The organism is Cupriavidus sp. 05N39 (genome assembly GCF_056397325.1).
In genome coordinates, this window is record NZ_JBFTNE010000046.1 from 1 (window position 1) to 57,671 (window position 57,671).

The window sequence follows — 57,671 nt, forward strand, 5'->3', positions numbered from 1 at the left end:
GTATATACGGAGCCTGAAACGATCGGAAAAAGTCCAGCGCGCCAGCGACCGCATGCTGCTCAAGCTGCCGATCTTCGGCTCGCTGTTCCGCAAGGCGGTAATCGCCCGCTGGACGCGGACGCTGGCGACCATGTTCGCCGCCGGCACGCCGCTGGTGGAGTCGATGGAATCCGTGGCCGGCGCCGCCGGCAACTGGGTCTACTACGACGCCACCAAGGAGATCGAACAATCGGTGCGCATCGGTACCAGCCTGACCAACGCCATGCAGGCCACCCATGTGTTCGACAATATGGTGCTGCAGATGACGCAGATCGGCGAGGAGTCGGGCGCGCTGGACAATATGCTGCTGAAGGTGGCCGAGTTCTACGAGCGCGAGGTCGACGACGCCGTGGCCGCCATCTCCAGCCTGATCGAGCCGCTGATCATCGTGGTGCTGGGCGTGCTGATTGGCGGCATGGTGGTGGCAATGTATCTTCCGATCTTCAAACTGGGACAGGTGGTGTAAGGCATGTGGCTGTTTTCCGCGGACGGCGCCAGCGGCGCGATTTCCTCACTGGCTGCCCCCGCGCAGACCATCGCCGGGCTTGCGGCGCTGCCGCCCTGGTTCCTGGTGGCCGCCGCCGCGCTGGTTGGCTTGCTGGTCGGCAGCTTCCTGAATGTGGTGGTGCACCGCCTGCCGCGCATGATCGACCGCGAGGAAGCCAACTACATCGCCGAGCTACGCGATGACCCGCTTCCCCATCCCGAGGCCTACAACCTGATGGTGCCGCGCTCGGCATGTCCGCACTGCGGACATGCCATCGGCGTGCTGGAGAACATCCCGGTGCTGAGCTATCTGGTGCTGCGCGGACGCTGTTCGGCCTGCCGCGCACCCATCGGCGCACGCTATCCCCTGGTAGAGGCAGCCACCGCGCTGCTGACCGCGCTGGCCGCCGCCCACTTCGGGCCGACCTGGCAGGCGCTGGCGGCCATCGCCATGATCTGGGCCCTGATCGCCCTCACCCTGATCGACGCCGACACGCAACTGCTGCCCGACCAGATCACCCTGCCGCTGCTGTGGCTGGGCCTGCTGCTCAATCTCGGCGGACTCTTCGCCCCGCTGGCCGACGCGGTGACCGGCGCCGCCGCAGGCTATCTGCTGCTATGGACGGTGTACTGGGTGTTCAAGCTGGTGCGCGGCAAGGAGGGCATGGGCTACGGCGACTTCAAGCTGATGGGCGCGATGGGAGCCTGGTTCGGCTGGCAGGCGCTGCCGGCGCTGGTGCTGCTGTCGTCGGTGGTGGCCCTGGTATTCGCGCTTGCCAATATCGCGCTGCGCCGTCAGGATCGCGATACGCACTTCGCCTTCGGCCCCTATATCGCCGGCGCCGGCCTGCTCGTGCTGTTCTTCGGCAGCAATGTGCTGCCGCTGGGCATCGCGGGCTGAATGACGCCGGCCGCATGCCGGCCCATGGAACCACGACAAGCACCACCGCAAGCTTTGAGATCGATATGCTGCAAATCGGACTGACCGGAGGCATCGGCTCCGGCAAGACTCGCGTGGCGGACCTGTTCGCCGCGCGCGGCGCCGCCCTGATCGACACCGACCTGCTCGCGCACGAGATCACCGCGCCGGGCGGCCTGGCCATCCCGGCCCTGCTCGAAGCGTTTGGCCCCACGTGCCTGCGCGACGACGGCGCCATGGACCGCAACGCCATGCGCGAGCTGGTGTTCTCCGACCCGGCGGCCAAGGCCCGGCTCGAAGGCATTACCCATCCCCTGATCCGCCAACTGACCGAAGCGCGCGCCGCCGCGATCCGCGCCTCCGGGCTTCACCCCTACCTGATCTACGTGGTGCCGCTACTGGTCGAATCAGGCTCATGGCGCGCGCGGGTGGACCGGGTGCTGGTGGTTGATTGCAGCGAGACCACCCAGGTCGCCCGCGTCATGGCGCGCAACGGCTTCAGCCAGGGCCAGGTCCAGGCCATCATGGCCAGGCAGGCGCGGCGCGGCGACCGCCTGGCCGCTGCCGACGATGTGATCGACAACGATGGGCCGCCGGAGGCGCTGCCAGCGCAGGTGGACCGTCTCGACCAGCTTTACCGCGGCCTGGCCGCTGGCTAGGCACCATGTTTGTGCGGCGACGAATGCCGCACCCTGAATGCTGCACCCTAAGTCGGCTGTTTCATTTGTTCTGATTTGCGGACTCGCATAGAATGCGCTGGAACCACGCGGGAAATGGCCGCATACTGCCGATATCGCGGGCCCACGCCGAGTCACATCGAGCGGACCCAGGCGCACCGGATGCAATCTCGGCTCCGATACGCCGCCCAGGGTCAGACTGCCCACCCGCCAACCCGCCCTGTTGCACGGACATACCCATTGATTCTGTACGAATATCCTTTTAACGAACGCATCAGGACTCTCCTGCGCCTGGAAGACCTGTTCGATCGGCTGGATTATTTCCTCGCCCAGGATCACGCCCTGCAGCATCATGTGGCGTTGACGACTCTGTTCGAGATCATTGACGTCGCCGGCCGCGCGGACCTGAAGACCGACCTGCTCAAGGAACTGGAGCGCCAGCGCCAGGCGCTGGCCGCGCTGCGCGCCAATCCGCAGATCGACCAGGGCGCGCTGGATGGCGTAATCGGTGAGATCGAGCAGGCCATGGCCCAGCTCAACCAGACCGTCGGCAAGGCCGGCCAGTTGCTCACCGACAACGAGTGGCTGACCAGTATCCGCAGCCGCGCCATCATCCCGGGCGGCACCTGCGAGTTCGACCTGCCGGCCTACTACGCCTGGCAGCATCGCCCCGCCGAAGACCGCCGCTCGGACATCCTCAAGTGGGCACGCCCGCTGGTGCCGCTTCGCATTGGCACCGACACCGTGTTGCGCCTGTTGCGCGAGTCCGGCCAGAGCGGCAAGGTCATCGCCACCGGCGGCAGCTACCAGCAGATGCTGTCCGGGCGCAGCTACCAGTTGATGCAGGTGCTGCTGGATGATTCCCTGCTGGCTTTCATCCCAGAGATGAGCGCCAACAAGTACATGCTGTGGGTTCGTTTCACGCAGCAGGATGGCGACCTTCGTCCGCGCTCGGTCGACGCCGACATCCCTTTCCTGCTCAAGCTCTGCAATTTCTGATTTTTGATTTCTGAAGCAATGACAACCGTAGTCAAATGCCCCACCTGCGGTACGGACGTGGCCTGGGTGCCGGAGAATAAATTCCGTCCCTTCTGCTCCAACCGCTGCAAACAGATCGACCTGGGCGCCTGGGCTTCCGAGAAGTACGTGATCGGCGGCAAACCCGGCGAGAACCCCTCGCAGGACCAGGAAGACGAGGAGTAAGCTCCGCAGGGCCGTTGCGGCCCCGCCAGTTCAGGCGCCGCCGCCCTCGGCAGCCAGCCAGTCCACCACGGGGATGGTGGCGGGCAGCAAGGGCCCCACGTCCACCGGCGCCGATTGCCATGAGAAGGCCTGGCCCTCGCGGCCGACCAGTTCGCCCGTCCACGCCGTGACCTTGCAGAAGTGCAGGCGCACATAGGCATGCGGGTAGTCATGCTCCAGCACGTGCCAGCGCACGCACGCGCCCACCTCGATGCCGAGTTCCTCGTGCAGTTCGCGCGCCAGCGCATCTTCCACCGATTCACCCTGCTCCAGCTTGCCGCCGGGAAACTCCCAGTAGCCTTCGTAGGGCTTGCCAGCCGGCCGCTGGGCCAGCAGGAAACGGCCGTCGGCCTGCACCATCACGCCCACGGCAACCTCGGTCACCTTGCGCGCCGGCGTGGCYTCGCCGGCTGCTCGCGCTGCCTCGCTCATGCCTGGCCGTCCTGCGCGGAAGCGATGAAGGGCTTGCCATGCTTGCCGCCCCAGTCGCGGGCGAACTGCCAGGCCACCCGGCCCGAGCGCGAGCCGCGCTCCAGGGCCCACACCAGCGCGTCGCCGCGCGCCGCGGCGACGTCTTCGGCGCTGCAGCCGAAATGCCCGAGCCAGTGGCCAACGATGGCCAGGTACTCGTCCTGCTTGGGCGGATAGAACGACAGCCACAGCCCGAAGCGCTCGGACAGCGAGATCTTTTCCTCCACCACCTCGCCGGGATGGATCTCGCCATCGTCGGTGTGCCGGTAGGTTTCGTTGTCCTTCATGTATTCGGGCAGCAGGTGGCGGCGATTGGAAGTGGCGTAGATCAGCACATTGTCCGACTGCGCCGCCACCGAGCCATCCAGCGCCGATTTCAGCGACTTGTAGCCCGACTCGCCTTCCTCGAAGGACAGGTCGTCGCAGAAGATGGCGAAGCGCTCCGGACGCCCCGACAGTTGCTCGACGATGTCGCCCAGGTCGCCCAGGTCGTCCTTGTCGACTTCCACCAGCCGCAGGCCATCCTTGACGAAGGCATTGAGGCAGGCCTTGATCAGCGAGGACTTGCCCGTGCCGCGCGCGCCCGTCAGCAGCACATTGTTGGCCGGCAGGCGCTGCACGAACTGACGCGTGTTGGCGACGATGGCGTCTTTCTGGCGCTCGATGTTCTTCAGGTCGTCGAGATGGATCGGCGGCAGCTGGCGGATCGCCTGCAGGTAGCCGATGTTGCCGAACAGGCTCTGCCGCTTGCGCCAGCGGAAGGCGACCGCTTCCTTCCAGTCAGACTCGGTCAGCTGGGGCGGCAGCCATTGTTCAAGGCGGGCGAGGAAACTGTCGAGGCGGGCGGCAAGGTCGGACATGGCGGCTTGAAGGAAAGGCTGGCGGATCGTTGGCGGGAGTGCTGGCGGCTAGCGCGCCGCCCCGCGCTGGCGGGAGCGGCACGCACGCGATGGTGCTTACGAACGGTAGTCCGCGTTGATCGAAACGTAATCGTGCGACAGGTCGCAGGTCCAGACCGTGGCGGTGGCATCGCCGCGCCCGAGCGCGATGCGCACGGTGATCTCGGCCTGCTTCATCACGCGCTGGCCGTCTTCCTCGCGATAATCGGGATTACGGCCGCCGTCGCGCGCGACCAGGACATCGTCCAGCCACAAATTGACATGCTCGACCTCGAGATCGTCGACGCCGGCGTAGCCCACGGCCGCCAGGATGCGGCCCAGGTTGGGGTCCGAGGCGTAGAAGGCGGTCTTGACCAGCGGCGAATGCGCCACCGCGTAGGCGATCAGGCGGCATTCGGCCACGTCCTTGCCGCCCTCGACCTGGATGGTCATCAGCTTGGTGGCGCCTTCGCCATCGCGCACGATCATCTGCGCCAGTTCCTGCGACAGGTCGGTCAGCGCGGCGCGCAGCGCCTCGAAATCCGCCCCTTCGGCACGCTCGATGGCCGGCGCGCCTGCCTTGCCGCTGGCGATCAGCACGAAGGAGTCATTGGTCGAGGTGTCGCCGTCGATGGTGATGCTGTTGAAGGAGCGGTCCGCCGCGTACGACACCAGTGCCTGTACGACGTCCTGCGACACCGTAGCGTCGGTAGCGATAAAGCCCAGCATGGTCGCCATATTGGGACGGATCATGCCCGCGCCCTTGCTGATGCCGGACAGCGTCACGGTCTTGCCGCCGATCTGCACGGTGCGCGAGGCGGCCTTGGGCTGCGTGTCGGTGGTCATGATCGATTCCGCCGCGGCCAGCCAGTTGTCGGCCTTGGCGTTGGCAATCGCGGCAGGCAGCGCGGCGACGATGCGGTCCACCGGCAGCGGCTCGAGGATCACGCCGGTCGAGAACGGCAGCACCTGCTCGGCAGCAATGCCGAGTTGCGCGGCCAGCGCGTCGCACGTGGCGCGGGCGTTGGCCAGGCCCGGTTCGCCGGTGCCTGCGTTGGCGTTACCGGTGTTGACCACGATCGCACGGATGCCCTTGGCCGCGGCCAGGTGCTCGCGGCAGACCTGCACCGGCGCGGCGCAGAAGCGGTTGCGGGTGAACACGCCGGCCACGGTGCTGCCTTCGGCAACGCGCACCACCAGCACGTCCTTGCGGTTGGCCTTGCGGACACCCGCTTCAGCCCAGCCGAGCTCGACGCCGGCGACAGGTTTCAGGTTCTCTGCCAGCGGCAGGGGCAGGTTGACGGCCATGTGCGTTCCTCTATGCGTTCGACGTTGCTGGTTATGCAGTTTCTGCTGCTGCCAGGCGGCGGCGGACAGTACATGGTGCGCCTCCCCTGACGAACATGCCCGCTTGCGCGGGCATGTTTGCTGACTTCACTGTGCGCGGCTTAGCTGAGCTTGCCGTGGCACAGCTTGAACTTCTTGCCGGAGCCGCACGGGCAGGGATCGTTGCGCCCCACCTTGGCCATGCCGGCAGCCTCAGCCGCGGCGGCGTAGGCGATGCCGGCACGCTCGGGCGCGCTGCTGCCGGCGCCCTCGGCCACCTGGGTAGCCTCGTCGAACTCGTCATGCTTGTACTGCACGTTGGCGAGATGCGACAGGCCTTCCTCGATCTGCTCCGAGGCCTGCTCGAGCTCTTCCGGAGACTGGATCTGCACGTTGAAGATCACGCGCGTGACTTCGACCTTGATCACGTCGAGCAGGCGGGCGAACAGTTCGAACGATTCGCGCTTGTATTCCTGCTTGGGATCCTTCTGCGCATAGCCGCGCAGGTGGATGCCCTGGCGCAGGTGGTCCAGCGCCGCCAGGTGTTCGCGCCAGTGGGTGTCGATGCTTTGCAGCATCACCGAGCGCTCGAACCCGGCAAAGGATTCGCGGCCGACCTGGCTGACCTTGGCTTCGTAACGCTCGTCGGCGGCACGCATGATCAGGTTCAGCAGTTCTTCGTCCTCGATGCTCTGCGCGGCCTCGATGGTCTTGGCCAGCGGCACTTCCAGCGACCATTCGTCGCGCAGCTTGGCTTCCAGGCCGGYGATGTCCCACTGCTCTTCCATGGTGTCGGCCGGCACGTGGTCGCGGAACATCTCGACCAGCACGCTCTCGCGCAGGTTCTTCACCATCTCGCCGACATCTTGCGACTCGAGCACTTCATTGCGCAGCTTGTAGATTTCCTTGCGCTGGTCGTTGGCAACGTCGTCGTACTGCAGCAATTGCTTGCGGATATCGAAGTTGCGGCCTTCGACCTTGCGCTGGGCGGACTCGATCGAGCGCGTGACGATGCCCGCCTCGATCGGCTCTCCTTCCGGCATCTTCAGGCGTTCCATGATGGCGCGCACGCGGTCGCCGGCGAAGATGCGCAGCAGCTGGTCGTCCAGCGACAGGTAGAAGCGGGACGAGCCCGGGTCACCCTGGCGGCCGGCACGGCCACGCAGCTGGTTGTCGATACGGCGCGACTCGTGGCGCTCGGTGCCCACGATATGCAGGCCGCCGGCGGCCTTGACCTGCTCGTGCAGCGACTGCCATTCGCCCTTCAGCTGGGCGATGCGCGCGGCCTTGTCGGCGTCGGATAGGCTTTCGTCGGCCTCGATAAAGCCGGCCTGCTTCTCCACATTGCCGCCCAGCACGATGTCGGTACCACGGCCCGCCATATTGGTGGCGATGGTGACCATCTTGGGCCGGCCCGCCTGCGCCACGATCTCGGCTTCACGCGCGTGCTGCTTGGCGTTGAGCACCTGGTGCGGCAGTTTTGCCTTGTTCAGCAGGTCCGAGAGGTATTCCGAAGTCTCGATCGAGGTGGTGCCCACCAGCACGGGCTGGCCGCGGTCGTAGCAATCGCGGATATCGCGCACCACGGCATCGTAGCGCTCGGTCGAGGTCTTGTAGATCTGGTCCTGGAAGTCCTTGCGCTGGGCCGTGCGGTTGGTGGGGATCACCACCACTTCCAGGCCATAGATTTCCTGGAATTCGTAGGCTTCCGTATCGGCCGTGCCGGTCATGCCGGACAGCTTCTCGTACATGCGGAAGTAGTTCTGGAAGGTGATCGTGGCCAGCGTCTGGTTTTCCTGCTGGATGGTCACGCCTTCCTTGGCTTCCACCGCCTGGTGCAGGCCGTCGGACCAGCGCCGTCCCGTCATCAGGCGGCCGGTGAACTCGTCGACGATCACGACTTCGTCGTTCTGCACCACATAATGCTGGTCGCGATGGAACAGGCTGTGCGCGCGCAGGGCCGCGTACAGGTGATGCATCAGCGTGATGTTCTGCGGCGCGTAGAGCGATTCGCCCTCGCCGATCAGGCCCTGCTGCGCCAGGATCACCTCCGCCTTCTCATGGCCGGCCTCGGTCAGGTAGACCTGGTGGCCCTTCTCGTCGACGAAGTAGTCGCCCGGCTTCTCGACGCCGGTGCCATCGGCCTTTTCCTCGCCAATCTGGCGCTCGAGCAGCTTGGGAACGCCGTTCATGCGCTGGTACAGGTCGGTATGGTTCTCCGCCTGGCCCGAGATGATCAGCGGCGTGCGCGCCTCGTCGATCAGGATCGAGTCCACCTCGTCGACGATGGCGTAGTTCAGCGGCCGTTGCACGCGCTGGCCAGGGTCGTAGACCATGTTGTCGCGCAGGTAATCGAAGCCGAACTCGTTGTTGGTGCCGTAGGTGATGTCGGCCGCATAGGCCGCCGCCTTCTGGTCATGCGGCATCTGCGACAGGTTCACGCCGACCGACAGGCCGAGGAAGTTGTACAGGCGCCCCATCCATTCGGCGTCGCGCTGGGCCAGGTAGTCGTTGACCGTGACAACGTGCACGCCCTTGCCGGTGATGGCGTTGAGGTACACCGCCAGCGTCGCGGTGAGGGTCTTGCCCTCGCCGGTGCGCATTTCGGCGATCTTGTTATCGTTCAGCACCATGCCGCCGATCATCTGGACGTCGAAGTGGCGCATCTTCATGATCCGCTTGCTGGCCTCGCGGCACACCGCGAAGGCCTCGGGCAGCAAGGCCTCGAGCGACTCCCCGGCGGCATGGCGCTGCCGGAAGACCTCGGTCATGCCACGCAGGTCGTCATCCGAAAGTGCCTCGAACTTCGGCTCCAGCGCATTGATCTGCGCGACGGTCCTGCCATATTGTTTGATCAGCCGTTCATTACGGCTGCCGAAGACTTTCTTGAGAAGGCCCGTGATCATCGATTGCTTTCACCTACGCGAGTGGTACGCCGCCGTGGTACGCACTAGGCGGCCTGGCCGCCGGCTTGGCCGGCTGCCCAGGGCGGACCGCGCGAGGAAATAGGAAGATTGGCGCAAAACGCCGAGTTTATCACGCGCGCGGGTCACGACCGGAACCAAGCGGCGGGCGAAACGCTACCTGTCCGGATGGGGCCCGCGCATCCAATCCCCCCGACATCGGGGCGGGTCGCGGATTCTTCAACGGATTGCCGTACGATCGGTTGGAATTATTGCCTGGGCAACCTGCGCAGGTGATGATTTCGCCACGGCGAGGAAGCGATTCGGATTCTGCGGCACACCGTCCACATGCACCTCGAAATGCAGGTGGGCGCCTGTGGAGCGCCCGGTGGAGCCCACCAGCGCGATCTGCTGGCCCGGCTTGACGAGGTCGCCGGGCTTCACCAGCAGCCTGGAAGCATGCGCATAACGGGTCTTGAGGCCATTGCCGTGATCGAGATCGATCAGGTTGCCGTATTCGGCGTGCCACTCCGCCGCCGCCACCACGCCCCCGGCGGCCGCGACGATCGGCGTGCCCGCGGGCGCGGAAAAATCGACGCCGTCATGCGGGGAGCGGCGCCCGGTAAATGGGTCGAAGCGCCAGCCGAAGCCGGATGCATCGTAGCCGGTCGCTACCGGCAGCACGCGTGGAACCCGGCGATCCTCGATCCGGCGATCCAGCAAGGTGCTGGCCACCACATCGAAATAGTCCGCATGCCTGTCAGCCTGCTCGGACAGACTCGCCAGCGCGAGTTGCAGCTCAGGCAGACTCGAGGTGCGCGACTGCGCCGAGGGCGCGAGGCCACCACGGCCAGGCGGCTGCTTGAAGTCGAATTCCTTGGGTGCGATGCCGGCAAGCCCGGAAACCCGCTCGCCAAGCGCATCCAGCCTCACCATACGGGCCTGGATCTCGCCCACGCGGGCGGCCAGCACATTGAGATTGGCGCGCAGGTAGGCATCGTCGCCCGGTGCACGGACTGGCGCGCTAATGCCCGCCCGCGCCACGATCCAGGTCAGCGCCGACGAGACCAGCGCGACAACCAGGCACAGCAGCACGATGCCGGCGAAAATCTTCCCCCGTGACAAGGTGAAATGACGCACGCGCGGCAGGCGCGGATGAAGCACGATGATCTGCATGATGCAATCCTTCCCATGCAAGGCCTGGCGCCGGCTTCGTGGCTGCGGCGCATAAGCCGCCGCGCTGGCGCGAACGGCACGCTAGAATGCGCGCATGCGCATGTTTACCCATCACGCCCTCCAGACGCCCGCCGCCAAGCCGCTTAACGACTGGCTGGACAAAGCCGGCCCGGTCTCGGCCCTGATGCAGACGGCGCGGGAACTGGCGGTACTGGAAGCTGAGGTGCTGTCGCTCCTGCCACGCGGCCTGCAGGACGGCATCGCTGTCGCGGGCGTCAAGCAGGACGCCCGCGGTGTCGGCCAAGGCCAGTCGGAGCGAACTTTGCTGTTGCTGGCCGCCCATGGGGCAGCCGCTGCACGTGTCCGGCAAGTGGTTCCTACACTACTTTCCAGGTTGCAACAGCGGGGATCGCAGATTACCGCAATCCGGGTGAGGGTACAACCCGAGGTGGGCCGGCAGAGTGACTGGGACACCGGGCCGGTAGTGCGGCCCAAGGTGGCCCGGATGTCGGCGACCGGCTTGTCCAGCCTGACGCAACTGGCGCAGGAGTTGCCCGAGTCGCCGTTGCGGGATGCCCTGAATACCCTGTTGTCGCATCATCGGCAAAAGACGACGACCGGCGCTGGTTCCTGAAGCCCGTGCCCTGGACGTAAAAAAGCCGGCTTGCGCCGGCCTTCCGGTGATACCAGAACCCTGCCCCCCCGGCAGGCGTTATGCAAACACCGGCTGCAACTGCGGCAAAAACGCCGGCGGCGCTTCCTCGGCCCGCTCGAACGTCACCATCTCATACGCTTCCTGATCCGCCAGCAATGCCCGCAACAGCTGGTTGTTCAGCCCGTGGCCGGATTTGTTGGCGACATAGGCACCAATCAAGGGATGGCCGACCACATACAGATCGCCGATCGCATCAAGGATCTTGTGGCGCACGAACTCGTCGCCGTAGCGCAGCTCCTCGTTGTTCAGCATCCGATGCTCATCGAGCACGATGGCGTTATCCAGACTGCCGCCACGCGCCAGCCCCATCTCCCGCAACGCCTCGACTTCGTGGGCGAAGCCAAAAGTGCGGGCGCGGGCAATCTCGCGCACGTAACTTGTATCGGCGAAATCGATGGAGAAGGTCTGGCCGGTCTTGTCCACCGCGGGGTGACGGAAGTCGATGGTGAAAGCCAGCTTGAAGCCGAAGTAAGGCTCCAGGCGCGCCAGCTTGTCGCCCTCGCGGACTTCCACGGCCTTCTTCACGCGGATAAAACGCTTGGGCGCGGACTGCTGCTCGATTTCGGCCGACTGCAACAGGAAGACGAAGGATGCAGCGCTGCCGTCCATGATCGGGATTTCCTCGGCATCGACATCCACGTACAGATTGTCGATGCCAAGGCCCGCGCAGGCGGACATCAAATGTTCCACGGTCGACACGCGCGCGCCATCCTTCTGCAGGACCGATGCAAGACGCGTATCGCCAATGGCTGACGCGCTCGCGGGGATCTCGACGGCTTCGGGCAGGTCGACGCGGGTGAATACGATACCGGCATCCACCGGAGCCGGGCGCAGCGTCAGCGTCACTTTACGGCCCGAGTGCAAGCCTATGCCAACGGTCTTGACCAGGGATTTGATGGTGCGCTGTTTGAGCATGACGTTCTCAGCTATTATTAAAATCTATCAAGTACACTTTCTAATATAGCGATTTTACCATTGCTTCGTTTGCTGCGCTGCGCCACTTTGTTTCGGTCTGTTAGTACCGAAGAAATAAGCCGCCACAAGTGCACTTTAAGTAACTTGTTAGTTACTCAATGACACATTCACGTATTACGCGCGCAACGCCGCAAGCACCGCTTCAGCGCTGCTGACCTTGAATTCGCCAGGCGCTTCAAGCCACAGGTGGGTCACCACGCCATCGTCGATGACCATGGCGTAACGCTTGGAGCGTACACCCATGCCGCGTGCGGTAAGGTCCTGGTCCAGGCCCAGGCGGCGCGTCCACTCGGCGCTGCCATCGGCCATCATGCGCACCTTGCCTTCGGTGTTCTGCTCGCGGCCCCAGGCGCCCATGACAAAGGCATCGTTGACCGAGACGCACCAGACTTCGTCCACGCCGGCCGCGCGCAGCGCTTCGGCCTGCGCCAAGTAGCCCGGCACATGCTTGGCGGAGCAGGTGGGGGTAAAGGCGCCGGGCAGGCCGAACACCACGATCTTGCGGCCACGGGCGAGTTCGGCGGCCGAGAAGGAATTGGGCCCGAGAGCGCAGCCGCCGGTCTCGACCTCAAAGAACTCGTTCAGCGTGGCGTCGGGCACACGCGCTCCAATTTCGATCATGCTGTGTCTTCCTGTCTCGGTAAAAACCCTGTTTAGCATCATAGTGCGCCAGCCGCAGGCGCCCAAGTCTGACACTGCCGGGTATGCCGTAGGAATTGTCCGACATAGGCGAGACTTTGGCTGGCGGAGGGAGCCTATGGCGCCGCGCGCAGATCTGCGCGGCACGCCAGACTCGTTTCCTGGGCGGCATTGATGGCGCCAGGCTCAAGGCCCGGAGGGCTTCGAGCCGCACTGCTTTTCAAATGGGTCCGCGTGCCGATCTTGCGATCGACGCGCGGACGACGGCACATCCCGGCCGGGATGGCGGGAGACCAGTCCGGGGAGGCGGCCGGAGGCACGCCTGTCCCGGCGACGGGATGCGGCCTGAGGGCGTCAGCGCGGGTGCGGCATGGCTGGCTGCTGGTCAGTCCACCGCCACCGGGCGCAACACGAGCGGATAGGGAGCGCTAGCGTGTTTCGCCGATCCGGGGCGGGGCCTGGCTGGCAGCCGGCCTTGTCGACACCTTGCCGAGCCAACTCAGTCCGCCTGCTTGCGCAGGAACGCCGGGATGTCGTACGTATCCACACCCTTTTCCTGCAACGCGGCCACGTGGGCGGACGCAGACTCGCGCGAGCTGCGCCATACCGCCGGCGTGTCCAGGTTGCTGTAATCGGGAGCGCTGCTGTGGCCGGCGTTCACGCTGCTGGTCATATTGCCCATCATCTGCACCGGCATATTGTCGGTACCGGTCTTGAGCAGGGTCATCGGCTGTTGCTTCTTGGCCGAACGGCCCAGGCCCGTCGCCACCACCGTCACGCGCAGCGCGTCGCCCATGGAATCGTCGTACACCGTACCGAAGATCACGGTGGCATCTTCCGCGGCATAGCTGCGGATGGTGTTCATGACTTCCTTGGTTTCCGACAGCTTCAGCGAGCGGCTGGCCGTGATGTTGACCAGCACGCCGCGCGCGCCCGACAGGTCCACGCCTTCCAGCAGCGGGCTGGCGACAGCCTGCTCGGCAGCCAGGCGGGCGCGGTCCACGCCCGACACGGTAGCCGTGCCCATCATGGCCTTGCCCTGCTCGCCCATGACCGTCTTCACGTCTTCGAAGTCGACGTTCACCAAGCCATCGACGTTGATGATCTCGGCGATGCCCGCGACTGCGTTATGCAGCACGTCGTCGGCGCACTGGAAGCACTTGTCCATCTCGGCGTCGTCGCCCATGACCTCGAACAGCTTCTCGTTAAGCACAACGATCAGCGAATCGACGCAGGACTCCAGCTCACCGGAACCGGCTTCCGCCACCTTGGCACGGCGCGCGCCTTCGAACTCGAAGGGCTTGCTGACCACGCCCACGGTCAGGATGCCCATTTCCTTGGCAACCTGGGCCACGACCGGTGCAGCGCCGGTACCGGTGCCGCCGCCCATGCCGGCAGTGATGAAGACCATATGGGCACCGCGCAGCGAGTCGGCGATCTGCTCGCGCGCCTGATCCGCGCAGTTGCGGCCGACCTCCGGCTTGGCGCCTGCCCCAAGGCCGGTGTTGCCGAGCTGCAGCACACGCGAAGCGCTGGAGCGCTTGAGCGCCTGCGCATCGGTGTTCATGCAGATAAATTCGACGCCTTGCACGCCACGGCTGATCATGTGCTGCACAGCGTTGCCGCCCGCGCCGCCCACGCCGATCACCTTGATGATGGTGCCGTCCTGCAATTCCGTTTCGATCATGTCAAAGTCCATCACTGCCTCCAAGTAGTATCAGCCGCCAAACGCTGCAGCCTCCCCGCCGCAACCCTTGGTTACTGAACAAGAAACCATCAAAAGAAAACTGCCTGTTCAACGGATTGCCCACAATAGCGTGGACAATCCCGTCATTCATTCAAGTGCAATCCAATCGGCGGCAACTTAGAAATTGCCGACGAACCATTCCTTCATGCGGGTCCACACCTGCTTGACGGAACCACTCTGCACCGCGACCTTGCGGCCGCGCATGCGTTGCACGCGGCCTTCGAGCAGTAGTCCCATTACGGTCGAATAGCGCGGACTCTTAACAACTTCGTGCAAATTTCCCCGATATTCCGGCACGCCGACCCGAACCGGCTTGAGGAAGATGTCCTCGCCCAGTTCCACCATGCCCGGCATCATCGCGGTACCGCCGGTGATCACGACGCCCGACGACAGCAGTTCTTCATAGCCCGACTCGCGCACCACCTGATGCACCAGCGAGTACAACTCCTCGATACGCGGCTCGATCACCGCCGCCAGCGCCTGGCGCGACAGCGAGCGCGTGCCGCGGTCGCCCACGCCGGGCACCTCGATCATGTCTTCCGGATCGGCGATAGCCTGCTTGGCGATGCCATACTGGATCTTGACGTCTTCGGCATCGGGTGTAGGCGTACGCAGCGCCATGGCGATGTCGTTGGTGATCTGGTCGCCGGCGATGGGGATCACGGCCGTATGCCGGATCGCGCCTTCGCTGAAGATGGCGATGTCGGTCGTACCGCCGCCGATATCGACCAGCACCACGCCCAGTTCCTTCTCGTCCTCGGTCAGCACCGCCAGGCTCGACGCCAGCGGCTGCAGGATCAGGTCGTGCACTTCCAGCCCGCAGCGGCGCACGCACTTGACGATGTTCTGCGCCGCGCTGACCGCGCCGGTGACGATATGCACCTTCACCTCCAGCCGGATGCCGCTCATGCCGATGGGCTCGCGCACGTCTTCCTGGCCGTCGATGATGAATTCCTGCGTGAGAATGTGCAGGATCTGCTGGTCGGTCGGGATATTGACCGCCTTGGCGGTCTCGATCACCCGGGCCACATCGGTCTGGGTGACTTCCTTGTCCTTGATCGCCACCATGCCGCTGGAATTGAAGCTGCGGATATGGCTGCCGGCAATGCCGGTGAACACTTCGGAAATCTTGCAGTCGGCCATCAGCTCAGCCTCTTCCAGCGCCCGCTGGATGGACTGCACGGTGGCCTCGATATTGACCACGACCCCTTTCTTCAGACCCTTGGACTCTGACTGGCCCATCCCGATCACTTCGTAGCTGCCGTCGGGGCGCAACTCCGCCACTACCGCGGCCACCTTGGAAGTGCCGATATCGAGACCGACCAGTAGGTCCTTGTATTCCTTGCTCATCGGTTTTTCTCCGCGTTCTTGCTCTTGAGTCGCGTCGGATTGTTATTCGGATTGGTGTTGGTACTTGTACTCGTACTTGTATTCGTGCCGGCGCCGCCGGGTTTCGCCTTGGCGGCCGCGGCTGCCTGGGCATCGGTCAGGAACCGCACGTTGGCCGCGCGGATGGCGAACCCGTTGGGGTAGCGCAGGTCCGCGTACTCGATCTGCTTGCCCCACTGCTCGGTGACCTGGGGCCAGGCCACGACGAATCGCTTGACGCGCTGCGCCATGGCGTCGCGCTCCTCGTCGTTCTGTTCGCGCCCGAGCTCCACCACCATGCCGTTGGACAATTTGGTGCGCCAGGCATAGCGAGACGACAGCGTGACCGCCAGCGGCTCGACCTTGAGCGGCTTGAACCATTCGCGCATGGTCTCCAGCTTGTCGACCACGTCGCCCTCGCTGTCCGGCGGGCCGTCGAGCGCGAGCAACTGGGCATCTTCCTCGGCTTCCGCCGGGTTGGCGACGAACACTTCGCCATAGGTGTTGATCAGGCGGCTACTGTCTGCATTGCCCCACGTACCGAGCGCTTCGTGCTCCTCGACCTCGACCGCCAGCCCGTTGGGCCATTCGCGGCGGACGCTGGCGCGGCGCACCCAGGGCACCGACTCGAAAATCTGCCGCGCCTCGTTGAGATCGAGCGTGAAGAAGCTGCCCGACAGCTTGCCCAGCGCGTTGGCGCGCACGCTCGGCGCATTGACATGCCGCAGTGAGCCGCCTTCCATCGGCGCCAGCTCGACGTGCGTGATGGCAAATACCGGCCGCTGCGCCAGCCACAGCAGGCCGGCCGCGAACGCCATCACCGCCACCAGCGCGTAGAGCGTGGAAGCGATCAGGTTGAGCAGGCGAGTGTTGTGCCACATGGCTTAGCGTTGTTCCGGTTCCGGTCGGTCGGGTTGCAGTGTTTGTCCAGTGCTCAATCGGGTTTCCAGGCCTCGCTGGGATGCAGGTCCAGCGTGGCGGCCGCGGTCACCTGCATGACGAAATCCTCGTAGCTGATGCCCACCGCGCGCGCCGCCATCGGCACCAGCGAATGGCCGGTCATGCCGGGCGAAGTATTCATCTCGAGCAGGAAAGGCTTGCCGTCGGCGCTCAGCATCACATCGGCGCGCGCCCAGCCGCGGCAACCCAGCACGCGGAAGGACTGCACAGCCAGGCGCCGGACCTCGGCTTCCACGTCGTCCGGCAGGCCCGACGGGCACAGATATTGGGTATCGTCAGTAAAGTACTTATTTTGATAGTCGTAGTTCGCGCCGGGCGCGACGATGCGGATCACCGGCAGGGCTTCGGCGCTAGCGCCCTCCCCGACTATCGGACAGGTCAGCTCGGCGCCGTCGATAAATGTCTCGGCGATGACGTCGTTGTCCAGCGCCGCGGCTTTCTCGAAGGCGGCACGCATCTGGCCGGACTCGGTCACCTTGGTCAGGCCGATCGACGAACCCTCGCGCGCCGGCTTGACGATGAGCGGCAGGCCCAGGTCGGCGGCAACGGCGTCGAAATCCGTATCGGCATGCAGCATGGCAAAGCGCGGCGTGGGCAGGCCGTGGGTCATCCACAGGCGCTTCGTTGCCTGCTTGTCCATGGCCAGCGCAGAGGCCAGCACGCCGCTGCCGGTGTAGGGCACGCCCAGTTGCTCCAGCAGGCCCTGGATGGTGCCATCCTCGCCGTAGCGGCCGTGCAGGGCGATAAATACGCGATCGAAACCGGCCGTGGCCAGCTCGGCCACCGACTGCAGGCCGGGATCGAAGGCATGGGCATCGACGCCGCGCGAGCGCAGCGCGGCAAGCACGCCGTTGCCCGACAGCAGTGAAATCTCGCGCTCGGCCGAGCGGCCGCCGAGCAGCACGCCGACCTTGCCCAGCGATTTGGGATCGATATTGGGATGGGCGACGAAACTCATGCCTGCCCCCCAGCCTGTTGCGAAACCAGTTGTCCGGGCACGGTGCCGATCGTGCCGGCGCCCATTGTCACCACCACGTCGCCGGGCCGGGCGGCATTCAGGATAGCCTGCGGCATTTCGTCGATCTGCTCCACAAAAACGGGTTCAACCTTGCCGGCCACGCGCAGCGCGCGCGTCAGCGCGCGGCCGTCGGCGGCCACAATCGGGGCTTCGCCGGCGGCATAGACCTCGGCCAGCAACAGCGCATCCACGGTGCCCAGCACCTTGATGAAATCTTCAAAGCAATCGCGCGTGCGGGTAAAGCGGTGCGGCTGGAAGGCCAGCACCAGCCTGCGTCCGGGGAACGCACCCCGCGCCGCCGCCAGCGTCGCGGCCATCTCGACCGGGTGGTGGCCGTAGTCGTCGACCAGCGTGAAGGTGCCTTCGCTCCTGGTTTCGCCCTGCGCATCCGTGCTGACGCAAGCAACTTCGCCATAGCGCTGGAAGCGGCGTCCCACGCCGTGGAACTCGCGCAGCGCCTTGACGATAGCGGCATCGGGCACTTCCAGTTCGGTCGCGATGGCGATGGCCGCCAGCGCGTTCTGGATATTGTGCATGCCGGGCAGGTTCAGCACCACATCCAGCGGCGCCTCGGCATGGCTGTTGAGCTGGCGCAACACGGTGAAGTGCATCTGGCCGTCGACCGCGCGCGCGTTGACCGCGCGGATCTGCGCGTCCTCGGCAAAGCCATAGCGCACGATCGGCTTGGAGACGAACGGCATGATCTCGCGCACGTTGGGATCGTCCACGCACAGCACCGCGATGCCGTAGAACGGCAGGCGCTGGGTGAATTCCACGAACGCCTGCTTGAGACGAGCGAAGTCGTGCCCGTAGGTGTCCATGTGATCGGCGTCGATATTGGTAATGACCTCGATCACCGGGAACAGGTTCAGGAACGAGGCATCCGACTCGTCGGCCTCGGCCACGATGAAGTCGCCCGTGCCCAGGCGCGCGTTGGCGCCCGCCGAATTCAAGCGGCCGCCAATCACAAAGGTGGGGTCAAGCCCGCCCTCGGCCAGCACCGACGCCACCAGGCTGGTGGTGGTGGTCTTGCCGTGGGTGCCGGCGATGGCCACGCCCTGCTTCAGGCGCATCAGCTCGGCCAGCATCACCGCGCGCGGCACCACCGGGATGCGCTTGGCCCGCGCAGCCAGCACCTCGGGGTTGTCGTTGGTGACGGCGGTGGACACAACCACGGCATTGGCGCCGTTGATGTTGGCGGCGTCGTGGCCGTGCATCACGGTCGCACCCAGCGATGCGAGGCGCCGCGTGGCGGCATTGCTGCCCACGTCGGACCCCGAGACCTTATATCCCTGGTTCAGCAGGACCTCCGCGATGCCGCTCATGCCGGCGCCGCCGATGCCTACGAAGTGGATGTTCTTGACGATGTGCTTCATGAATCCGTTGTATCAATCCCTGGCCATCTGGCTGCAGATCTCCGCCACGCGCCGGGTTGCTTCCGGCTTGGCAAGACCACGCGCCTGATGCGCCATCTCTTTGAGTCGGGGCCGCGACAGCGAGGCCAGCGTCTGCGCCAGCCCGCTCGCGGTCAGTTCGTTCTGCTGGACCAGCAAGGCGGCATCCTGGCTCGACAGGAATTTCGCATTGGTGGTCTGGTGGTCATCGACCGCATGCGGGAAAGGCACGAACAGTGCCGCCACGCCTGCCGCCGCCACCTCCGACACGGTCATCGCGCCCGCGCGGCAGATCACCAGATCCGCCTCGGCGTAGGCCGCTGCCATGTCGTCGATAAAGGGCAATGCTTCCGCCGCCACGCCGGCGGCCTGGTAATTGGCGCGCAGCGTGTCGATCTGCTTGGCGCCGGCCTGGTGCCTGACCAGCGGGCGCTCGCCTTCCGGCAGCAGCGCCAGCGCCTTCGGTACGACTTCGTTGAGCGCCGCCGCGCCCAGGCTGCCGCCCACCACCAGCAGCCGCAACGGGCCGCTGCGGCTGTCGTAGCGCTGCTCGGGCGCCGGCATCCGCGCGACCTCGTCACGCACCGGGTTGCCGGTCCACTCGCTGTCCGGCAGCGCGTTCGGGAAGGCGCACAGCACCCGGTCCGCGACCTTCGCCAACACCTTGTTGGCCAGACCGGCGATCGAATTCTGCTCATGCAGCACCAGCGGCCGGCCCAACAGCGAGGCCATCATGCCGGCCGGGAAGGTGATATAGCCGCCCATGCCCAGCACCACATTGGGCCGCACCCGGCGCAACGCCTGCACGCTTTGCCAGAAGGCGCGCAACAGGTTCAGCGGCAGCATCAGCTTGGTCAGCGGACCCTTGCCGCGCAAGCCGCCGAACTGGATGAACTCCATCGGGATGTCGTACTTGGGCACCAGCGTGGCTTCCATGCCCGTCCGGTTGCCCAGCCACACGACGCGCCAGCCCTGCTCGCGCAATGCGCGAGCGACCGCCAGCCCGGGGAAGACATGCCCCCCGGTGCCGCCGGCCATCACGAGCAAGGTGCGCGGTGCGGTCATACTTTCCCTCCGCGCATCATGACGCGATTCTCATAGTCGATGCGCAGCAGGATCGCCAGCGCCACGCAGTTCATCAAAATGCCCGAGCCGCCGTAGCTCACCAGCGGCAGGGTCAGCCCCTTGGTGGGCAGCAGGCCCAGGTTCACGCCCATATTGATAAAGGTCTGCCAGCCGATCCAGATGCCGACGCCCTTGGCCACCAGCCCCGCAAAGGTGCGGTCGAGCTGCAGGGCGGTACGGCCGATCTCGAAGGCGCGGCGCACCATCCAGTAGAACAGCACGATCACCACCAGCACACCCACAAAGCCGAATTCCTCGCCAATCACGGCGAGGATGAAGTCGGTATGCGCCTCGGGCAGGTAGTGCAGTTTTTCAATACTGCCGCCCAGCCCCACCCCGGTCCACTCGCCGCGGCCGAAGGCGATCAGCGAGTGGGTGAGCTGGTAGGCCTTGCCGAGCGCGTTGGCCTCTTCCCACGGGTTGAGATAGGCGAAGATCCGCTCGCGCCGCCATGGCGACGCCGTGATCAGCAGCGCAAAGGCACCCACCGCCACGCCGACCAGACCGGCGAACAGCTTGCCGTTGATGCCGCCCAGGAACAAGATGCCCATGGCGACCGTGGCCACCACCAGGAAGGCGCCCATGTCGGGCTCCAGCAGCAGCAGCATGCCTACCACTACCACCGCCACGCCCATCGGCAGGAAACCCTTGCCCACGTTTTGCATCCACTCCTGCTTGCGCACGGTGTAGTTGGCCGTGTACAGCACCACCGCCAGCTTCATGAACTCGGACGGCTGGAAGTTCATGATGCCGAGCGGAATCCAGCGCCGCGCGCCATTCACGCCCTTGCCCACGAAGGGCACCAGCACGAGGATCAGCATCACCAGCGCGATCACGAACAGCTTGGGCGCGTACTTGTCCCAGAACTTGACCGGAATCTGGAAGGCCAGCAAGCCCATGGACAGCCCGATGAACAGCGCGAACGCATGTCGTGCGAGAAAATGGCTTTCACGGTAGTTGGCGTACCGCGGCGAGTCCGGCAGCGCGATCGAGGCCGAGAAGACCATCACCAGGCCAAGYGCGAGCAGCACGATCGCCACCCACAGCAGCGGCTGGTCGTACTCCATCATGCGCGAGCGCGTCGGCTTGACGCCGGACACCGCATCGCGCAATCCGCCCCAGGCGTTGCCGATGGTGGCTCCGATAAAGCCGCTGCGCTTGACCGGTGCGTCGCTCATGGCACGATCCCCCTGGACATCGCCAGTTCTTCCACCGCGGCACGAAAGACTTCGGCGCGATGCACATAGTTACGGAACATGTCGAGGCTGGCGCACGCCGGCGACAGCAGCACAGCATCGCCGCCCTGCGCCGCAGTGGCGGCCAGGCTGACAGCCTGTTCGAGCGTGGCGGCGTCGGCCAGCGTGACGCCGGTCTCCTGCAGCGCGCGGCGCAGCTCGCCCGCATCCTTGCCGATCAGCACCACGGCGCGGGCGTACTGCGCCACCGGCGCGGCCAGCGGCGAGAAATCCTGCCCCTTGCCTTCGCCGCCGGCAATCAGCACCACGCGCTTGGCCAGCCCGGACAGCGCGGCCACGGTGGCGCCCACATTGGTGCCCTTGCTGTCATCGAAGAATTCGACGTCGTCGATCGTGGCGACCCACTCCACCCGGTGCGGCTCGCCGCGGTATTCCCGCAGGCCGTGCAGCAAGGCATTCAGCGGCAGGTCGATGGCACGGCACAGCGCTAGCGCGGCCATCGCGTTGGTGGCGTTGTGCATGCCGCGGATATGCAGCGCATCCGCCGGCATCAGGCGCTTGTGGCGCACAGGAACGGCTTCCGCTTCTTCGGCGGCGGCGGCCTTGCGGCGGCGCGGCTTGTTCTCGCCGTCGGATTCGCTATCGGGTTCCGCCACCACCAGCCAGGGCATGCCGCCCTCTCGCAGCACGCCGAAGCTGCCCGGTACCTCGGGCAGGTCGGTGCCGAAAGTCACCGGCGCCGTGCCGGGGCGCGCCATGTCCAGGCTCAGGCGGTCGTTGCGGTTCAGGATCTGCACGCAGCCGGCTTCGCCCGGCGCCGGCGCCGCGCCGAAGATGCGGGCCTTGGCGGCGGCATAGGCTTCCATGCTGCCGTGCCAGTCAAGATGGTCCTGGGTGATATTGAGCACCGTGGCCGCGTGCGGCGCCAGCGTGTGCGTGGTTTCCAGCTGGAAGCTCGACAGCTCCAGCACCCAGACCTCGGGCAGCGTGGCCGAGGCAATGCAGGCGGCCAGCTTGTCCAGCGCCGAGGGGCTGATGTTGCCCGCCACCGCCACGCTCTTGCCGGCGCGCTCGACCAGGCGGCCGGTCAGCGCGGTGGTCGTCGTCTTGCCATTGGTGCCGGTGATTGCCAGCAGCTTCGGCGCATAGCCCGACTCTGCCTGAAGGTGCGTCAGCGCACGCGCGAACAGCTCGATCTCGCCCCACACGGGAATCCCGCGCTCGCGCGCCGCGGACAGCAGCGCGGCAGTGGCGCCTTCCAGCGGCGACAGGCCGGGGCTGATCGTCACCAGTGCGATGCCGTCCAGCAGCGCGTCCGTGAAGGAACCACCATGAAATTCGGCCGAAGGCAGCTCGGCTTGCAGGAAGACCAGGTTGGCAGGCGCCTCGCGCGTGTCGGCAACGCGCACGGGCGCGCCATACTGGCCGCACCAGCGCGCCATCGCCAGGCCCGATTCGCCGAGGCCCAGCACCAGCACATGAGGTTTTTGCAACTCGCCAAACACTTCGATTCCCGCCTTTTTTCGTTTCTGCGTTGATAGATATGCGCCGGTTCAGCGCAACTTGAGCGACGACAGCCCGATCAGCACCAGCAACATGGTGATGATCCAGAAGCGCACCGTCACCTGCGTTTCCTTCCAGCCCGACAATTCAAAGTGGTGATGCAGCGGCGCCATCTTGAACAACCGCCTGCCCTCGCCGTAACGCCGCTTGGTGATCTTGAACCACGTCACCTGCAGCATCACCGACAAGGTTTCCACCACGAAAATGCCGCCCATCACGAACAGCACGATCTCCTGGCGCACGATCACCGCCACCGTGCCCAGCGCGCCGCCCAGCGCCAGCGCGCCGACGTCGCCCATGAAGACCTGGGCCGGATGGGCGTTGAACCAGAGGAAGGCCAGGCCCGCCCCCGCCATCGCCGAACAAAAGATCAGCAACTCGCCAGCCCCCGGGATATGCGGGAACAGCAAGTATTTGCTGTAGACCGAACTCCCCATCACGTAGGCAAATACACCCAGCCCGCTGCCGACCAGCACCACGGGCATGATCACCAGCCCGTCCAGGCCGTCGGTCAGGTTCACCGCATTGCTCGAACCCACGATCACCAGGTAGGTCAGCACGATAAAGCCGGCCACGCCCAGCGGATAGCTCACTTCCTTGAAGAAGGGCACGATCAGGTTGGACTTGTAGGGCATGTCCAGCGACAGTCCGCCTTCGACCCAGCCCAGGAACAGGTCCCACACCCGCACATTGCTGCTTTCCGACACCGAAAACGCCAGGTAGACCGCGGCCACCAGGCCGATCAGGGTCTGCCAGAAAAACTTCTCGCGGCTCGACATGCCGCGCGGATCGCGATAGACCACCTTGCGGTAATCGTCCACCCAGCCGATCGCGCCGTAGCCGAAGGTCACCAGCATCACGACCCAGATGAAACGATTGCCCCAGTCGCACCACAGCAACGTGGAGATGGCAATCGACACCAGCACCAGCACACCGCCCATGGTGGGCGTGCCGGCCTTGACCAGATGCGACTGCGGGCCGATGGTGCGCACCGCCTGGCCGATCTTGAGTTCGGTCAGCTTGCGGATCACCCAGGGTCCAAGGCCGAGCCCGATCAAAAGCGCGGTGAGGTTGGCCATCACCGCGCGGAAGGTCAGGTAGTTGAAGACCCGCAGGAAGCTGTAGTCGTTTTGCAGCCACTGGGCCAGAGCCAATAACATCGTGTTTCCGTATTCCTTTCGACAACCGCCCGGCGTGGCCGGGCTATCTGATTGCTTGATTAAGTGTTGATGACGATTAATGCGCGGGAGTGTCTGCGACCAGCGCATTCACCATCCGTTCCATCCGCATGAACCGAGATCCCTTCACAAGTACCGCGCTTGCTGCCGCCACGGTACCGTCCTTGTCTTCCGCCAACGCCTGCGCGAGGTCTTCAGCGCGTTCGAAATGCCGGGCCTGCGCGCCAAAGGCCTGCACCGCGTGCACCACTGCCGCGCCCGTCGCCCATAGCGTCTCGATGCCGCGGGCGCTCGCATAGGCACCGATCTCCGCATGGAAAGCCGGCCCCTGGTCGCCCACTTCGCCCATATCCCCCAGCACCAGCAGGCGCGGCGCGGCAAACCCGGCGAGCACGTCGATAGCCGCGCGCACCGAATCGGGATTGGCGTTGTAGCTATCGTCGATCACCAGCGTGCCGCCGGCAGCGTGCTTGACCTGCAGCCGTCCCTTGACCGCGGCGAATCCGGCCAGGCCGGCGCGGATCGCCTCAACGCCCACGCCGGCGCCCAGCGCGCAGGCGACCGCCGCCAGCGCGTTACGCACGTTGTGGGTGCCAAGCACCGACAGGCGGACCTCGAACGTGGCGCCGGGCGCCCGTACCTGCATCACTTGCACACCATCTTCCAGATGCACGCCGGCACTGACATCGGCGCCCGCCTCCAGGCCAAACGACAGCACGCGCCGCTGGCCGGCCGCCTGCCGCCAGATGCCGGCATGTGCCCCGCCACCCTCGGCGTCGAGCGGAAACACCGCCACGCCGTCGGCGGGCAATGCCGCGATGGCCGCCGCATGCTCGTGCGCCACGGCCTCGACGCTCACCATGAACTCCTGGTGCTCGCGCTGGGCATTGGTCACCACGGCCACGGTGGGCTGGGCGATGCCGGCCAGGTAAACCGTCTCGCCCGGGTGGTTCATGCCCAGTTCGAGCACGGCGAGCCGGTGCGCGTCGGTCAGGCGCAGCACGGTCAGCGGCAAGCCGATATCGTTGTTCAGGTTGCCGCCGGTGGCGAGCCTGGCGCCCTCCCCTACCGCCGCGGCGAAGATCGCCGCGATCATTTCCTTGACCGTGGTCTTGCCGTTGCTGCCCGTCACTGCAACCGCGGGCAGGCTGAAGCGGCGGCGCCAGCCGGCTGCCAGCTGGCCCAGCGCAAGGCGGGTATCGGGCACCACGATGGCGGGAATGCCAAGCCCGGCATCGGGCTCGCGCTCCACCAAGACCGCGGCGGCGCCGCGCGCCACCACATCGGCCAGGAAGTCATGCGCATCGAAGCGCTCGCCCCTGAGCGCGACGAAGAGGTCGCCGGGCTGGACCGTGCGGCTGTCGGTGAGCACGCGCGAGAAGGCGCGGCTGGCGGCGCCATYGGGCCCGGAAATACGCGCGCCGGCGATCCAGCCGGCGGCTTGCTGCAGATCAGTCATGGTGAATTGCGTCATGCCGACACCCCACGCGTACCCAGCGTCAGCCGGACGTGCTCGCGGTCGGAGAATGGCCGCTTGCGGCCATGCACCTCCTGGGTGGCTTCGTGCCCCTTGCCGGCCACCAGCACCACGTCGGCCGCGGCAGCGTGCTTGATGGCATACAGGATGGCGGCGGCCCGGTCTTCGATCAGGTGGGTGTGGCTGTGGTCGTCGATGCCATCGGCGATCGCGTTCAGGATGTCCAGCGGGTCTTCGCTACGCGGGTTGTCGCTGGTCAGCACGACTTCGTCGGCAAGGCGCGCGGCCACCGCGCCCATCAGCGGGCGCTTGATCGGATCGCGGTCTCCGCCGCAGCCGAACACGCACCACAGCCGGCCCTTGCGCGCCTGCGCCACCGGGCGCAGCGCGGCCAGGGTTTTTTCCAGCGCGTCCGGCGTGTGGGCGTAATCGACCACCGCCAGCGGGCCATCCTGGGCGCCGTGGCTGCCACCGAACAACTCCATGCGGCCGTCGACCGGCCTGAGCGTGCGCAGCGCGTCGATGGCTGCAGCCCACTCGATGCCGCTGGCGAGCGCGGCGCCGAGCACGGCGAGCAGGTTGCTGACATTGAACTCGCCGATCATCGGCGTGGCGACATCGGCGCCGCCGAAGCTGCCGTCGACATGGAAGGCGGTGCCGGCAGCCGTGGCGCGCACGCCGGTGGCGCGCAGCCACTGGCCGCCCTTGCGGGTGGCGCCGGCGGCGCCGTCGATGCCGTATTCGATCACCTGCCCGGTGACCAGCGTGCCAGCCAGCAGGCGCCGGCCCATGGCGTCGTCACGGTTGATCACGGCCGCGCGCAGGCCGGGCCATTGGAACAGCAAAGCCTTGGCCGCCTCGTACTCGGCCATGGTGCCGTGGTAATCGAGATGGTCCTGGGTCAGGTTGGTCAGCACCGCCACGGCGAAGTGCGTGCCGGCCACCCGGCCCTGCTCGAGCCCGTGCGAGGACACTTCCATTGCCACGGCTCGCGCGCCGGCGGCATTCAGCTCCGCCAGGCTGTCCTGCAACTGGACCGCGTCGGGCGTGGTGAAACCCGTAGCCGTGAGCGCATCAGGAAAACCGGTGCCAAGGGTGCCGATGGTGGCACAGCGCGTACCGGCCGCCTGCAGCGCGCGCGCCAGCCACTGGCTGCACGAAGTCTTGCCATTGGTACCCGTGATGCCGGTCACCGCGAGATCGCGCGCGCCGTTGCCATACCAGCCCGCGGCGATCGGGCCGGCGAGCTGGTGCAGGCCCGACACACCAAGGTGCGGCACGGTCTCGCCGTGCGGCCAGGCAAAGCCATCGGCCTCGTGGACGATCGCGCTGGCGCCGCGGGCGATGGCCTGGGCAATATGCGGGCGCGCATCGGTCGCCAGGCGCTCGTTGCCGAGCACGTAGGCGAAGAAAACGTCGCCCTGGGTCAGCCGGCGCGTGTCACCGGTCAGCCTGGCGCCGGCCGGCGCGTGCTGGTGCAACCAGTCCAGCGCGTCGCCGGCCTGTGCGGCCACTTCGAGGGGAAGCAGTGGCTGGCTCATTGCGTCGCGCTCCACGGTTCGCTTTCCTGCACCTTGTCGCTCACCACGAGTTGTCGGATCGGCGAATCCGGCTGCACATTGAGCGCACGCAGCGCGCCACCGGTAATCGCCGCGAAAGCCGGGCCCGCCGCGGCGCCGCCGTAGTGGCTGCCGGAGGTGGGCTCGTCCACGCTGACGGCCACGATCACGCGCGGGTTCGACATCGGCGCCAGGCCGATGAAGGAAGCGCGATACTTGCTGCGGTCGTAGCCGCGGCCAACGTGCTTGTAGGCGGTGCCGGTCTTGCCGCCCACCCGGTAGCCCATCACCTGCGCCTCGGGCGCGGTGCCGCCGGGCGCCGTCACGGTCTCGAGCATGGCTCGCACCTGGCGCGCCACTTCGGGCGACAGCACGCGCTCTCCGGTAACCGGGCCATTGGCACGGAACATCGTGACCGGGATCAGTTCGCCGTCATGGGCGAAGATGGTGTAGGCATGGGCGATCTGGAACAGCGACACGGACAGGCCGTAGCCATAGGACATGGTCGCCTGCTCGATGGGCCGCCAGCTCTTGAACGGGCGCACCCGTCCCGCCACCGCGCCCGGGAAGCCGATCTTGGGCGCCTGCCCCAGGCCCAGGCTGGTATACATATCCCACATTTCCTGCGGCTTGAGCAGCATCGCGATCTTGGTCGTGCCGATGTTGCTCGACTTCTGGATAATGCCGGCGACCGTCAACGACCCGTAATTATGGGTGTCGCTGATGGTGGCGCCTTCGTAGTTGAACTTGCCGGTAGTGACGAAGACCGTCGACGGCGTGACGCGCTTGAGCTGCAGTGCTAGGCCGACCGTGATCGGCTTCATCATCGAACCCGGCTCGAAGGTATCGGTCAGCACCCGGTTGCGCAGCTGTTCGCCCGACAGCCGGGTGCGGTCGTTGGGGTTGTAGGTCGGCCAGTTGGCCAGCGCCAGCACCTCGCCGGTCTGCGCGTCGAGCACCACGGCGCTGGCCGCCTTGGCCTTGCTGCGCTCGACGATGGCCTTGACCTCGTTGTGGGCCAGGTACTGGATCTTGGCGTCGATCGAGAGCTGCTGGTCCTCGCCGTCGCGCGGCGCCTTGAGGATGCCCACATCCTCCACCACGCGGCCGAGGCGGTCCTTGATCACCTGGCGCGCACCGGACTTCCCGGCCAGCACAGCCTCGCGCGCCAGTTCCACGCCTTCCTGGCCGCGGTCTTCCACATTGGTAAAGCCGACGATGTGCGCCATCGCCTCGCCCTCCGGGTAGAAGCGCTTGTATTCGCGGGTCTGGTGAATGCCGTCGATCTTGAGCGCGGCGATCTTGTCCGCGGCGTCCGGCAGCACCTGGCGCTTCAGGTAAACGAAGCTCTTGTCCTCCGTAAACTTGCGGCGCAGTTCCTTGTCACTCATGTCGAGCAGCTTGCTCAACTGGCGAATCTTGTCCGCGTCGATTTCGTCCGGAACGTCCTCGGGGACCGCCCAGATCGCCTTCACGGGAAGGCTGGTAGCCAGCACCAGGCCATTGCGGTCGAGGATCTTGCCGCGTGTTGCCGGCAACTCGAGGGTGCGCTGGAATCGCTTCTTGCCCTCGGCCTCATAGAACTGGTTGCCCGGACCCTGGATCCACAGCGCGCGTCCGGCCAAGGCGACGAAGGCGGCGAACATCATGAAAACCACCAGCTTGGAGCGCCACATCGGCAGGCGCAGGCCAAGCACGGGGCTGGCCGCGAACTGGCCGGTGCGTGGGCGCGAAGGGTTTCCGCGCTGGGCGTTTTGCGAGGGCCGGGCGATGGTCATGGCTTGCTCCCCTCCGGCGCGGCGGCCGCAGGCGCGTTCGCAGGTGGCGCATCAAGCACCACGCCGGCCAGATATTGGGTCCTGCCGGGAAGTACCGGCGTCATCTTCAGCTGCGTGCGCGCCGCTTCGGCAATGCGTGCGCTCTTGCCAAGCGCGCTCTGCTGGTACTGCAAGCGGGACCAGTCGATGTCGAGCTGCTTTTCTTCCGCCTGCGCACGCTCGTAGGCGACGAACAGGGTCCGGGCCTGGTGCTGAGCGCTCACGAGCGAGAGCGCGCACAGCATCAGTGCTGCCAGCAGGAAAAAGGTCAGGCGGTTCATGCGCGGCCCGCCTGCTCGGTGGATGCGGATACGGCGGGCAGCTTCTCGGCCACGCGCATCACCGCCGAGCGCGCGCGCGGGTTGGCGGCGATCTCTTCGGCGCCCGGCTTGACCCGGCCGAGCAGCCTCAGCGTGGGCTGCGGCAACTGGTCGGCGCGCAGAGGCGCGCGGCGCATGGCGGGGTCGGCGTTCTGCTGCGGACGGGCGTGCGCCTGCATGAACCGCTTGACGATGCGGTCCTCAAGCGAGTGAAAGCTGATGACCACCAGCCGCCCTCCTGCCTGCAACAAGTCGTAAGCCGCGCTCAGGCCTCTTTCGAGGTCCGCAAGCTCTTGATTGATGTGAATCCGTAGAGCCTGAAAGGTGCGGGTCGCAGGGTCCTGACCCTTCTCGCGTGTTTTGACGGCTTTCGCCACGAGCGCGGCAAGCTCGGCAGTAGTGGTGAGAGGTCCGCCATGGCCGGGTTCGCTCCTGCGAGCAACAACCGCCTTTGCAATCTGTACAGCAAACCGTTCTTCCCCATAGTCCCGTATCACCCTCGCGATGTCTTGCTCATCCGCTTGCGCCAGCCATTGCGCGGCGGTAATGCCGCGCGTGGTGTCCATGCGCATGTCCAGCGGTCCCTCGAAGCGAAAGGAAAAGCCCCGCTCCGCATCGTCGATCTGGGGCGAGCTGATCCCCAGGTCGAGCAGTATCCCGGTTACCTTGCCGCGTCCTGCCAACCGGTCCGACATCTCGGCGAAGCTGGTGTGCTCAATGGAGAAGCGGGCATCCTTGATGGTGCCCGCCTCTGCGATTGCTGCCGGATCCTTGTCGAATGCCACCAGGGCTCCGGCCGGGCCCAGCCGGGCCAATATTGCCCGGCTGTGCCCCCCTCTGCCGAAGGTGCCGTCCACGTAGACGCCATCCGGCCGCCAGACCAGGGCTTCGACAGCCTCGTCCAGCAGCACGGTGCGATGGCGCAGGGCGGTGGTCCCTGGCGTTTGGGTTGAGCTCATGACCTCGTCAGAAAGAGAAGTTCTTCAATGCATCCGGCATGCCCTGTGCCATCGCCTGCTGTTCCTTGGCGGCGTAGGTTGCGGCGTCCCAGACTTCGAAATGGCTGCCCATTCCAAGCAGCATGACTTCCTTGTCGAGCATGGCGGCATTGCGCAGCTCGGGGGCAATCAGCACCCGACCCGCGCCGTCCATGTCGACGTCAGCGGCATTGCCCAGGAAGATGCGCTTCCACCAATGCGCGTCCATCGGCAAGGCCGCAATGCGACTACGGAAATTTTCCCATTCAGGGCGGGGAAACAGCAGCAGGCAGCCGTCCGGGTGCTTGGTCAGCGTCACCCGGCCTTCGGCCTGCTGTTGCAGCGCTTCACGGTGCCGCGCCGGAATCGACATCCGGCCCTTGGCATCCAGTGACAGCGCCGATGCTCCCTGAAACAAGCTAGCCCCCGATCCGCGCCGGCATCTTTACTGCCGGTTGGCGCGTGAATCCTTCGGAATCCGACGTTGGGCGATGATCCCACAGCCAGACTACCTTTTCACACAAAAATACACTTCCTCACACTATTTCCCACTTTAGAGGAAGCGATTTGGCGGGTCAAGGCTCGCAGCAAGGCAACAAACCGGGTTTTTTGAATTAGAACAATGACTTAGCGCGCACACTTCACGCACCGAAAAAGTGAATCCCTAATGAAATGAAGATCTTATGGAGGAAAGCAGAGAAACCACCTGAGAACAGCAAGGGGAGGAACTGCCTGCGGCACGAAATTCAGCCACACGGGACCGATGGAAGGATACAACGTTTTGGCGTCTACCCTGCGTACGGAGGGTGCCAGTTGCCGCGCTGCGCCAGGCAACTGCGCGTGGCGAGCGGCGAATGCCGCGGGGATTCATCCTGCGCCGTACCGTAGCGCCGTCAGATCCGGTACGCGGCGGTGGTCATGACCCGGGAGGCAGCTCGCATCATCGCCCGCACCGGCGCGGGCAGCGGCATGCCACCCGCCTCGCGGGCGGCGGCGCCGTGGCGGACCTCATCGTCGCGCATCTGTTCCAGGATCGCGCGCGAGCGGGCGTCGGCAACGGGAATCTGTTCAAGATGGCCGTTAAGGTGCTGCTCGACCTGATACTCGGTCTCGGACACGAAACCCAGGCTGACCCGGTCACCTGTCCGCCCCGCAGCCCAGCCGATGGCAAACGCGCCGGCATACCAGAGCGGGTTGAGCAGGCTCGGACGCGAGCCAAGCTCGCGCAGACGCTCGGCGCACCAGCCGAGGTGGTCTTCTTCCTCGCGCGCGGCCTCGTCCATCTGCGCGCGCACCTGCGCGGTCCGCGCGGTCAGCTTCTGCGCCTGGTAAAGAGCCTGCGCGCAAACCTCGCCCACGTGGTTGACCCGCATGAGCCCGGCCACATGGCGGCGTTGCGACTGGTCGAGGCTGTCCGTATCGGGCGCGAGCGTTTCCGCCGGATTGGCGCGGCTGGCACGGGTGACGCCTGCGATCGCGCGCAAGGCCACATCGAATTCGCGAATCAAGTTATCCATGAATGCATCGCTGGTGGTTGCTCGGGACAGGCGCGCCGCCCGCTCCCGCCGAGGCGGACACAACGCTTGTGAAATCGCCTCGGGATTTCCCGCATTGTACCGTGAGCGCATCGCGCCCCGCCCTGCAGCCCCCCCCCCGCTAGGCCAGTGCCTGCCGCATCCGATACTCCAAAACCCTGAGTTGTGAAAAGCTGACAAGGGCAGTCGCCCCGATTGTGAAAAGGGGGCGGTTTGTTACAGTACTTGGCAGCTTCTGACGAAGTTGGGTAAGCGGTGCATGGAGACTCAGGAGGTTTCTCCGCTGACCACCAATAATTCTTACATGGAGATCATCGAGCATGAAAAAATCGCTTCTCGCGCTGGCTGCGCTGGGTGCATTTGCGAGTGCCGCACAGGCACAGTCCAGCGTGACGCTGTACGGCGTGGCGGATATGAACCTCGAATACGTCAGTCACATGGGCTCGCAAACGCCGACGATTGCCAACGGCTTTAATGCCGGCCAGGGCAACAACCTGTACCGCATGTCGTCCGGCGGCCTGTCCGGTTCGCGTTGGGGTCTGCGTGGCGTGGAAGACCTGGGCAGCGGCATGAAAGCCCTGTTCGTGCTCGAAAGTGGTTTCGGCCTTGACAATGGATCGCTTCAGCAGGGCGGCCGCATGTTCGGTCGTCAAGCGTACGTCGGCCTGGAAAGCGCCCAGGCTGGCCGCTTCACCTTCGGTCGCCAGTACACCACGCTGTTCGACCTGCTCGCCAACTTCTCGCCCAGCGGCTATGCCACCCAGTATGAACCGGTGGTGGCCCAGCTCGGCCTGAACTTCCGCTCGGACAATACCGCCAAGTACACCGGCGTATTCGGCCCGGTAACCGCCATCGCCCACTGGTCGTTCGGCAACGGCGTGGCCGGCAACGGCGAAGTCCCGGGACAGTTCCGCCGTGATACGGGCTACGGCGCCGGTGCAGCATACGCTGCCGGTCCGTTCGGCGTGACCGTCGCCTACGACCAGTACAACCCGACCCTGAGCGCGGCCGGCGACACCGGCACCTTCAAAAAGGCCGCGGTAGCAGGCAGCTATGCCTTCGGCGCGGCCAAGATTATGGGCGGCTATCGTTGGGGTCAGTCCAAGGCACAGAACGGCACGGCCCTGCTGCGTGACAACTACTACTGGATTGGCGCTAACTATCAGGTCCTGCCGGCGTTGGGCCTGACGCTGCAGTACACCTACGACGACGTTATCAAGCTGAACAATGTGAACGTCACGAACCCTTGGCAGATCGGGTTCATCGCCGACTACAACCTGTCCAAGCGCACCGACGTCTACCTGACCACCGCATTCTCGAAGAATGCAGGCCTGAACTTCGACACCTCGGCGATCAGCTTCGCCAATGGCTACTTCCTCGGCACCGGCAAGAACACCATGATCGGCGCGGCCGTGGGTATCCGCCACAAGTTCTGAGCGCATCCGCGTTCTTTTGCAAAGGCACCTTCGGGTGCCTTTTTTGCTTTCCGGCCGCGCCTCGCGCTCCATCCTAGGGCATCACCCCATCGGCACTTTGTTATGCCGACACTACAATGCAGCAACCTCTTCGGCCGCATTCAAATCGTGCCGTGCGGCCGCAAAACCAACAAGGAGACAGCCCATGCACCGCACCCGCCGCCGCGCGGCCCAGATGCTGCTGGCCACTATCGCCGGCGCATGCCTTGGCGCCTTAGCCTGGCAAGCCCCCGCGCTGGCCGCCGACCCTTACCCCAACAAGCCGATCCGACTGGTGGTTCCGTTCCCCGCCGGCGGCACCACCGACATCCTCGCCCGCGCGGTGGCCGCCGAACTGTCGAAGCTGCAGGGATGGAATGTGGTGGTCGACAACCGGCCGGGCGCGGGGGGCAACATCGGCGCCGACATGGTGGCCAAGGCAGCGCCGGATGGCTACACGCTGCTGATGGGCACGGTCGGCACGCATGGCATCAACCAGTCGCTCTATGGCAAGCTGCCATTCGACCCGATCAAGGACTTCGCACCCATCACCGAGGTGGCTTCGGTGCCGAATGTGCTGGTGGTCAATCCGGCCTTCGCCCAGCAGAACCGCATCAACAGCGTCAACGACCTGATTACCTACGCGCGCGCCAATCCCGGCAAGCTCAATATGGCATCGAGCGGCAACGGCACCTCGATCCATCTCGCCGGCGAGTTGTTCAAGACCCAGACCCGTACCTTCATGGTGCACTTCCCCTACAAAGGCAGCGGCCCGGCACTGACCGACCTGGCCGGGGGCACCATGCAGCTGATGTTCGACAACCTGCCTTCGTCGATGGCGCTGATCAAGTCCGGCAAGCTCAAGGCGCTGGCGGTCACCAGCGCCAAACCCTCTCCGGCGCTGCCCGGCGTGCCGACGGTGGCCGAAGCCGGTCACCTGCCCGGCTTCGAGGCCAGTTCCTGGTTCGGCCTGCTGGCACCCGCAGGTACACCGCACGACATCGTCGCGCGCATCCAGCAGGAAGTCGCCCGCTCGCTAGCCACGCCAGCGGTGCGGGAGAAGATGCAGGCCCAGGGCGCGGAGCCGGTCGGCAATACGCCGGAGCAGTTCGCGGCCTTTATTCGCGCCGAACACGCCAAGTGGGCCAAGGTCGTCAAGGATTCGGGCGCCAAGGTGGATTGAGGCCCCTTGCGGCCCGTGGCCGCACGCGAGCGCATATACTTGAGGCATCAAACAACCTGCGTGCCGCGATGCCCATCACACCTGCCGCCGAAGCTGCCGGGAACTCCGGGACCTCCGGAATCCCTGAGAAGGCCGGCGCCGAAGAGGCGCCGGTCGATCTCGAAACCCGCGCCGAAGACACCACCCATGATGCCCTGCGCCTGTGGCTGCGGCTGCTGACCTGCACCAACCTGGTCGAGTCCGACATCCGATCGCGCCTGCGCCAGGATTTCGCCTGTACCTTGCCGCGCTTCGATCTGATGTCCCAGCTCGACCGCCATCCCGAAGGCCTGAAGATGGGCGAGCTGTCGCGCCGCATGATGGTCACCGGCGGCAACGTCACCGGCATCACCGACCAGCTCCAGCAGGAAGGCCTGGTTTCGCGCGAGGCGCTGCCAAGCGATCGCCGCGCCTACCTGATCCGGCTCACCCCTGCCGGGCGCACGGCGTTCTCCGGAATGGCGCGCGCGCACGAGGCATGGATCGAGCAGTTGTTCAGCGGCCTGCCGCAAGCCGACCGGCGCGCGCTGTTCCGCCTGCTGGGCAAGCTCAAGGCTGGCCTGGTGAGCGCATGAACACTCGCCGGCCGGGACTGCCCGCGCTTGCCGCCTTGCTGCTGCCACTGCTGTTGGCAGCCGCTTGCCAGAGCGCGCCGCCGGGGCCGCAGATCACGCCACTCAATGCCACCATCAAGCTTGGGCGCATCAGCGCGAAGACGCTGGCGGGCCGGATCGATATACCGGATGCCGGCGCGGTGAATTCCGCGGTAGGCGTTGGTGGCGCGGCCTGGGGCGGCGGCGGCTGGAGCGGCGGCAGCGTTGGTTTTTCCATCGACCTGAACCGGTTGCTCAACCCGCCGCCGCAGCCGCAGATGGACCTGTACCAATACACGGTGGTGGCCCTCGATGGCAGCCGCACCACCGTCAATGGTCCGGCGGCGCCTGGCCTGGAGCCGGGTGCCTGCGTACGGATGGTCTATCCCGATGGCGCTCTCGAGCCGCGGCTTGCGCCTTCGCGCGAATGCTGACGAATCCCCGCGCCAAATGAAAAACGGCCTCCGCGCGGGAGGCCGTTTTTCCGTCGCTGGCGGCCTCGCTCAGGCAGCCTTGCGGGTATCGCGCAATTCGCGGCGCAGGATCTTGCCGACGTTGGTCTTGGGCAACTCGCCGCGGAACTCCACGTACTTGGGCCGCTTGTAACCGGTCAGGCGTTCCTTGCAGAAGGCAATCAGCTCGGCCTCGGTCAGCCCGGGGTCCTTCTTGACCACGAACAGCTTGACCACCTCGCCCGAATGCTCGTCGGGTACCCCCACTGCCGCCACCTCGAGCACGCCGGGGCATTCCGCAACCACGCCTTCGATTTCGTTCGGATACACGTTGAACCCGGACACCAGGATCATGTCTTTCTTGCGATCGACGATCTTGGTATAGCCGCGCTCGTCCATCACCCCGATATCGCCGGTCTTGAAGAAGCCGTCGGGCGTCATGACCTTGGCGGTCTCGTCCGGGCGGTTCCAGTAGCCGGCCATCACCTGCGGGCCGCGAATGCAGATCTCGCCGGGCTGGCCAAGCGGCACGTCGCGGCCATCGTCGTCGCGGATGGCGATGTCGGTCGAGGGAATCGGCAGGCCGATGGTGCCGGAAAACGCGTCGGTATCCGTGGGGTTGCAGGTGGCCGACGGCGAGGTTTCCGACAGGCCATAGCCCTCGATGATCGGACAGCCGGTCYTGGCCAGCCATTTCTTCGCCACCGCTTCCTGCACGGCCATGCCCCCGCCGTTGGCCACGCGCAGGCCGGAGAAGTCGACCTTGTCGATCTCCGGGTTGTTGATGAGCGCGTTGTACAGGGTGTTGACCGCCGGGAACATATTGAACTTGTACTTCTGCAGTTCCTTGATAAAGCCGGGGATGTCGCGCGGATTGGGGATCAGCACGCTCAGGCCGCCGCTGCGCATGCCCAGCAGGCAGCAGACCGTCAGCGCGAAGATGTGATACAGCGGCAGCGCGGTGATGGTGATCACCTGGTCGATCGGCGCGCCCTTGGCCAGCGCGGGCTGCATCCAGGCTTCGGACTGCAGCACGTTGGAGACGATATTCCGGTGCAGCAGTACCGCGCCCTTCGACACGCCGGTAGTGCCGCCCGTGTACTGCAGGAAGGCGATGTCATCTGGCCCTGTATTGGCAGGCTGCAGCTGCATGCCGCGGCCCTCCTCCAGCACGGTATTGAAGCGCACGCAGTTCGGCAGCTCCCACTCCGGCACCATCTTCTTGACGTTGCGCACCACGAAATTGACGATCGCCCCCTTGAGGCCGCCCAGCAGGTCGCCCATGCTGGCCACCACCACGTGCTTGACCGGCGTGGCGGACAGCACTTGCTGCAGCGTGGTGGCGAAGTTCTCCAGGATGACGATGGCCTCGGCGCCGCTGTCCTTGAGCTGGTGCTCCAGTTCGCGCGGGGTGTAGAGCGGATTGACGTTGACCACGACGAAGCCGGCGCGCAGCACGGCGGCCAGCACCACCGGATACTGCAGCACATTGGGCATCATGATGGCCACGCGCGCGCCGGGCTTGAGCCCGCGCGACTGCAGCCATGCGGCGAATTGCCGGGAGAGGCGGTCGAGCTCGCCGTAGGTGATCGACTTGTCCATACAGACAAAGGCGCGGCGATCGGCGTAGGTGCGAAAGGATGCCTCAAGCAACTCGGCCAGCGAGCGAAACTGGCTGCTATCGATCTCGGCGGGTACGCCGGCCGGGTAATGCTTCAGCCACAGTCTTTCCATGCGCCGTCTCCTGATTTCTGAATGATCGTTCGATTTTCGACAGATGCTAAACGTGCGTCCCGCTTAAGACAACACGTTAGATGAAGTCCTCTGGATGCCGCACACCTTCTGACGTGAAGTTTAGCGCACAGTTCAATGAGGACTCGGGAATTCCCCTAGCTCCGTCGCGGCAACCGTCAGGCGTGCGCCGGCAGCACCATCTTCATCATATTGGTAGCCAGTTCCCGCGCCAGCGCTTCCGCTTCCATGCGTCCGGGCTCGTGCCAGGTGTACATGAAGCCAACGACGCTGCCGATTGCATGCGCGGCGACGCGCGCGTCGCCATAGCTGAATACGCCGATACGCTTGCCTTCCTCCAGCAGGGCATAGAGGTCGCGGTAAAAGGCGCGCGCCATATTGCCCAGCCAGGCCACCGTTTCCGGCCGCAGGTACTGGTTATCGCGAAAGCTCAACGTGGCCGGCACATAGCAGGCGATGCAGCGGCGCGCCATTTCCAGCAGACAGGCCTGCAGCCGCTCGCGCACCGGCAGCGCGGGATCCGCGGTCTCGCGGATGACCGGCAGGCAGGTCTGGGCCGACTCCCGGCACAGGATGTCGAAGATCTCGTATTTGTCCGTGAAGTAGTAATAGACCGCGGGCTTGGTCACGCCCAGTGCGCGGCACAGGTCGTTCATCGTCATGCCGGGATAGCCCTTGGTATAGAAGAGCTGTGCGGCGGTATCGAGAATCTGGCGGCGGCGGGCTTCCTGCCGCTCGGTGATATGCGAGCGGGCGGGAGCAGTATCCAGCGCGATCTCCGGTGTCATTTCCGGCTCGGTCTCGCTGGACTTGATGGCGGGAGCGGTTTTCTGTGCAGTCGGCATGACGCGATTCTCGCATGGCGCCGGGCCCGGGAAGGCCTGGCGGTCCTCGTGGACATGTTCCGCTCGCCACCTCGCCACGGCCTGGGATCCCGACTTGACGCATGGTGGCGATGCCAATAGGATCATACCCAAGGGTACATAAATATACCAAAGAGTAAATTTCGCCAGCCTACCGGCTTGGCGGCCCACCAGCAAGGAGACACCGCCAATGGACGAGACCGCCTACCTGGCAGACCTGCACGCACGCTGGCAGCGCGCGTGGCCCGAGCGCACCCCGCGCTCGCCGCACTATCCGCTGGGGCGCCAGCCGCTCACGGAGATGCTGCGGCACTGGGGCCGCGCCCGCCCCGACTGCCCGGCGGTGATCTTCTACGGCCACGAAACCAGCTACGCCCAGCTCGATGCGCAAAGCGACCGCTGTGCCGCGCTGCTGGCGGCGCACGGCATCGGCGCCGGCGACCGGGTGGCGGTGCTGATGCCCAATTGCCCGCAGTTCCACATCGTCTTCTTCGGCATCCTCAAGCTGGGCGCGGTCTACGTGCCGGTCAGCCCGCTATCGCAGCGCGCCGAGTTGCAGCACGCATTGAGCGACAGCACGCCTTGCGCCCTGATCGCACTCGACCAGCTGGTGCCGCTGGTGCGCGAAACGCGCGCCGCGCTCGGCGCACAGGATCCGCTCTCGCTGCTGTTCGTGACCAGTTTCGCCGACATGGTCCCCGCCGAGCCCACGCTGGCGCTGCCGCCCATGGTGCAGGCGCCACGCTACCAATGCGAAGCGGACGACCGCGCCATCGACCTGCTGCCGGCCATGGCCGCGTGCACGCACGCGGCGCCCACGGCGGCGCCATCGCTCGACGCGGTGGCCGCGCTCAACTACACCGGCGGCACCACCGGGCTGCCCAAGGGCTGCATCCACACGCAAGGCGACATGGTCGACATGGCAGCCGCGTTCGGCGCCGTTTCACTGGACATCACCCACGACAGCGTCATGCTGGGCTTTTTCCCCGAGTTCTGGATCGCCGGCGAAAACCTCTGCCTGATCTTCCCCGCCTTCTTCGGCATCCCGCTGGTGCTGCTGGCGCGCTGGGATCCCGAGACCTTCATGGCGGCAGTCCAGCGCTACCGCGTCACCAATGCCTCGATGCTGGTGGACAACGCGGTCGAGGTGATGGAGCATCCGCGCGCGGCGCAATACCAGTTGCGCTCGCTGCGCCATGTCGGCGTATCGTCCTTCGTCAAGAAGCTCAACCTGCCCTACCGCCGCGCCTGGCAGGCGCTGACCGGCTCGGTCATCGCCGAGACCGCCTGGGGCATGACCGAGACGCAGACCTGCAATACCTTTACCTGCGGCATGCAGGACGACGACCTGGACCTGCGGGCCCAGCCCATCTTTGTCGGGCTGCCCGTCCCCGGCACCGAGTTCAAGATCTGCGATTTCGACAGCGGCGAACTGCTGCCGCCGGGCGCCGAAGGCGAACTGTGCGTGCGCACGCCGACCCTGCTCAAGGGCTATTGGAACAAACCCGACGCCACGCGCGAATCGCTGCGCAACGGCTGGTTCCACACCGGCGACATCGGCTCCATCGACGAGCAGGGTTATCTCCATTACCTGGGCCGGCGCAAGGAGATGCTCAAGGTCAATGGCATGAGCGTCTTTCCTGCCGAGATCGAGGCGCTGCTGGGCCAGCATCCGGCCATTCTCGGCTCCGCGGTGGTGGGGCGCGCCGATGAAGACCGTGGCCAGTTGCCCGTGGCCTTTGTCATGCTCAAGCCCGAAGCCGTCGGCACCGTCGACAACACAGCGCTGGTGCAGTGGTGCCGCGCCAATATGGCGGTGTACAAGGTGCCGCTGGTGCATATCGTCGACGCCCTGCCGCTCACCGCGACGGGCAAGGTGCGCAAGCAGGACCTGGCGCCGCTGGCCGGGCAGCTTGGCTGAGCCGCCATGGTCTTTCCTTATTCAGCGCTGTCCAACTCCTTCGCATCATGACGTTCCGCAAGCTACTGATCGCCAATCGCGGTGAAATCGCCATCCGCATCGCACGCGCCGCCGCGGGCGCGGGGCTGGAGAGCGTCGCCCTGTACAGCGAAGACGACCGCGACGCCCTCCACGTGCGCAAGGCCGACGGCGCCGTTGCGCTGCCCGGCACCGGTCCGCGCGCCTATCTCGATATCGCGCAAGTGGTGGCCGCGGCCACCCGCAGCGGCTGCGACCTGGTCCACCCCGGCTACGGCTTGCTGTCCGAGAACGCGGAATTCGCCCAGGCCTGCCTGGATGCCGGCCTCACCTTCGTGGGCCCCGCCCCCGATGTGCTGCGCCTGTTCGGCGACAAGGCACGGGCGCGCGCGTTGGCGCGCGAGTGCAATGTGCCCGTGGTGCCGGGCTCCACCGGCCCAACCACGCTGGCAGCCGCGCACGCGTTCTTCGCGTCGCTGCATGCGCCAGGCGCCGATGTCGGCATGATGATCAAGGCGCTGGCCGGCGGCGGTGGCCGCGGCATGCGCGCGGTGCACGCCGCGGCGGACATCGACGAGGCTTATGCCCGCTGCGTGTCCGAAGCCACGGCCGCGTTCGGCAACGGCGCCGTATATGTCGAGCGCATCGTGCACGCGCCCCGCCATATCGAGATCCAGGTGGTGGCGGATGCCGCAGGCGGCGTGATCGCACTGGGCGAGCGCGAATGCAGCCTGCAGCGGCGCCACCAGAAGCTGGTGGAGATGGCGCCCAGCCCGTCGCTGGACGATGCCATGCGCGCGCGGCTGGCGCAGGCCGCGGTGACGCTGGCGCGCGCCAGCGCTTATCGTGGCATCGGCACGTTTGAATTCCTGGTGGGCGCGGACGGCGGGTTCTGGTTCATGGAGGCCAACCCGCGCCTCCAGGTGGAGCACACCGTCACCGAGGTGGTGACGGGCGTGGACCTGGTCCAGGCGCAGCTGGCCATCGCCGCCGGGAAGACGCTGGCCCAGCTTGGACTGGCGCAGCCGCCCGCGCCGCGCGGCATCGCGGTGCAGTTGCGCATCAACGCCGAGCACCTCGACGCACAGGGCCAGTTGCGCCCCGCCAGCGGCCGCATCGACGCCTACGAGCCGCCCAGCGGCCCCGGCGTGCGCGTGGACGGCGCCGGTCATGCGGGCATGACGGTCAACCCGCGCTTCGACTCGCTGCTGGCCAAGCTGATCGTGCATGAACCTGGCGGCGACTACCAGCGCGCGCTGTCCCATGCCTATCGCGCCCTGTGCGAATTCCGTATCGAAGGCATCGACACCAACCGCAGGCTGCTGCAGGACCTGCTGCTGCGCGAGGATGTGCGGCGCAATAACGTCCACACCCAATACCTTGATGCCGCGCTACCGGCGATGGCCGCACAGTTGCGGGACGGCGACCAGGCCCATCCGGCGCTGCACGCGACAGGCGCAACCGCGAACGTCCAGGCGTCGGGCTCCGCGCAACTGGACGACCTGCCGGACGATGCCGAACTCGTCACCGCGCCCATGGACGGCGCGCTGGCCGCGGTGCAGGTGTGCCCCGGCGACATCGTGCGGCGCGGGCAATCGCTCGCCATCATCGAAGCCATGAAGATGGAACATCCACTGGAAGCGCCGGTGGCGGGAGAAGTCCTGCGCGTGCTGGCCGCGGCCGGCGATGTGCTGCGCACCGGCGCGCCGGTGATCGCGCTGTCCGCGCACGACGGCAGCCACCATGCGATGGATGCGGGCGCCACCGTGGATCCGGCCCATATCCGCGCCGACCTGCGCGACGCCCTGGCGCGCCAGGCACTCACGCAGGACGCGGCGCGCGCGCAGGCGGTGGACAAGCGCCATCGCCAGGGCGGACGCACCGCGCGGGAAAACATCGCGCAACTGTGCGATGCCAACTCATTCATCGAATACGGCGCGCTCGCCATTGCCGCCCAGCGCCAGCGCCGCAGCGTCGAAGACCTGGAACGCGCAACGCCGGCCGACGGCATCGTCACCGGCATCGGCACCGTCAATGCCGGAAGTTTCCCCACAGCCGACGCGCGCTGCATGGTGCTGGCCTACGACTACACAGTGCTGGCCGGCACGCAGGGCTTCTACGGCCACAAGAAGCTGGACCGCATGCTGGCGCTGGCGCGCCAGTGGCGCCTGCCGGTGGTGCTGTTCGCCGAGGGCGGCGGCGGCCGGCCCGGCGATACCGACATACCCTTGGTGGCCGGACTGGACTGCACGTCCTTCATCCAGTTCGCGCGGCTATCCGGACAGGTACCGCTGGTGGGCATCGTCTCCGGCCGCTGCTTTGCAGGGAATGCCGCGCTGCTGGGCTGCGCCGACGTCATCATCGCCACCCGCAGCGCCACCATCGGCATGGGCGGCCCGGCCATGATCGAAGGCGGCGGCCTGGGCGTATTCGCGCCCGAGGAAGTTGGCCCCGTGAGCGTGCAAGCGCCCAACGGCGTGATCGACGTCCTGGTCGACGACGAAACTGCCGCCGTGGACGCGGCACGCCGCTACCTCTCCTACTTCCAGCGCGACCTGCCCGAATGGCAGGCGGGCGACGCCCGCGCGCTGCGCCACCTGATCCCGGAGAACCGGCTGCGCAGCTACGATATGCGCAGCGTGCTCGCCGCGCTCGCCGATCACGATTCCGTGCTGGAGTTGCGCGCCGCCTTTGGCAACGGCATCATCACCGCGCTGCTCCGCATCGAGGGGCGCGCTTTCGGCTGCATCGCCAACAACCCCCGCCACCTGGGCGGCGCCATCGATGCCGCGGCCGCCGACAAGGCCGCGCGCTTCATGCAGTTGTGCGATGCGCATGGATTGCCCATCGTCTCGCTGTGCGACACGCCCGGCTTCATGGTCGGCCCGGAGGCCGAGAAGACCGCCACGGTGCGCCACGTCTCGCGGCTCTTCGTCACCGCCGGTGCGCTGCGCGTGCCCTTCTTTACCGTGGTGCTGCGCAAGGGCTATGGCCTGGGGGCGCAGGCCATGGCCGGCGGCAGTTTCTCCGCGCCCTTCTTCACCGCGGCGTGGCCCAGCGGCGAATTYGGCGCGATGGGCATCGAGGGATCGATCCGGCTGGGCTTTCGCAAGGAACTGGAAGCCGTGGCCGACCCGGCCGAACGCGAAGCGCTGTTTGCGCGTATGGTGGAAGCGGCCTACCAGCGCGGGCGCGCCCTTAACATGGCGAGTCACCTGGAGATCGATGCGGTCATCGACCCCGCCGACACCCGGCACTGGCTGCTGCGCGGGCTGGCCTCGGTACCGCCGCTGGACGAAACGCGCCGCGCCGAATCGCGCCGCTTCATCGACACGTGGTAATGCCCACAGGAGAGAGACAAGCCATGCCCCACGACTTGAAGCACGCAGCGGGCGCCGCCGCCCGGATCGCTACGCGCGCGGCAGGTGTGCTCATGCGCTGCGCGGCCGCCGCCGCGTTCGCGCTCGCCGCGGGCCTGCCCCTGCAGGCACAGGCGCAAGCCCCGGCCCAGGCCCAGGCCACCAGCGCGCCGCCCATCAAGGTCGCCTTCATCGACCAGCTATCCGGGCCGCTGGCCAATGTCGGGCAGATCTTCCAGGCCAACCTGAAGTTCGCGCTCGACGACGCCAATGCCCAGGGCGGCGTGCTGGGGCGCAACTACGAGTTGCTCAGCTACGACAACAAGCTCTCTCCGCAGGAAAGCCTGACGGCACTGCAAAGCGCGATCGATGCCGGCGTCCGCGTGGTATTCACCGGCGCCTCCGGCTCGCCGGTGGTGACCGCGCTGGTGGAGGCCGCCAACCGGAACAACGAGCGCAACCCCGCGCAGCGCATCCTGATCATCAACTACGCCTCGCTCGACCCCGACCTGACGGGCGCGCGCTGCAGCTTCTGGCATTTCGCCACCGAGGCCAACACGGCGATGAAGATGCGCGCGCTGGCCAATTTCGCGCGCGAGCAAAAAAGCATGCACAAGGTGTACCTGCTCAACCAGGATTACACCCAGGGCCGCATCTGGGCCGCGCTGGGCCGGCAGATGATCGCCGGCGCTCGGCCCGATGTGCAGTTCGTCGGCGAGGCGCTGCACCCGCTGGCCAGGGTCAAGGACTTCGCGCCGTATGTCAGCAGGATCAAGGAAAGCGGCGCCGATACCGTGGTCACGGGAAACTGGGGCCAGGACTTGAGCCTGCTGATCAAGGCCGCGGGCGACGCCGGCTATGAGCTGAACTACCTGAACCACAGCGGGGGCGGCGCGCCCGGCACGGTGCTGGCCGTGTCGCAGGCGAAGAACGCGCACCTGACGTGGGTGGCCGAATACCTGCCCAACAGCGACGATCCGGTGCTGGCGGCGCTGGCAGCCCGGGTGAAGCAGACGCCGGCCGGCGAATACTTCGCCCCGCGCGTACTGATCTCCGTGCAAATGCTGAGCGAGGCGATCCGCCGCGCGAAATCCGACGATCCCACCAGTGTTGCATTTGCGCTCGAAGGCATGCAATACCAGTCGCCCGTGGGAGATGTGCTGATGCGCAAGGGCGATCACCAGTTGCTGTTGCCGCAGGTTGTGTCGACGATTGCACCGGTGGACGGCAAGTCTGTCAAGGTGGGCGTGGAAGGCACGCAATACGGCTTCCGCCTCGACGGCGTGACGGCGGGGCGGGACCTGAACCTGCCGTCGGCCTGCCGGATGAAGCGCCCGGCGGGCGCCTAGTGCGCCGATTCCGGTCTTCGTGACATCGGCGACGTCACGGCATCAGGGCTTGGCGCCGGTCACAGGACCGGCCGCCGCGGGCGCGGACGGCGTATCAGGTGCGCCCCCGGCACGTACCGCCCCCATCGCAGCGCCAACCGTGGCACCGCTCTCGCCGGCGGTCTGCACATCGCCACCGCTGGCCGGCGGCGCCAACTGGCGCAAGGCGGCGTCACGCTCGTCGCGCGGCAGGTCTCCAATGCGCCGCGCCGCGGCATAGAAAGCGGTCCAGTCGCCGCCGCTCTGCGCCAGCAGCGCCGTGAAGGCCGGCACCCATTGCTGGTAGGTCGCCACGGCGGCCAGTTGCGCATTGGTCAGCGGGCGCTCGAACCAGCGGTCGTAGCCGGTGTAGCCGCCCCACTCCTCCTTGAGCTGCGCATAGCGCGCGCGCAGGCCGGCGAAGATTTCCGCCTTGCCGGCGCGCTTGACCTCGTCGGGCACGGGCGAGCGATAGAGCGCGTCCAGCCGGTCCCGCGTGTCCAGCAGCATGGCGCGGAATTGCTGGCGGCGCATGTCGTACTGGAGATAGCTGGCGCGGGCATCGGGAGATGCCGCCAACGCCAACCAGCGCTCCACGCCGGCCGTTTCCACTGCGGTGGCAAAGGACTCGTTGAAGGTGGTGTCGTTGCGCACATAGACCACCTGGTGCGCCAGTTCGTGGAAGATCAGCCTGGCCAGCTCGCCTTCCGGCTGGTAGACGAAGGTGTTGAGCAACGGGTCGTCAAAGTAACCCAGCGTCGAATAGGCCGGAATGCCGGCGACGTAGGGCTCGAGCCCCTGCTTGCGCAGCCCTTCCGCATAGCTGTCCGCATCGGACTGGGCGTAGTAGCCGCGATAGCTGATGCAGCCCACCACCAGGAAGCACCACTTGTGCAGTTCCATCGACAGCTCGGGGGTAGCGAACACGCTCCACACCGCATACTGCCGATGCAGGTTGGCGTAGCGCCGGTAGCTGCCGTTATCGGGCAGCTTCAGCTCGTGCGAGGCGAAATCGCGGATGCTGCCGGCCTGCGCCAAGCGCTGTGCCAGCCGCGTATCCTTGGCTTCCTGCGCCGCGGCGATGGCATCCGGCAATGGCCGGGCTTCCGCCATCACGCCGAAGTGGCCGCCGATGGACTGCGCGTAATAGCCAATCGTGTCGCAGCCGGCCAGCAACGCGGCAAGCCCCAGCGTAGCCAGGGCCTGTAGCGCGCGTGCCGGCCGCCGGATCATGATGCCAGTGCGGACGCCGCCGGTTCCGCCTGCGCCATCCTGGCGGGCGCTGCTGCTTCTACCTGCACCAGGCAATCGTAGAACACCGGAGCACGGCCCAGGTCGGTCAGCCGCTGGCTGGTCAGCTCGTTGGCGTTCTTGCCGTCCGGCGCCAGCTTTTTCCACCAGATCGACAGCCCCACCACCAGCCCGCGCCGCGCGCGGTCTGTCACGCGGGCCCGCGCCATCATGCTGCCCCGGTCGTTAAAGGCGCGCACCATGCCGCCGTTGACGATGCCTCGGGGCGCTGCATCCTCGGGATGGATATCCAGGTGCGGCTCGCCCTCGGTTGCGCGCAGGCTGTCGACATTGACGAAAGTACTGTTGAGGAAGTTACGCGCGGGCGGCGAGATCATCGCCAGCGGATAGCGCGCCGCCAGTTCCGGCGCGGAGGCGGGCGTCTCGTAGGGCGGCACATAGCCGGGCAAGGGATCGAGGCCGTCGCGGCGCATGGCCTCCGAGTAAAACTCGCACTTGCCCGATGCCGTGAAGAAGCCGCCTTCGGCCAGCGGCGCCGCCGGCAGGTTGAGCTTCTGCCAGCCCTGCGCCTTGAGGGATTCCCAGCTGATGCCGGCGGCGCGCGGGTCGGTCGCCACGATGGCCTGGGCGGCAATGTCTTCGTCGCTGTCGGCAAAGCACGGCTCGTCAAAGCCCATGCGCTGCGCCAGCCGGCGGAAGATCTCGGTATTGGGGAGCGCCTCGCCCAACGGAGCGATGGCCTGGTTGTTGGCGAGGAAGTACGTATGCCCGTAGGCTTTGTGCACGTCCACATGCTCGAGCTGGGTGGTGGCCGGCAGCAGGATATCGGCATAGTCCGCGGTATCGGTGCGGAACTGCTCCAGCACCACGGTGAACAGGTCTTCCCGCGCGAAGCCTTCCGCCACTTTGGTCGACTGCGGCGCCACCGCCACCGGGTTGCTGTTGTAGACCACCAGCGCCTCGATCCTGGGTCCGCTCTCGCCGCCGGCGTCCAGCAGCGCATCGCCGATGGTGCTCATATTGACCGTGCGCGGCAACGCCGGCAGGTCCGGCAGCAGGTCCGGCCGTTGCAGTGCCGCGTTGTCCACCGGGAAGAAGCCCGAAGTGGACAGTTGCAGGCCGCCGGCCGCATGGCGCCACGCCCCCACCAGCGACGGCAGGCAGGCGACAGCGCGCACCGCCTGGCCGCCGCCGTGGGAGCGCTGCATGCCATAGTTCAGCCGGATCACCACCGGCTGGCGCTCGCGCACCGCCAGTTGCCCGTAGAGGCCGGCCAGCCACTCGATGTCCTCGGGGTCGATGCCGCACAGCTTGGCCGCATGCGCCGGCGTATAGGCCCGCACACGCTCGCGCAGTGCCTCGAACCCCACCGTGTGGCTGTCGATGTACTCGTGATCGAGCAGATCGTCGCGCATCAGCACATGCATGATCGCCAGCGCCAGCGCGCCGTCCGTGCCGGGCATGAGGGCGATATGGCGATGGCATTTTTCGGCGGTCAGCGACCGGTACGGGTCAATCGCCACCAGCGTGGCGCCGCGCCGCTTGGCTTCCTGCACGCGTGTCCAGAAGTGCAGGTTGGAGGCAATCGGGTTGCCGCCCCAGATGATGATGAGCCTGGCGTCGGGAACATGCTCGATGTCCATGCCGATACTCGCGCCGTAGGTATAGCGCAGCGCGGTTGCACCGGCACTGGCACAGATGGTGCGGTCGAGCAGCGAGGCGCCCAGCTTGTGGAAGAAACGCGCCGCCATGCTCTCGCCCTGCACCAGGCCCATGGTGCCGGCATAGCTATACGGCACGATCGCCTGCGGATCCCGCCCGGCGATGGCCGACAGGCGGGTAGCCACGGTGTCCAGCGCCTCGTCCCAGGAAATCGGCACGAACTTGCCTTCGCCCTTGGGGCCGACCCGCTTCATCGGTGTCAGCAGGCGGTCGGGATGGTAGGTGCGGTCCGTATAGCGCGACACCTTGGTGCAAAGCACGCCCTGGGTGCCAGGGTGGTCCGGATCACCCGCCACCTTGGTGGCGCGGCCGTCCTCGACGGTGACCAGCAAGGCACAGGTATCGGGACAATCGTGCGGACAGGCGGCACGGACGATGCGGGAGGCCATGGAATCTCCTGGCAAACGATTGGGGACGGGCGGCATGGCCGGGATCGGGGGGCGGCTGGACGGCCAGGCACGCGAGGCGGGCATGCCGGGCATCCTGGCGGCCTCGCGTGTTGTACGCCGGCGTCGTCCCGACGGGCGCCGCTGGGGAAATTGTTAGGCTCCGATTGTATTCGATTATGATAGCCCGACGCTGCGCCAGCAGATGGCGACAGGGCAGCGCCGGCACAGACCGGCAAGGCATTCACGGGTAAAGAAAACACCGTCTTTCACGGGGAAACCATGCAAGTGCATTCTGGGGTCAGGGGCTGGCGCATTGCCGGCCTGCTGGTGGCGTGCGCCATCGGCTCGTCATTCATTGCCAGTGCCAACGCCGAAAGCGGCGTCAGCGCCGACACCGTCCTGCTGGGCCAGTCGGCCGCGCTCACCGGGCCGACCGCCATGCTCGGCAAGCAGCTGAATGCCGGCGCGCGGCTTTACTTCGACTACGTCAACCAGCAGGGCGGGATCTACGGCCGCAAGATCGAACTCAAGGTCCTCGACGACTTCAACGAGCCGGAATCCGCCGCCAAGAACACGCGCGCGCTGATCGACGACGACCATGTCTTCGCGCTGTTCGGCTACGTGGGCACCGAGACCGGCGAGGCCTCGCTGCCACTGGCAACCCAGGCCCGGGTGCCGTTCTTCGCCCCCTACAGCGGCGCCCAGTCGCTGCGCGAACCATTCAACCGCTACGCCTTCCACGTGCGTGCGGGCTTCAACGAAGAGGCCGCGGCCATCCTGCGCCAGATCCGCGTGACCGGCCTCAAGCGGGTGGCGGTGGTGTACAACGAGGATGCCTACGGCAAGGCAGGCCTGGGAGCACTCGAACGCGCGCTCAAGGCGGCGCCCGACAGCGGCGTGCAGATCGTCGCGCGCGAGGGCGTGGTGCGCAATACCGTGGAAATCGGCGACGCCATGCAAGGCTCGATGAAATCCAAGCCCGACGCGGTGGTGATGATCAACGCATACCGGACCACGGGCGCCTTCGTCAAGGAAGCCCTGCGCCGCGGCTTCAATGGCCAGTTCTATAACGTCTCGTTTGTCGGCACCCAGGCGCTGGCCAAGGAAGTCGGCCCCAAGGGCAGTGGCGTGATCATTTCGCAGGTCATGCCCCATCCCGGCAATGCCACGCTGCCGGTGGTGCGCGAATACCTGCGCCTGCTGCAGGCGGCCGGCAAGCCCAACGAGTTCGACTACGCCAGCATCGAAGGCTTTATTGCCGCCAAGGCCTTCGCCGAAGGCCTGCGCCGGGCCGGCAAAGACCTGACCCGCGAAAAGCTGATCACAGCACTGGAAGGCATGAAGAGCCTCGACCTGGGCGGCTACATCATCAACTTCAGCCCCGACAGCCACATCGGCTCGAAATTTGTCGAGATGACCATCATCAACTCAAGGGGGCAGGTGATTCGCTGACGTAAAGGCGTCCCACGCCAAATGTGGGCGCTCTTTTGCCCACCTTTTTGCCAGGACAGAAACCAAGACGGAAAAGCAGGCCACCACCTCCCCGGAGGGGAGGTGAAACTGACGTTGACGTCAGGCAGTCAAGCCCGATCCTCCCTACGCCATATCATTCAAATGGCAAGCCGAAAAGCGCATCGGCGCAATCTCCTTGAGCAACGGCTGCTCCTCCCGGCAACGCGGCATCGCATGCGGGCAACGCGGATGGAAATGACACCCAGGCGGCGGATGCAACGGTGACGGAATCTCCCCCTTGATCGCCACAAACGTCTTCTTGCCAACCTCCAGCTTGGGAGCCTCCGCCAGCAGCGCCTGCGTATAAGGATGATTCGGACTGGCAAACACATCCTCCGCCGGCGCCGACTCCACCACCCGCCCCAGGTACATGATCACCACGCGATCGCTGATGTGCTTCACCACGCCGAGATCGTGGCTGATGAAGAGATAGGTCAGGTTCAGCTCCTGCCGCAAGCGCATGAAGAGATTCAGCACCTGGGCCTGGATCGACACATCGAGTGCAGCCACCGACTCATCGCACACCAGGAATTCCGGCTTGACCGCCAGCGCCCGCGCGATGCCGATCCGCGCACGCTGCCCGCCCGAGAACTGGTGAGGAAAGCGGCGCAGCACGGTGGGGTCCATGCCCACCCGCACCAGCATGTCCTCCACATAACGTTTCTGCTCGCCGCGCGGCACCATGCCGTGCACCACCGGCGCCTCGCCGACGATGTCCATCACGCGCAGGCGCGGATTCAGCGAGGCATAGGGATCCTGGAAGATCATCTGGATCGCCAGTTGCTTCTCTCGTTTCTTCTCGGGCGGCAGGCGGTCCAGATCGACCCCCTTCCAGTACCGCGAACCTTCCGTCAGCGAATGCAGGCCCACGGCCATGCGGCCCAGCGTGGACTTGCCGCAACCGGACTCGCCGACCAGGCCGACCACCTCGCCGGCGCGAATGGCCAGGTCGACGCGGTCCACGGCATGCACCACTTCTTCCTGCGCGCCGGCGCCGAACACATTGGCGATCTTGGCTGCGGTGTCGAGCGATTTGACGAATCGCTTGGATACGCCTTTCAGCTCGAGAATCGGTGCGCTGGGCGTGGGTTCTGCAACGGGTTCGGACGTCATGGCAGCGAGTGCGGGATCAACAACGGTGGCGCTCATGCGGCCTCCTGCTCTGCAAGGACCGGATGAAAGCAGCGCAGGCGACGTCCGTCCGCAGCAGTATCCAGCGGTGGTGTCGTCTTGCACACATCGGTAGCATAGGCACAACGTTCGCGAAAAGCACAGCCAGCCGGCAGGTTCAGCAGCGACGGCGTCATGCCAGGAATCTGGCGCAGCGGCGCGCCGCGCGGATTGCGCGAAGGCGCGGAGCTGATCAGGCCATGGGTATAGGGATGCTGGGGCCGCTCGAGCACCTGGCGCACGTCGCCGGCTTCGACAATCTTGCCGGCATACATTACGCAAACGGAGTCGGCCAGGCCGGCCACCACGGACAGGTCGTGGGTGATCCAGATCAGCGCGGTGCCGGATTCGCGGCACAGCTTCTGCATCTCGTAGAGAATCTGGCCCTGGATGGTTACGTCCAGCGCGGTGGTGGGCTCGTCGGCGATGATCAGGTCGGGCTTGTTCAACAGGGCGATGGCAATCGCCACGCGCTGGCGCATKCCGCCGGAGAACTGGTGAGGATAGGCGCGCAAGCGCTCGTCCGGCGAGGGAATGCCGACGCGGGCCAACGCGTTGCGGGCACGCTCGCGCGCCACCGCCTTGTCGACCTTCTCATGCGCCAGCACCGCTTCGATCATCTGCGTATCGATGCGCAGGACCGGGTTCAGCGTCATCATCGGATCCTGGAAGATCATCGCGATGCGGTTGCCGCGCACGTCGCGCATCTGCGCCGGCGTGAGGTTGCGCAGGTCGCGCGTGACGCCATCCCGGCTGGTCAGCTCGATACGGCCGTCCACCACTTTGCCGGGCGGATCGATCAGGCCCATGATCGAGTAACCGGTCATCGACTTGCCCGAGCCGGACTCGCCCACCAGGCCCATGATCTCGCCGCGGCCGACCGAGAACGAAACGTCGTCGACGGCGCGCGCGACACCGCCACGCGTAAAGAACTGGGTCTTGAGACCTTCTACCACTAGGGTCGGTTTGCTCATGTTCGCTCCTGTCGTGCTGCGTTACTGCGTTTGCAGGCGCGGATTGAGTACGTCACGCAGCTGGTCGGCGACCAGGTTCATGGCCACGATGGTGACCACCAGCGCAATACCCGGGAAGAAGCTGATCCAGTACTTGCCGGACAACATGTATTGCTGGCCGTTGGCGATCAGCGAGCCCAGCGACGGCTCGGTAATGGGCACGCCCAGGCCGAGGAAGGACAACGTGGCTTCCAGCGTGATCGCCGATGCCACCTGCAGCGCAGCGATCACGATCAGCGGCGGCAGGCAATTGGGCAGCAGGTGGCGGAACATGATCCGCGCTGGCGACAGCCCGAGGCAGGTGGCGGCTTCGATATATTCCTTGCGCCGCTCGACCAGCGCCGCGCTGCGCGTGGTGCGCGCGTAATAAGCCCACTGCACAGCCACCAGCGCGATCACGATATTGCCGATGCCCGGACGCAGGAAAGCCAGCAGGATCAGCGCCAGCAGGATGGGCGGGAACGACAGCTGCAGGTCGGCCACGCGCATGATGATGGCCTCGACCCGGCCGCCGAGGAAGCCGGCGATCAGGCCCAGCGTGGCGCCCAGCAGCAGCGCGATCACCGTACTGACAACGCCTACGCCGATGCTGATGCGCAGGCCGTACATCACGGCGGAGAGAATATCCCGGCCCTGCTCGTCCGAGCCAAGCAGGAAGGTCATGCCGTCGTCGGACTTCTCGCCAGGGGCCATGCGCGAGTCGAGCACATTCAGTGTGGCGAGGTCATAAGGGTTCTGCGGCGACAGCCATGGCGCGAGCAGCGCGATCAGCACGATGGCGATCAGCAGGACCAGGCCGGTCACCGCGATCTTGCTGGAGAAGAACTGGCTGGCGAAGCGCCGCAGCGGGGTCTGTTCGGCTAGCGGCAGCGGTGCCGCCGCGGATTCGGTTTCGATTGCGGTTGTCATGAGCTCAGCCCTTGTTGTCGGCGATACGCACGCGCGGATCGAGCACGCTGTAGATGATGTCCACCAGCAGGTTGATCAGGATGAACAGCGTCACGATCACCATCAGGTAGGCCACGATGACCGGGCGGTCGAGCAACTGGATGGAATCGATGATCAGCTTGCCCATGCCGGGCCACGCGAAGATCGATTCGGTCACGATGGCAAAGGCGATGATCGAGCCGAACTGCAGGGCAATCACCGTGACGATGGGGATCATGATGTTCTTGAGCACATGCACGCCCACGATGCGCGAGTTGGACAGGCCCTTGGCCCGCGCGAACTTGACGTAGTCCTGCATCATCGCCTCCTGCGTGCCGGCGCGCGTGAGCCGGATCACCATGGCGATATTGAGCAGCGACAGCGTCACCGCCGGCAGCAGCAGGTGGCGCAAACCGTCCATCGTGAGGAAGCTGACGGGGATGCCAAGCAGCGATGCGGTCTCGCCGCGCCCATTGGACGGCAGCCAGCCCAGTTGCACCGCGAACACCATGATGAGCATCAGCCCGACCCAGAAGGTCGGCAGCGAAAAGCCGAGGATGGAGACACCCATGATGGTCTTGCCGGCTACGCCGCCGGGACGCAGGCCCGCCCACAAGCCGAGCGGAATGCCGAGCAGCACGGCCAGCAGGATGGCGCACACGGCCAGCTCCATGGTGGCCGGCATGCGCTCGAAGATCAGCTTGAGCGCCGGCGTGCCGTGCGCGAAAGAAGTGCCCAGATCGCCGTGCAACGCATTGCGCAGGAAGATCCAGTACTGTTCCCAGAGTGGCTTGTCCAGGCCAAGCGCGGCAATGGTGCGCTTGATGTCCTCCTGGTCGGCCTGAGGATTGATCAGGATATCGACCGGGTTGCCGATGGCAAAGACGCCCAGGAAGACCAGCAAGGACATGACGAAGAGCACAACTACGCTCTGCATCAAGCGTCGAATGATAAAAACCAGCATGTTCGGAAGCTTTCCTTCGCCGATGACAGGCCACGGCGCCTGTGGGCGCCGCCTGGCTGCACCGGCAGTCGGCTCGTGGCTAGGCCCGGCTACCGTCCGGGGATGAATCGTAGGGAAGCGGCCGCACAGACCGCGGATGCTTCCCGCTTATACCTGCGGATGCATTCTTGTCCGGGGGCACGATGTCATGGCCGCGCCCCCGGCGTTTCACTTGTCACTTCACTGCGGCTTGAAATTGTGCGCGTACGTCCGTTCGTCGGTACGAGGCACGTACGTGATGCCCTTCTGGGTAGCCCAGGTCGTCACCTGCTGATGGATCGGGATGATACCGCCATCGTTGATGGCAATCGCGGTAGCTTCCTGCAACAGCTTGGAACGCTCGCCGTCATCCACGGTGGCCAGCGCCTTTTCCAGTACCACGTCCATCTTCGGATTGCAGTACTCACCCCAGTTGGTCGTGCCAAAGCCCTTCTTCGGATCCTCGCAAGCCAGCAGCGCGCGCAGCGGCGAGCTGACTTCGCCGGTTTGCGCRCCCCAGCCCAGCAAGCCGAACGAGAACTCGTGCTTGATGCCCTTGGACGAGTAGGTTGCCATCGGCATGCCCTCCACCTTTGTCGTAATGCCGATGCGGGTCAGGTTCTGCGCAATGGTCTGGGCAATCTTCTCGTCGTTGACGTAGCGATTGTTAGGCGTGTGCAGGGTAATACCGAAGCCGTTCGGATAGCCCGCCTCCGCCAGCAGCTTCTTGGCGCCTTCCGGGTCGTACTTGACCGTCTTCAGGTTGGGGTTGTAGCCGAACAGCGTGGGCGGCACCAGGTTGTTGGTCGGTTCGGACAGGCCTTCCATCAAGCGGTCCTTGATGCCCTGCCGGTTGATGGCCATGCTGATGGCATTGCGCACGCGCGCATCCTTCAGCGGGTTCTTGTCCATCGGCGCACCTTCCTTGGTGGTGACAAAGGGCGACTTGTCTTTCTTGTCATCGGTGTACAGGTAGATCACGCGGTGCGAGATCTTCGAGAAGAACGTCAGCTTGGGATCCTTGCGCACCTGCGGCAGGTCTGGCGTCGGCACGTTCTCGATGGCCTGCACGTCGCCGGACAGCAGCGCCGCCATGCGCGTGGCCGGATTCGGGATGAAGCGCAGCGTCACCTTGTCCCACGCAGGCTTGGGGCCCCAGTAGTCAGGGTTCTTCACCAGGTCCACCCGGTCGTCGCGCGCATAGTTGACGAACTTGAAGGGGCCGGTGCCGATCATGCCCTTGCCCTGCGCGAAGTCGTCCGAGGTCAGGCCCTGCGTCGCCTTCTTCTGCACGATGAAGATCGACGTCAGGTCGTTCAGCATCAGCGGGTACGGTGTGTTGGTGGTGAGCTGGATGGTGTACTTGTCGATCACCTTCTTGTTGATGATCGCCTTGGTGTAGACGTCGAACTTGCCGGGGCTGTTCAGGATGGTGGCCGGGCGCTCGAGCGACCAGATGATGTCCTCGGTGGTGAGCTCGGAGCCATCGTGGAACTTCACGCCCTTGCGGATCTTGAATTCCCAGGTCAGGTTGTTGACCAGCTTCCAGGACTCGGCCAGGCCGGGAATGATCTTGCTGTCCGCGTCCATCTTCACGAGACACTCGAACATGTGCTCGGAGACGTTGATGTTCGAGAACAGGTTATAGAAATGCGGATCCATCGAGGTCGGGGGCGAACTCATGGCCAGCTTGAAATCGACCGCGTGGGCCTGGCTGRCAAAACCGAAGCTCATGGCCGCGGTTACCACCATGGCACCGAATGCCTTCTTGCATGTGCGAAGGGACATCGCGCAACTCTCCCAGGGGAAAAATGGTAGCAAACAACTACTAAGGGCAGCGTTGGCACATCGCGCCGGGCGCCGCATTTTGGTGCGGCTGGATGGGCGATCAGCGGCAACGTTGCCGGGCAGGCACATCAAGCATGAACTGTTCCAGCAGTGGACCCTGCGGGGCAATGCGGGGAAACCCCCGCGCTGTCTTGCCCGCAGTGCATCACGCGCACGCGCGTAATCGCGCACTTGTGGCCTGCCGGGCGCCTGTTTTGGCGCTTTCACGCAAGGCGTCGTATGATCCGGATATCCCTCGCCCAAACTGGCATCATGACACTCATCCCCGAAATTCTTCAGGCGCAAGCCGAGATCCGCACCATCCGACGCGACATCCACGCCCACCCGGAGCTTTGCTTCAAGGAGGAACGGACTTCGGACGTGGTGGCGCAGAACCTCGCCGCCTGGGGCATCGAAGTTCATCGCGGCCTTGGCACCACCGGCCTGGTTGGTGTGATCCGCAATGGCAATAGCGGCCGCAGCATCGGCCTGCGCGCCGATATGGATGCGCTACCGCTGCAGGAGGCCAACACCTTCGGCCACCGCTCGCAGCACGATGGACGCATGCACGCCTGCGGCCACGACGGCCATACGGCGATGCTGCTGGGGGCAGCGCGCTATCTGGCCGAGCACCGGAACTTCGACGGCACCATCAACCTGATTTTCCAGCCGGCCGAGGAAGGCGGCGGCGGCGCCCGCGAAATGATCAAGGACGGCCTGTTCGAGCGCTTTCCCTGCGATGCCGTGTTCGGCATGCACAACTGGCCCGGCATGCCTGCCGGCAGCTTCGGCACCACGGCCGGGCCACTGATGGCGTCGAGCAACGAATTCCGCATCGTCGTGCACGGCAAGGGCGCGCATGCTGCGCTGCCGCACAATGGCAACGATCCCGTTTTCACCGGAACGCAAATTGTCTCGGCGCTGCAAGGCATCATCACGCGCAACAAGCGTCCGATCGATGCCGCGGTGATTTCGGTCACGCAGTTCCATGCCGGCGACGCCACCAATATCGTGCCGGATGAGGCCTGGATCGGCGGCACGGTGCGCACCTTCACCCTGCCTGTGCTTGATCTGATCGAGCGCCGCATGGAAGAAGTCGCGCGGGCTGTGGCAAGCGCGTTCGATTGCACCGTGGATTTCGAGTTTCATCGCAACTACCCACCCACCGTCAACAGCGAGGCGGAAACGGTGTTTGCCGCGGAAGTGGCAAGGGAACTGGTGGGTGCGGACAACGTCGACGACAAGATCGAGCCGACCATGGGCGCCGAGGATTTCTCCTTCATGCTGCTTGAAAAACCGGGGTGCTACCTGTTCATCGGCAATGGTGAAGGCGTGCACCGCGAAGCCGGCCATGGCCTTGGCCCGTGCATGCTGCACAACCCGAGCTATGACTTCAACGACGAGATCCTGCCTGTTGGCTCGACCTTCTTCGTAAAGCTGGTGGAAAAGTGGCTGGCTCCTGCCTGAGTACGCAGATCAGCGCCGCGCCGGCCTGCAACGCCGGCGCGGAGTCATGACGTTGAAAGGGTATCAGTCCAGCGCGATGTCGCCGTACCAGCTTTCAGCGCGGCTCTTGGTATTGTCGGTATCGGTCATGAGCCCGATCGCCACTACCTTCCCCGGATCGGTCCCGAAGGCCTTGCGGTAGTCGGCGCGCAAGTCGCGCCGATGGCAACGCCATTCGTTGGTGTGGCGGGTACCGGAATCCACCACGATCATGCGCACGCGCTCGGTGTGCGGGTTCGACAGCACGGAGCCTTCCGGCTTGCGCCCTCCCCAAATGTACATGAGCGTGGCATAGGGCATCTCACGCCCTGTCGTCAGCCGCGCCATCTCGTACATCAGTTGATCCTTGAGCGAGAGACTGCCCTTGTCGCCATCGAACGCGACGAAGATGCGCAGCGGCGAGTCCTCGCGCGGGGCCTGGCTATTGTCGGCACTGCGGATTACGTCGCGCGTCTTCCACGTCCAGTTCAGCATGCCCGGCTCGCGCCCCACCAACGGCACATACAGGCCCGAGGCCGAACTGTCGGCTTCTGCATGTAACACCATGCGTCGGTCGACTTCGGTCAAGGTATAACGGGTGGGAAGCTTGTTTCGGTTGACGGTCCAGGGCTGCCAGCCTGCTGGCTTGCTAAGCCCATAGGGAGCCGCCGAAAACAACGGCAGCCCCTTTAGTGTAGGGTGTTCTTCCACC

At 65.7% G+C, this 57,671-nt stretch carries 48 protein-coding genes (1 of these 48 running past the window's edge); 15 read left to right on the plus strand and 33 right to left on the minus strand.

Annotation, left to right across the window (positions count from 1 at the left end; all coding sequences use genetic code 11):
• The 5 genes from AC1DN0_RS21900 to AC1DN0_RS21920 form a co-directional block, all read left to right on the plus strand.
• Positions 1-505 (plus strand): type II secretion system F family protein (locus AC1DN0_RS21900; protein ID WP_477146003.1); only part of this gene is annotated, 505 nt, incomplete at its 5' end.
• 3 nt (positions 506-508) lie between these two features.
• On the plus strand, positions 509-1,426 hold the full coding sequence (locus AC1DN0_RS21905; RefSeq protein WP_441625618.1) for a prepilin peptidase: 918 nt from the start codon (positions 509-511) through the stop codon (positions 1,424-1,426).
• A gap of 65 nt (positions 1,427-1,491) precedes the next feature.
• Complete coding sequence (coaE, locus tag AC1DN0_RS21910) at positions 1,492-2,103, plus strand: dephospho-CoA kinase (protein ID WP_441625620.1); 612 nt, start codon at positions 1,492-1,494, stop codon at positions 2,101-2,103.
• Between the two features lie 258 nt (positions 2,104-2,361).
• Positions 2,362-3,120, plus strand: a complete 759-nt coding sequence (zapD, locus tag AC1DN0_RS21915; protein WP_035875582.1) for a cell division protein ZapD — start codon at positions 2,362-2,364, stop codon at positions 3,118-3,120.
• Between the two features lie 18 nt (positions 3,121-3,138).
• On the plus strand, positions 3,139-3,324 hold the full coding sequence (locus tag AC1DN0_RS21920; protein ID WP_035875584.1) for a DNA gyrase inhibitor YacG: 186 nt from the start codon (positions 3,139-3,141) through the stop codon (positions 3,322-3,324).
• Between the two features lie 30 nt (positions 3,325-3,354).
• On the opposite strand, the gene AC1DN0_RS21925 is transcribed toward AC1DN0_RS21920, so the two are convergent.
• From AC1DN0_RS21925 to AC1DN0_RS21945, 5 genes are all read right to left on the minus strand, one after another.
• Positions 3,355-3,795, minus strand: coding sequence for an NUDIX domain-containing protein (locus AC1DN0_RS21925; protein WP_441625622.1), 441 nt, complete (start codon positions 3,793-3,795; stop codon positions 3,355-3,357).
• Positions 3,792-4,694, minus strand: coding sequence for an ATP-binding protein (locus AC1DN0_RS21930; protein ID WP_045237177.1), 903 nt, complete (start codon positions 4,692-4,694; stop codon positions 3,792-3,794). The genes AC1DN0_RS21925 and AC1DN0_RS21930 overlap by 4 nt, the downstream gene beginning before the upstream one ends.
• Positions 4,695-4,790: 96 nt before the next feature.
• Positions 4,791-6,020 (minus strand): bifunctional glutamate N-acetyltransferase/amino-acid acetyltransferase ArgJ, encoded by a 1,230-nt coding sequence (gene argJ / locus AC1DN0_RS21935; RefSeq protein WP_441625625.1) that lies wholly within the window; start codon positions 6,018-6,020, stop codon positions 4,791-4,793.
• 140 nt (positions 6,021-6,160) lie between these two features.
• The gene (gene secA, locus AC1DN0_RS21940; RefSeq protein WP_477146004.1) at positions 6,161-8,944 is read right to left on the minus strand and encodes a preprotein translocase subunit SecA; all 2,784 of its coding nucleotides are present in this window, start codon (positions 8,942-8,944) and stop codon (positions 6,161-6,163) included.
• 237 nt (positions 8,945-9,181) lie between these two features.
• Positions 9,182-10,117, minus strand: a complete 936-nt coding sequence (locus tag AC1DN0_RS21945; RefSeq protein ID WP_441625629.1) for a M23 family metallopeptidase — start codon at positions 10,115-10,117, stop codon at positions 9,182-9,184.
• Positions 10,118-10,211: 94 nt separating this feature from the next.
• Here AC1DN0_RS21945 and AC1DN0_RS21950 point away from each other — a divergent pair, with 94 nt between their 5' ends.
• Entirely contained in the window at positions 10,212-10,751 is a 540-nt protein-coding gene (locus AC1DN0_RS21950) for a hypothetical protein (RefSeq protein ID WP_035875596.1), read from the plus strand.
• Between the two features lie 78 nt (positions 10,752-10,829).
• Here AC1DN0_RS21950 and lpxC read toward each other — a convergent pair whose 3' ends face one another.
• The 18 genes from lpxC to coq7 all read right to left on the minus strand — a co-directional run bounded on the left by lpxC (position 10,830) and on the right by coq7 (position 31,662).
• Positions 10,830-11,747, minus strand: a complete 918-nt coding sequence (gene lpxC / locus AC1DN0_RS21955; protein ID WP_441625631.1) for a UDP-3-O-acyl-N-acetylglucosamine deacetylase — start codon at positions 11,745-11,747, stop codon at positions 10,830-10,832.
• A gap of 174 nt (positions 11,748-11,921) precedes the next feature.
• Positions 11,922-12,428, minus strand: a complete 507-nt coding sequence (locus AC1DN0_RS21960) for a peroxiredoxin (protein WP_045237181.1) — start codon at positions 12,426-12,428, stop codon at positions 11,922-11,924.
• 517 nt (positions 12,429-12,945) lie between these two features.
• Positions 12,946-14,145 (minus strand): cell division protein FtsZ, encoded by a 1,200-nt coding sequence (ftsZ, locus tag AC1DN0_RS21965; RefSeq protein WP_035875600.1) that lies wholly within the window; start codon positions 14,143-14,145, stop codon positions 12,946-12,948.
• A 165-nt stretch (positions 14,146-14,310) separates the two neighbouring features.
• A complete protein-coding gene (ftsA, locus tag AC1DN0_RS21970) occupies positions 14,311-15,543 on the minus strand; it encodes a cell division protein FtsA (protein WP_035875601.1) in 1,233 nt (410 codons plus the stop codon).
• Positions 15,540-16,442 (minus strand): cell division protein FtsQ/DivIB, encoded by a 903-nt coding sequence (locus AC1DN0_RS21975; protein WP_441625636.1) that lies wholly within the window; start codon positions 16,440-16,442, stop codon positions 15,540-15,542. Before AC1DN0_RS21975 ends, ftsA begins: the two co-directional genes overlap by 4 nt.
• A gap of 53 nt (positions 16,443-16,495) precedes the next feature.
• Positions 16,496-17,479 (minus strand): D-alanine--D-alanine ligase, encoded by a 984-nt coding sequence (locus tag AC1DN0_RS21980; protein WP_035875606.1) that lies wholly within the window; start codon positions 17,477-17,479, stop codon positions 16,496-16,498.
• Entirely contained in the window at positions 17,476-18,915 is a 1,440-nt protein-coding gene (gene murC / locus AC1DN0_RS21985) for a UDP-N-acetylmuramate--L-alanine ligase (protein WP_276291242.1), read from the minus strand. The genes AC1DN0_RS21980 and murC overlap by 4 nt, the downstream gene beginning before the upstream one ends.
• Before the next feature lie 12 nt (positions 18,916-18,927).
• Positions 18,928-19,998: an undecaprenyldiphospho-muramoylpentapeptide beta-N-acetylglucosaminyltransferase gene (gene murG, locus AC1DN0_RS21990; protein ID WP_035875611.1), complete on the minus strand. Its 1,071-nt coding sequence runs from the start codon at positions 19,996-19,998 to the stop codon at positions 18,928-18,930.
• Positions 19,995-21,236 (minus strand): putative lipid II flippase FtsW, encoded by a 1,242-nt coding sequence (ftsW, locus tag AC1DN0_RS21995; RefSeq protein ID WP_035875613.1) that lies wholly within the window; start codon positions 21,234-21,236, stop codon positions 19,995-19,997. Before ftsW ends, murG begins: the two co-directional genes overlap by 4 nt.
• Positions 21,233-22,759 (minus strand): UDP-N-acetylmuramoyl-L-alanine--D-glutamate ligase, encoded by a 1,527-nt coding sequence (gene murD, locus AC1DN0_RS22000; protein WP_441625640.1) that lies wholly within the window; start codon positions 22,757-22,759, stop codon positions 21,233-21,235. The genes ftsW and murD overlap by 4 nt, the downstream gene beginning before the upstream one ends.
• A 48-nt stretch (positions 22,760-22,807) precedes the next feature.
• A complete protein-coding gene (mraY, locus tag AC1DN0_RS22005) occupies positions 22,808-23,977 on the minus strand; it encodes a phospho-N-acetylmuramoyl-pentapeptide-transferase (RefSeq protein WP_035875618.1) in 1,170 nt (389 codons plus the stop codon).
• 76 nt (positions 23,978-24,053) lie between these two features.
• Positions 24,054-25,469, minus strand: coding sequence for a UDP-N-acetylmuramoyl-tripeptide--D-alanyl-D-alanine ligase (locus AC1DN0_RS22010; RefSeq protein ID WP_477146005.1), 1,416 nt, complete (start codon positions 25,467-25,469; stop codon positions 24,054-24,056).
• The gene (locus tag AC1DN0_RS22015) at positions 25,466-27,013 is read right to left on the minus strand and encodes a UDP-N-acetylmuramoyl-L-alanyl-D-glutamate--2,6-diaminopimelate ligase (protein ID WP_441625647.1); all 1,548 of its coding nucleotides are present in this window, start codon (positions 27,011-27,013) and stop codon (positions 25,466-25,468) included. The genes AC1DN0_RS22010 and AC1DN0_RS22015 overlap by 4 nt, the downstream gene beginning before the upstream one ends.
• Positions 27,010-28,809: a peptidoglycan D,D-transpeptidase FtsI family protein gene (locus AC1DN0_RS22020; protein ID WP_441625650.1), complete on the minus strand. Its 1,800-nt coding sequence runs from the start codon at positions 28,807-28,809 to the stop codon at positions 27,010-27,012. The genes AC1DN0_RS22015 and AC1DN0_RS22020 overlap by 4 nt, the downstream gene beginning before the upstream one ends.
• Complete coding sequence (gene ftsL, locus AC1DN0_RS22025; protein ID WP_035875624.1) at positions 28,806-29,129, minus strand: cell division protein FtsL; 324 nt, start codon at positions 29,127-29,129, stop codon at positions 28,806-28,808. The genes AC1DN0_RS22020 and ftsL overlap by 4 nt, the downstream gene beginning before the upstream one ends.
• Positions 29,126-30,127: a 16S rRNA (cytosine(1402)-N(4))-methyltransferase RsmH gene (gene rsmH / locus AC1DN0_RS22030; protein WP_035875626.1), complete on the minus strand. Its 1,002-nt coding sequence runs from the start codon at positions 30,125-30,127 to the stop codon at positions 29,126-29,128. Before rsmH ends, ftsL begins: the two co-directional genes overlap by 4 nt.
• Before the next feature lie 7 nt (positions 30,128-30,134).
• Positions 30,135-30,563 (minus strand): division/cell wall cluster transcriptional repressor MraZ, encoded by a 429-nt coding sequence (mraZ, locus tag AC1DN0_RS22035; RefSeq protein ID WP_035875627.1) that lies wholly within the window; start codon positions 30,561-30,563, stop codon positions 30,135-30,137.
• Positions 30,564-31,038: 475 nt separating this feature from the next.
• Entirely contained in the window at positions 31,039-31,662 is a 624-nt protein-coding gene (gene coq7, locus AC1DN0_RS22040; protein WP_441625653.1) for a 2-polyprenyl-3-methyl-6-methoxy-1,4-benzoquinone monooxygenase, read from the minus strand.
• A 338-nt stretch (positions 31,663-32,000) separates the two neighbouring features.
• Here coq7 and AC1DN0_RS22045 point away from each other — a divergent pair, with 338 nt between their 5' ends.
• The 4 genes from AC1DN0_RS22045 (at position 32,001) to AC1DN0_RS22060 (ending at position 35,383) form a co-directional block, all read left to right on the plus strand.
• On the plus strand, positions 32,001-33,116 hold the full coding sequence (locus tag AC1DN0_RS22045) for a porin (RefSeq protein WP_441625655.1): 1,116 nt from the start codon (positions 32,001-32,003) through the stop codon (positions 33,114-33,116).
• 184 nt (positions 33,117-33,300) lie between these two features.
• A complete protein-coding gene (locus AC1DN0_RS22050) occupies positions 33,301-34,317 on the plus strand; it encodes a Bug family tripartite tricarboxylate transporter substrate binding protein (RefSeq protein ID WP_441625657.1) in 1,017 nt (338 codons plus the stop codon).
• A 68-nt stretch (positions 34,318-34,385) separates the two neighbouring features.
• Positions 34,386-34,931, plus strand: a complete 546-nt coding sequence (locus AC1DN0_RS22055; RefSeq protein WP_441625659.1) for a MarR family winged helix-turn-helix transcriptional regulator — start codon at positions 34,386-34,388, stop codon at positions 34,929-34,931.
• On the plus strand, positions 34,928-35,383 hold the full coding sequence (locus tag AC1DN0_RS22060) for a hypothetical protein (protein WP_477102587.1): 456 nt from the start codon (positions 34,928-34,930) through the stop codon (positions 35,381-35,383). The genes AC1DN0_RS22055 and AC1DN0_RS22060 overlap by 4 nt, the downstream gene beginning before the upstream one ends.
• Positions 35,384-35,452: 69 nt before the next feature.
• Here AC1DN0_RS22060 and AC1DN0_RS22065 read toward each other — a convergent pair whose 3' ends face one another.
• Positions 35,453-37,135, minus strand: a complete 1,683-nt coding sequence (locus tag AC1DN0_RS22065) for a long-chain-fatty-acid--CoA ligase (protein ID WP_477146006.1) — start codon at positions 37,133-37,135, stop codon at positions 35,453-35,455.
• A gap of 176 nt (positions 37,136-37,311) precedes the next feature.
• Positions 37,312-37,998 (minus strand): TetR/AcrR family transcriptional regulator, encoded by a 687-nt coding sequence (locus AC1DN0_RS22070; protein ID WP_441625665.1) that lies wholly within the window; start codon positions 37,996-37,998, stop codon positions 37,312-37,314.
• A 208-nt stretch (positions 37,999-38,206) separates the two neighbouring features.
• Between AC1DN0_RS22070 and AC1DN0_RS22075 the strand changes: the two genes are divergently transcribed.
• The 3 genes from AC1DN0_RS22075 (at position 38,207) to AC1DN0_RS22085 (ending at position 44,663) form a co-directional block, all read left to right on the plus strand.
• The gene (locus AC1DN0_RS22075) at positions 38,207-39,937 is read left to right on the plus strand and encodes an AMP-binding protein (protein ID WP_441625667.1); all 1,731 of its coding nucleotides are present in this window, start codon (positions 38,207-38,209) and stop codon (positions 39,935-39,937) included.
• Between the two features lie 47 nt (positions 39,938-39,984).
• The gene (locus tag AC1DN0_RS22080; RefSeq protein ID WP_477146007.1) at positions 39,985-43,296 is read left to right on the plus strand and encodes a carboxyl transferase domain-containing protein; all 3,312 of its coding nucleotides are present in this window, start codon (positions 39,985-39,987) and stop codon (positions 43,294-43,296) included.
• A 92-nt stretch (positions 43,297-43,388) separates the two neighbouring features.
• Positions 43,389-44,663, plus strand: a complete 1,275-nt coding sequence (locus AC1DN0_RS22085) for a branched-chain amino acid ABC transporter substrate-binding protein (protein WP_441625690.1) — start codon at positions 43,389-43,391, stop codon at positions 44,661-44,663.
• 42 nt (positions 44,664-44,705) lie between these two features.
• Here the strand turns inward: AC1DN0_RS22085 and AC1DN0_RS22090 are convergent, their stop codons facing one another.
• Positions 44,706-45,914, minus strand: a complete 1,209-nt coding sequence (locus tag AC1DN0_RS22090) for an aminopeptidase (RefSeq protein WP_441625671.1) — start codon at positions 45,912-45,914, stop codon at positions 44,706-44,708.
• Entirely contained in the window at positions 45,911-48,043 is a 2,133-nt protein-coding gene (locus AC1DN0_RS22095) for a molybdopterin-containing oxidoreductase family protein (RefSeq protein WP_441625673.1), read from the minus strand. The genes AC1DN0_RS22090 and AC1DN0_RS22095 overlap by 4 nt, the downstream gene beginning before the upstream one ends.
• Positions 48,044-48,322: 279 nt before the next feature.
• On the opposite strand from AC1DN0_RS22095, the gene AC1DN0_RS22100 reads away from it, so the two are divergent.
• Positions 48,323-49,495 (plus strand): ABC transporter substrate-binding protein, encoded by a 1,173-nt coding sequence (locus AC1DN0_RS22100; RefSeq protein WP_441625675.1) that lies wholly within the window; start codon positions 48,323-48,325, stop codon positions 49,493-49,495.
• Between the two features lie 144 nt (positions 49,496-49,639).
• Here the strand turns inward: AC1DN0_RS22100 and AC1DN0_RS22105 are convergent, their stop codons facing one another.
• From AC1DN0_RS22105 to AC1DN0_RS22125, 5 genes are all read right to left on the minus strand, one after another.
• On the minus strand, positions 49,640-50,704 hold the full coding sequence (locus tag AC1DN0_RS22105) for an ABC transporter ATP-binding protein (RefSeq protein WP_035875649.1): 1,065 nt from the start codon (positions 50,702-50,704) through the stop codon (positions 49,640-49,642).
• The gene (locus AC1DN0_RS22110; RefSeq protein WP_035875651.1) at positions 50,701-51,699 is read right to left on the minus strand and encodes an ABC transporter ATP-binding protein; all 999 of its coding nucleotides are present in this window, start codon (positions 51,697-51,699) and stop codon (positions 50,701-50,703) included. Before AC1DN0_RS22110 ends, AC1DN0_RS22105 begins: the two co-directional genes overlap by 4 nt.
• A gap of 21 nt (positions 51,700-51,720) precedes the next feature.
• Positions 51,721-52,647: an ABC transporter permease gene (locus AC1DN0_RS22115; protein ID WP_441625679.1), complete on the minus strand. Its 927-nt coding sequence runs from the start codon at positions 52,645-52,647 to the stop codon at positions 51,721-51,723.
• 4 nt (positions 52,648-52,651) lie between these two features.
• Positions 52,652-53,629 carry an ABC transporter permease gene (locus AC1DN0_RS22120; RefSeq protein ID WP_045237205.1) on the minus strand — a complete coding sequence of 326 codons (978 nt, stop codon included), beginning with the start codon at positions 53,627-53,629 and terminating at the stop codon, positions 52,652-52,654.
• 219 nt (positions 53,630-53,848) lie between these two features.
• Positions 53,849-55,435, minus strand: a complete 1,587-nt coding sequence (locus AC1DN0_RS22125) for an ABC transporter substrate-binding protein (protein ID WP_477146008.1) — start codon at positions 55,433-55,435, stop codon at positions 53,849-53,851.
• A 312-nt stretch (positions 55,436-55,747) separates the two neighbouring features.
• Here AC1DN0_RS22125 and AC1DN0_RS22130 point away from each other — a divergent pair, with 312 nt between their 5' ends.
• Positions 55,748-56,941, plus strand: a complete 1,194-nt coding sequence (locus AC1DN0_RS22130) for a M20 aminoacylase family protein (protein WP_441625683.1) — start codon at positions 55,748-55,750, stop codon at positions 56,939-56,941.
• A gap of 63 nt (positions 56,942-57,004) precedes the next feature.
• Here the strand turns inward: AC1DN0_RS22130 and AC1DN0_RS22135 are convergent, their stop codons facing one another.
• Positions 57,005-57,671 carry the 3' portion of a DUF3047 domain-containing protein gene (locus AC1DN0_RS22135; protein ID WP_441625685.1) on the minus strand. It continues 284 nt past the right edge of the window, so the window shows 667 of its 951 coding nt (coding positions 285-951); the start codon falls outside the window, past its right edge; its stop codon occupies positions 57,005-57,007.

What these genes read in the sequence shown, in the direction of transcription:
- AC1DN0_RS21980 (WP_035875606.1), bottom strand. Translation starts at nt 17,479, where the DNA reads ATGAGTTTCGTCGCCCATCCCAATATCGATCCCAAATCGCTGGGCAAG.
- AC1DN0_RS22060 (WP_477102587.1), top strand. Translation starts at nt 34,928, where the DNA reads ATGAACACTCGCCGGCCGGGACTGCCCGCGCTTGCCGCCTTGCTGCTG.
- coaE (WP_441625620.1), top strand. Translation starts at nt 1,492, where the DNA reads ATGCTGCAAATCGGACTGACCGGAGGCATCGGCTCCGGCAAGACTCGC.
- rsmH (WP_035875626.1), bottom strand. Translation starts at nt 30,127, where the DNA reads ATGAGCTCAACCCAAACGCCAGGGACCACCGCCCTGCGCCATCGCACC.
- murG (WP_035875611.1), bottom strand. Translation starts at nt 19,998, where the DNA reads ATGACCGCACCGCGCACCTTGCTCGTGATGGCCGGCGGCACCGGGGGG.
- AC1DN0_RS22120 (WP_045237205.1), bottom strand. Translation starts at nt 53,629, where the DNA reads ATGCTGGTTTTTATCATTCGACGCTTGATGCAGAGCGTAGTTGTGCTC.
- AC1DN0_RS22015 (WP_441625647.1), bottom strand. Translation starts at nt 27,013, where the DNA reads ATGAGCCAGCCACTGCTTCCCCTCGAAGTGGCCGCACAGGCCGGCGAC.
- AC1DN0_RS22100 (WP_441625675.1), top strand. Translation starts at nt 48,323, where the DNA reads ATGCAAGTGCATTCTGGGGTCAGGGGCTGGCGCATTGCCGGCCTGCTG.
- AC1DN0_RS22045 (WP_441625655.1), top strand. Translation starts at nt 32,001, where the DNA reads ATGAAAAAATCGCTTCTCGCGCTGGCTGCGCTGGGTGCATTTGCGAGT.
- murC (WP_276291242.1), bottom strand. Translation starts at nt 18,915, where the DNA reads ATGAAGCACATCGTCAAGAACATCCACTTCGTAGGCATCGGCGGCGCC.
- ftsZ (WP_035875600.1), bottom strand. Translation starts at nt 14,145, where the DNA reads ATGGACTTTGACATGATCGAAACGGAATTGCAGGACGGCACCATCATC.
- AC1DN0_RS22115 (WP_441625679.1), bottom strand. Translation starts at nt 52,647, where the DNA reads ATGACAACCGCAATCGAAACCGAATCCGCGGCGGCACCGCTGCCGCTA.
- AC1DN0_RS21945 (WP_441625629.1), bottom strand. Translation starts at nt 10,117, where the DNA reads ATGCAGATCATCGTGCTTCATCCGCGCCTGCCGCGCGTGCGTCATTTC.
- AC1DN0_RS21950 (WP_035875596.1), top strand. Translation starts at nt 10,212, where the DNA reads ATGCGCATGTTTACCCATCACGCCCTCCAGACGCCCGCCGCCAAGCCG.
- AC1DN0_RS22105 (WP_035875649.1), bottom strand. Translation starts at nt 50,704, where the DNA reads ATGAGCGCCACCGTTGTTGATCCCGCACTCGCTGCCATGACGTCCGAA.
- AC1DN0_RS22130 (WP_441625683.1), top strand. Translation starts at nt 55,748, where the DNA reads ATGACACTCATCCCCGAAATTCTTCAGGCGCAAGCCGAGATCCGCACC.
- coq7 (WP_441625653.1), bottom strand. Translation starts at nt 31,662, where the DNA reads ATGGATAACTTGATTCGCGAATTCGATGTGGCCTTGCGCGCGATCGCA.
- AC1DN0_RS22020 (WP_441625650.1), bottom strand. Translation starts at nt 28,809, where the DNA reads ATGACCATCGCCCGGCCCTCGCAAAACGCCCAGCGCGGAAACCCTTCG.
- AC1DN0_RS21960 (WP_045237181.1), bottom strand. Translation starts at nt 12,428, where the DNA reads ATGATCGAAATTGGAGCGCGTGTGCCCGACGCCACGCTGAACGAGTTC.
- AC1DN0_RS22055 (WP_441625659.1), top strand. Translation starts at nt 34,386, where the DNA reads ATGCCCATCACACCTGCCGCCGAAGCTGCCGGGAACTCCGGGACCTCC.
- AC1DN0_RS22090 (WP_441625671.1), bottom strand. Translation starts at nt 45,914, where the DNA reads ATGATCCGGCGGCCGGCACGCGCGCTACAGGCCCTGGCTACGCTGGGG.
- AC1DN0_RS22095 (WP_441625673.1), bottom strand. Translation starts at nt 48,043, where the DNA reads ATGGCCTCCCGCATCGTCCGTGCCGCCTGTCCGCACGATTGTCCCGAT.
- AC1DN0_RS21930 (WP_045237177.1), bottom strand. Translation starts at nt 4,694, where the DNA reads ATGTCCGACCTTGCCGCCCGCCTCGACAGTTTCCTCGCCCGCCTTGAA.
- AC1DN0_RS21975 (WP_441625636.1), bottom strand. Translation starts at nt 16,442, where the DNA reads ATGTGGCACAACACTCGCCTGCTCAACCTGATCGCTTCCACGCTCTAC.
- AC1DN0_RS22050 (WP_441625657.1), top strand. Translation starts at nt 33,301, where the DNA reads ATGCACCGCACCCGCCGCCGCGCGGCCCAGATGCTGCTGGCCACTATC.
- AC1DN0_RS22085 (WP_441625690.1), top strand. Translation starts at nt 43,389, where the DNA reads ATGCGCTGCGCGGCCGCCGCCGCGTTCGCGCTCGCCGCGGGCCTGCCC.
- AC1DN0_RS22075 (WP_441625667.1), top strand. Translation starts at nt 38,207, where the DNA reads ATGGACGAGACCGCCTACCTGGCAGACCTGCACGCACGCTGGCAGCGC.
- ftsA (WP_035875601.1), bottom strand. Translation starts at nt 15,543, where the DNA reads ATGAGCAAGGAATACAAGGACCTACTGGTCGGTCTCGATATCGGCACT.
- ftsL (WP_035875624.1), bottom strand. Translation starts at nt 29,129, where the DNA reads ATGAACCGCCTGACCTTTTTCCTGCTGGCAGCACTGATGCTGTGCGCG.
- AC1DN0_RS22070 (WP_441625665.1), bottom strand. Translation starts at nt 37,998, where the DNA reads ATGCCGACTGCACAGAAAACCGCTCCCGCCATCAAGTCCAGCGAGACC.
- argJ (WP_441625625.1), bottom strand. Translation starts at nt 6,020, where the DNA reads ATGGCCGTCAACCTGCCCCTGCCGCTGGCAGAGAACCTGAAACCTGTC.
- AC1DN0_RS21905 (WP_441625618.1), top strand. Translation starts at nt 509, where the DNA reads ATGTGGCTGTTTTCCGCGGACGGCGCCAGCGGCGCGATTTCCTCACTG.
- lpxC (WP_441625631.1), bottom strand. Translation starts at nt 11,747, where the DNA reads ATGCTCAAACAGCGCACCATCAAATCCCTGGTCAAGACCGTTGGCATA.
- AC1DN0_RS21920 (WP_035875584.1), top strand. Translation starts at nt 3,139, where the DNA reads ATGACAACCGTAGTCAAATGCCCCACCTGCGGTACGGACGTGGCCTGG.
- mraY (WP_035875618.1), bottom strand. Translation starts at nt 23,977, where the DNA reads ATGTTATTGGCTCTGGCCCAGTGGCTGCAAAACGACTACAGCTTCCTG.